General features: G+C 73.8%; 44 protein-coding genes. 24 read left to right on the plus strand and 20 right to left on the minus strand.

The genetic code is table 11. The features are described 5' to 3' along the window. Positions 1-114: 114 nt before the first annotated feature. Positions 115-903, minus strand: a complete 789-nt coding sequence (locus ABZ576_RS30215; RefSeq protein WP_360747765.1) for a pectate lyase — start codon at positions 901-903, stop codon at positions 115-117. Between the two features lie 481 nt (positions 904-1384). On the opposite strand from ABZ576_RS30215, the gene ABZ576_RS30220 reads away from it, so the two are divergent. The 4 genes from ABZ576_RS30220 (at position 1385) to ABZ576_RS30235 (ending at position 9401) form a co-directional block, all read left to right on the plus strand. Beyond that, the gene (locus ABZ576_RS30220) at positions 1385-2698 is read left to right on the plus strand and encodes a PHB depolymerase family esterase (RefSeq protein ID WP_360747768.1); all 1314 of its coding nucleotides are present in this window, start codon (positions 1385-1387) and stop codon (positions 2696-2698) included. 337 nt (positions 2699-3035) lie between these two features. Then, positions 3036-4370, plus strand: a complete 1335-nt coding sequence (locus tag ABZ576_RS30225) for an SGNH/GDSL hydrolase family protein (protein WP_360747771.1) — start codon at positions 3036-3038, stop codon at positions 4368-4370. A gap of 149 nt (positions 4371-4519) precedes the next feature. Next, entirely contained in the window at positions 4520-5083 is a 564-nt protein-coding gene (locus ABZ576_RS30230) for a hypothetical protein (RefSeq protein ID WP_360747774.1), read from the plus strand. Positions 5084-5093: 10 nt separating this feature from the next. Then, positions 5094-9401, plus strand: coding sequence for a cation-translocating P-type ATPase (locus ABZ576_RS30235; RefSeq protein ID WP_360747777.1), 4308 nt, complete (start codon positions 5094-5096; stop codon positions 9399-9401). Between the two features lie 33 nt (positions 9402-9434). Here ABZ576_RS30235 and ABZ576_RS30240 read toward each other — a convergent pair whose 3' ends face one another. After that, complete coding sequence (locus tag ABZ576_RS30240; RefSeq protein ID WP_360747780.1) at positions 9435-10511, minus strand: NADH:flavin oxidoreductase/NADH oxidase; 1077 nt, start codon at positions 10509-10511, stop codon at positions 9435-9437. A 139-nt stretch (positions 10512-10650) separates the two neighbouring features. Here ABZ576_RS30240 and ABZ576_RS30245 point away from each other — a divergent pair, with 139 nt between their 5' ends. Further along, a complete protein-coding gene (locus ABZ576_RS30245; protein ID WP_360747783.1) occupies positions 10651-11007 on the plus strand; it encodes a helix-turn-helix domain-containing protein in 357 nt (118 codons plus the stop codon). A gap of 299 nt (positions 11008-11306) precedes the next feature. Here the strand turns inward: ABZ576_RS30245 and ABZ576_RS30250 are convergent, their stop codons facing one another. From ABZ576_RS30250 to ABZ576_RS30270, 5 genes are all read right to left on the minus strand, one after another. Continuing rightward, positions 11307-12641: an FAD-dependent oxidoreductase gene (locus tag ABZ576_RS30250; RefSeq protein WP_360747786.1), complete on the minus strand. Its 1335-nt coding sequence runs from the start codon at positions 12639-12641 to the stop codon at positions 11307-11309. 278 nt (positions 12642-12919) lie between these two features. Then, on the minus strand, positions 12920-13588 hold the full coding sequence (locus tag ABZ576_RS30255) for a helix-turn-helix domain-containing protein (RefSeq protein ID WP_360747789.1): 669 nt from the start codon (positions 13586-13588) through the stop codon (positions 12920-12922). Between the two features lie 224 nt (positions 13589-13812). Further along, entirely contained in the window at positions 13813-14535 is a 723-nt protein-coding gene (locus ABZ576_RS30260; protein WP_360747792.1) for a phosphatase PAP2 family protein, read from the minus strand. Between the two features lie 115 nt (positions 14536-14650). Beyond that, entirely contained in the window at positions 14651-15586 is a 936-nt protein-coding gene (locus tag ABZ576_RS30265) for a M56 family metallopeptidase (protein ID WP_360747795.1), read from the minus strand. 214 nt (positions 15587-15800) lie between these two features. After that, the gene (locus ABZ576_RS30270; RefSeq protein WP_360747798.1) at positions 15801-16352 is read right to left on the minus strand and encodes a DUF5134 domain-containing protein; all 552 of its coding nucleotides are present in this window, start codon (positions 16350-16352) and stop codon (positions 15801-15803) included. Between the two features lie 165 nt (positions 16353-16517). Here ABZ576_RS30270 and ABZ576_RS30275 point away from each other — a divergent pair, with 165 nt between their 5' ends. Together ABZ576_RS30275 and ABZ576_RS30280 are read left to right on the plus strand one after the other, a co-directional pair. Next, a complete protein-coding gene (locus tag ABZ576_RS30275) occupies positions 16518-18284 on the plus strand; it encodes an FUSC family protein (protein WP_360747801.1) in 1767 nt (588 codons plus the stop codon). Then, positions 18281-18856, plus strand: coding sequence for a MarR family transcriptional regulator (locus ABZ576_RS30280; RefSeq protein ID WP_360747804.1), 576 nt, complete (start codon positions 18281-18283; stop codon positions 18854-18856). Before ABZ576_RS30275 ends, ABZ576_RS30280 begins: the two co-directional genes overlap by 4 nt. 153 nt (positions 18857-19009) lie before the next feature. On the opposite strand, the gene ABZ576_RS30285 is transcribed toward ABZ576_RS30280, so the two are convergent. Further along, the gene (locus tag ABZ576_RS30285; RefSeq protein ID WP_360747807.1) at positions 19010-19402 is read right to left on the minus strand and encodes a VOC family protein; all 393 of its coding nucleotides are present in this window, start codon (positions 19400-19402) and stop codon (positions 19010-19012) included. A 68-nt stretch (positions 19403-19470) separates the two neighbouring features. Here ABZ576_RS30285 and ABZ576_RS30290 point away from each other — a divergent pair, with 68 nt between their 5' ends. Further along, entirely contained in the window at positions 19471-20010 is a 540-nt protein-coding gene (locus ABZ576_RS30290) for a GNAT family N-acetyltransferase (RefSeq protein WP_360747810.1), read from the plus strand. Positions 20011-20025: 15 nt separating this feature from the next. Here ABZ576_RS30290 and ABZ576_RS30295 read toward each other — a convergent pair whose 3' ends face one another. Continuing rightward, positions 20026-20709 carry a glycerophosphodiester phosphodiesterase family protein gene (locus tag ABZ576_RS30295; protein ID WP_360747813.1) on the minus strand — a complete coding sequence of 228 codons (684 nt, stop codon included), beginning with the start codon at positions 20707-20709 and terminating at the stop codon, positions 20026-20028. A 408-nt stretch (positions 20710-21117) separates the two neighbouring features. Here ABZ576_RS30295 and ABZ576_RS30300 point away from each other — a divergent pair, with 408 nt between their 5' ends. The 4 genes from ABZ576_RS30300 (at position 21118) to ABZ576_RS30315 (ending at position 25050) form a co-directional block, all read left to right on the plus strand. Then, positions 21118-22515 (plus strand): DUF6421 family protein, encoded by a 1398-nt coding sequence (locus ABZ576_RS30300; protein ID WP_360747816.1) that lies wholly within the window; start codon positions 21118-21120, stop codon positions 22513-22515. Between the two features lie 50 nt (positions 22516-22565). Continuing rightward, positions 22566-23312 carry an SDR family oxidoreductase gene (locus ABZ576_RS30305; protein WP_360748019.1) on the plus strand — a complete coding sequence of 249 codons (747 nt, stop codon included), beginning with the start codon at positions 22566-22568 and terminating at the stop codon, positions 23310-23312. Then, a complete protein-coding gene (locus tag ABZ576_RS30310; protein ID WP_360747819.1) occupies positions 23309-24379 on the plus strand; it encodes a low specificity L-threonine aldolase in 1071 nt (356 codons plus the stop codon). The genes ABZ576_RS30305 and ABZ576_RS30310 overlap by 4 nt, the downstream gene beginning before the upstream one ends. A gap of 80 nt (positions 24380-24459) precedes the next feature. Next, the gene (locus ABZ576_RS30315; protein ID WP_360747822.1) at positions 24460-25050 is read left to right on the plus strand and encodes a transglutaminase family protein; all 591 of its coding nucleotides are present in this window, start codon (positions 24460-24462) and stop codon (positions 25048-25050) included. 80 nt (positions 25051-25130) lie between these two features. Here the strand turns inward: ABZ576_RS30315 and ABZ576_RS30320 are convergent, their stop codons facing one another. Continuing rightward, positions 25131-25859 (minus strand): lysophospholipid acyltransferase family protein, encoded by a 729-nt coding sequence (locus ABZ576_RS30320; protein ID WP_360747825.1) that lies wholly within the window; start codon positions 25857-25859, stop codon positions 25131-25133. 306 nt (positions 25860-26165) lie between these two features. Between ABZ576_RS30320 and ABZ576_RS30325 the strand changes: the two genes are divergently transcribed. The 5 genes from ABZ576_RS30325 to ABZ576_RS30345 all read left to right on the plus strand — a co-directional run bounded on the left by ABZ576_RS30325 (position 26166) and on the right by ABZ576_RS30345 (position 30919). Then, positions 26166-26582 (plus strand): thioredoxin family protein, encoded by a 417-nt coding sequence (locus tag ABZ576_RS30325; RefSeq protein WP_360747828.1) that lies wholly within the window; start codon positions 26166-26168, stop codon positions 26580-26582. A 205-nt stretch (positions 26583-26787) separates the two neighbouring features. Continuing rightward, entirely contained in the window at positions 26788-27297 is a 510-nt protein-coding gene (locus tag ABZ576_RS30330; protein WP_360747831.1) for a flavin reductase family protein, read from the plus strand. A 218-nt stretch (positions 27298-27515) separates the two neighbouring features. After that, positions 27516-28304 (plus strand): electron transfer flavoprotein subunit beta/FixA family protein, encoded by a 789-nt coding sequence (locus tag ABZ576_RS30335; RefSeq protein ID WP_360747834.1) that lies wholly within the window; start codon positions 27516-27518, stop codon positions 28302-28304. A 53-nt stretch (positions 28305-28357) separates the two neighbouring features. After that, positions 28358-29320: an electron transfer flavoprotein subunit alpha/FixB family protein gene (locus ABZ576_RS30340; RefSeq protein ID WP_360747838.1), complete on the plus strand. Its 963-nt coding sequence runs from the start codon at positions 28358-28360 to the stop codon at positions 29318-29320. 300 nt (positions 29321-29620) lie between these two features. Beyond that, entirely contained in the window at positions 29621-30919 is a 1299-nt protein-coding gene (locus ABZ576_RS30345; protein WP_360747841.1) for an aldolase/citrate lyase family protein, read from the plus strand. A 209-nt stretch (positions 30920-31128) separates the two neighbouring features. On the opposite strand, the gene ABZ576_RS30350 is transcribed toward ABZ576_RS30345, so the two are convergent. After that, on the minus strand, positions 31129-31893 hold the full coding sequence (locus ABZ576_RS30350) for a hypothetical protein (protein ID WP_360747844.1): 765 nt from the start codon (positions 31891-31893) through the stop codon (positions 31129-31131). A 2-nt stretch (positions 31894-31895) separates the two neighbouring features. Then, on the minus strand, positions 31896-32945 hold the full coding sequence (locus ABZ576_RS30355; RefSeq protein WP_360747847.1) for a LacI family DNA-binding transcriptional regulator: 1050 nt from the start codon (positions 32943-32945) through the stop codon (positions 31896-31898). 208 nt (positions 32946-33153) lie between these two features. On the opposite strand from ABZ576_RS30355, the gene ABZ576_RS30360 reads away from it, so the two are divergent. From ABZ576_RS30360 to ABZ576_RS30370, 3 genes are all read left to right on the plus strand, one after another. Next, the gene (locus ABZ576_RS30360) at positions 33154-34107 is read left to right on the plus strand and encodes an ROK family protein (protein WP_360747850.1); all 954 of its coding nucleotides are present in this window, start codon (positions 33154-33156) and stop codon (positions 34105-34107) included. Between the two features lie 184 nt (positions 34108-34291). Then, on the plus strand, positions 34292-34483 hold the full coding sequence (locus tag ABZ576_RS30365; protein ID WP_360747853.1) for a hypothetical protein: 192 nt from the start codon (positions 34292-34294) through the stop codon (positions 34481-34483). A 153-nt stretch (positions 34484-34636) separates the two neighbouring features. Further along, complete coding sequence (locus ABZ576_RS30370; RefSeq protein WP_360747856.1) at positions 34637-35680, plus strand: NUDIX domain-containing protein; 1044 nt, start codon at positions 34637-34639, stop codon at positions 35678-35680. A gap of 88 nt (positions 35681-35768) precedes the next feature. Here the strand turns inward: ABZ576_RS30370 and ABZ576_RS30375 are convergent, their stop codons facing one another. Together ABZ576_RS30375 and ABZ576_RS30380 are read right to left on the minus strand one after the other, a co-directional pair. Further along, positions 35769-36509 carry an MBL fold metallo-hydrolase gene (locus ABZ576_RS30375; protein WP_360747859.1) on the minus strand — a complete coding sequence of 247 codons (741 nt, stop codon included), beginning with the start codon at positions 36507-36509 and terminating at the stop codon, positions 35769-35771. A 62-nt stretch (positions 36510-36571) separates the two neighbouring features. After that, entirely contained in the window at positions 36572-37927 is a 1356-nt protein-coding gene (locus ABZ576_RS30380) for a dipeptidase (protein WP_360747862.1), read from the minus strand. 130 nt (positions 37928-38057) lie between these two features. Between ABZ576_RS30380 and ABZ576_RS30385 the strand changes: the two genes are divergently transcribed. After that, entirely contained in the window at positions 38058-39299 is a 1242-nt protein-coding gene (locus ABZ576_RS30385) for a geranylgeranyl reductase family protein (protein ID WP_360747864.1), read from the plus strand. Here the strand turns inward: ABZ576_RS30385 and ABZ576_RS30390 are convergent. Continuing rightward, positions 39289-39744 (minus strand): nitroreductase family deazaflavin-dependent oxidoreductase, encoded by a 456-nt coding sequence (locus tag ABZ576_RS30390; RefSeq protein WP_360747867.1) that lies wholly within the window; start codon positions 39742-39744, stop codon positions 39289-39291. The genes ABZ576_RS30385 and ABZ576_RS30390 overlap by 11 nt on opposite strands. Positions 39745-39894: 150 nt before the next feature. On the opposite strand from ABZ576_RS30390, the gene ABZ576_RS30395 reads away from it, so the two are divergent. Next, positions 39895-40581: a TetR/AcrR family transcriptional regulator gene (locus ABZ576_RS30395; protein WP_360747870.1), complete on the plus strand. Its 687-nt coding sequence runs from the start codon at positions 39895-39897 to the stop codon at positions 40579-40581. A gap of 109 nt (positions 40582-40690) precedes the next feature. On the opposite strand, the gene ABZ576_RS30400 is transcribed toward ABZ576_RS30395, so the two are convergent. Then, complete coding sequence (locus ABZ576_RS30400; protein WP_360747873.1) at positions 40691-40972, minus strand: DUF6332 family protein; 282 nt, start codon at positions 40970-40972, stop codon at positions 40691-40693. A 70-nt stretch (positions 40973-41042) separates the two neighbouring features. Beyond that, a complete protein-coding gene (locus tag ABZ576_RS30405) occupies positions 41043-42533 on the minus strand; it encodes an MFS transporter (protein ID WP_360747876.1) in 1491 nt (496 codons plus the stop codon). Positions 42534-42618: 85 nt separating this feature from the next. On the opposite strand from ABZ576_RS30405, the gene ABZ576_RS30410 reads away from it, so the two are divergent. Next, a complete protein-coding gene (locus ABZ576_RS30410; RefSeq protein WP_360747879.1) occupies positions 42619-43017 on the plus strand; it encodes a MarR family transcriptional regulator in 399 nt (132 codons plus the stop codon). 65 nt (positions 43018-43082) lie between these two features. Here ABZ576_RS30410 and ABZ576_RS30415 read toward each other — a convergent pair whose 3' ends face one another. The 3 genes from ABZ576_RS30415 to ABZ576_RS30425 form a co-directional block, all read right to left on the minus strand. Then, entirely contained in the window at positions 43083-43823 is a 741-nt protein-coding gene (locus ABZ576_RS30415) for a maleylpyruvate isomerase family mycothiol-dependent enzyme (protein ID WP_360747882.1), read from the minus strand. Between the two features lie 183 nt (positions 43824-44006). Then, a complete protein-coding gene (locus tag ABZ576_RS30420; RefSeq protein WP_360747885.1) occupies positions 44007-45173 on the minus strand; it encodes an MFS transporter in 1167 nt (388 codons plus the stop codon). 102 nt (positions 45174-45275) lie between these two features. Then, on the minus strand, positions 45276-45695 hold the full coding sequence (locus ABZ576_RS30425; protein WP_360747888.1) for a hypothetical protein: 420 nt from the start codon (positions 45693-45695) through the stop codon (positions 45276-45278). Positions 45696-46437: 742 nt separating this feature from the next. Between ABZ576_RS30425 and ABZ576_RS30430 the strand changes: the two genes are divergently transcribed. After that, entirely contained in the window at positions 46438-46833 is a 396-nt protein-coding gene (locus tag ABZ576_RS30430) for a luciferase family protein (protein WP_360747891.1), read from the plus strand. Positions 46834-46877: the final 44 nt, after the last annotated feature.

Genomic DNA, 46877 nt, shown 5'->3' on the forward strand with positions numbered 1-46877 from the left:
GGCCTTGACGGACCCATATGTGACCGCATGTGACCGAGCCGGCGGGGCGGAGTCGCAATCTTTACGCAGCGTAGTGACCGAAGTCCGGGAAGTGCCGGGCGCCCGCGCCGGGGCTCACTTGTACGTGATGTCCGAGGCGGCGTACTTGCAGTACGTGCCGTCCGGGCCGGAGCCGTTCGTGGTCGGCTCCGCGCCGGTGTTGTTGCCGATGTACTTCTGGCAGGGAACGATCTTCCTGCTGGTGTCGCCGACGATGGTGATGGTCCGCAGGGTCGCGCTGTCGCCGTAATTGGTGTTGATGCCGACGAGCCTGCTGCCCTTGTAGGTGGCCTCGATGCCGCTGAGGTTGATCGTCCGCTTGTACTGCGTCTTGCAGTTGCCGCAGGAGCGGACGAAGGTCCCGAAGTTCTTCACCGCGAAGCCGGAGACGTTGAGCGTGCCGGCCCCGTTGAACTGGAACACCTTGTCACTGGCCTCCTTCGCCCCGCCGCCGCTGACGGTGTAGACGTTGGACGAGGAGGAGCCGAGGAAGGTGGCCGCGTCCTCGCCGACGTCCTCCCACCACACGTTCTGGAGCGTGCAACTGCCCAGGCAGTGGATGCCGTCCGCGGCGGGCGAGCCGATGATGACGTTCTTGAGGACCGTGCCGGGGGCCAGTTCCAGCAGGGGGCCCTGGTCCTCGTCCTGGCTGTCGCTGCCGAGGTCGCCGGTGCCGTAGAGGCGCTTCATCCCGTAGTCCTTGGTGCCGGACACGGAGAGGGTGGCGGAGACCGCCTGACTGCCGTTGGCGGTCGGCCAGGTGGCCGCGTCCGCCACCCCGCCGGATGTCATGATCATGCCAAGCGTGAGCCCGAGAGTGGCGAGCCCGGCCGGCAGGCCGCGCGAGGGTGCTGATGAGGTCATGTCCCGAATGCCTTCTTCCGAGTGGGGGTCAGATCTTTCCCGCGCCCGCGCCGGGAGTCGTCGAGGCGGCGACACCGGGTCCGGTCGGTTGGCCGGCGGGCTGCGGTGAGGCAAGTACGGAGGCCCTCGCCGGTGCGACGGCTTCCGCCGCCACGGCCGGAAGTCCTCGTACGTGCATACGAGTGCGTCCCTTCTCTGTGGGGGAGGGGTTGTGTACGTGAATCACGTACGCCATATGGAACGCATGTGAGGGTCCACGTGGCCGATGAGGCGCAGGTGGGCGCCAGTCGGTCACGCTGATGAACGGACCGTAGAGGGCAAGCGCTTTCTAGTCAACCTGTCGCGCAGCCCGGCCCGCGGCGCGAGAAGTGGCGTGGGAGCGCTTCCATGGATTGCGGTGTGCATGCCACGATGCCGGTGTTCCCCGCACCATTGCGCACGCAGCACCCCCCACGAGCCGCGATCAGAAGGGACCATCGACGTGCCCCCCACGCCGCACCGCCCGGGAGCCGGCCTCCGCAAGGCAGTGGTCGCCCTCCTCGGCGCCCTGCTGCCGCTCCTCGCGGCACTGACCCTCGCCGCGCCCCCCGCGGCCGCCCGGACGGCGGCCGTCCCCACGGCCACCCTCACCGAGGTCACCGGCTTCGGCACCAACCCCAGCAACCTCCGGATGTACCTCTACGTGCCGGGCAACGTGAGCGCGCACCCGCCGGTCGTAGTGGCCGTGCACTGGTGCGGCGGCTCCGCCTCCGCGATGTACTCGGGCACCGAATGGGCCTCGCTGGCGGACCAGCACGGGTTCGTCGTCGTGTACCCCTCGGTGACCCGCGCCAGCAAGTGCTTCGACGTCTCCTCCCCGCAGGCGCTGCGCCGCGACGGCGGCAGCGACCCGGTCGGCATCCGGTCCATGGTCGACTGGACGACCCGCACCTACGCGGCCGACACCAGCCGGGTCTTCGTCACCGGCAACTCCTCCGGCGCGATGATGACCAACGTCCTGCTCGGCGACTACCCGGACGTGTTCGCCGCGGGCGCGGCCTTCTCCGGCGTCCCCTTCGGCTGCTTCGCCACCACCGACGGTTCGGAGTGGAACAGCGCCTGCTCCGGCGGCACCGTCATCCGCACGCCGCAGGCGTGGGGCGACCTGGTGCGCGGCGCCTACCCCGGCTACACCGGCCCGCGCCCGCGCATGCAGCTGTGGCACGGCACCGAGGACGACACCCTGCGCTACCCCAACTTCGGGGAGGCGATCAAGCAGTGGACGAACGTGCTCGGGGTGAGCCAGACCCCCGCCGCCACCGACACCCCCGTCTCCGGCTGGACCCGCACGCGCTACGGCGGCACCGGTGACCGGGCGCCCGTCGAGGCGATCAGCCTCCAGGGCGTCGGCCACAACCTCTACAGCTGGGGCATGGCCTCCCGGGCCCTCACGTTCTTCGGTCTCGACGGCGGCGGAACCTCACCGCAGCCTCCCGCCGGCACCTGCCGGGTGACCGTCGCCGTCAGCGCCTGGAGCACCGGGCTGACCACCTCCGTCACCGTCACCAACACCGGCAAGGCGGCGGTGGACGGCTGGAAACTCGGCTTCACCCTGCCGTCGGGCCAGACCCTCACCAACGGCTGGAACGCCACCTTCACGCCCCGCACCGGTGAGGTGACGGCGACGAACGTGTCGTACAACGCCACCATCGCGCCCGGAGCCGACGTGACCATCGGCTACCAGGCCACGCACACCGGCAACACCTCGGCGCCGACCGCGTTCAGCCTCAACGGCACCGCCTGCACGCTCGGCTGAGGGCAGGGGTGCACACCGGCGGCCCGCACCGGCCGTCCGGTGTGCACCCCACCGCACGGCCTCGTTCGCGCGGTCTCCACGCACCCGGTGTGACCGGCACACAGCCGAGGCCACCGGCACGCAGCCGACGCCACCACCCGACTTCACCGCGACGGACCGACCGATCCCGCGCCCGTCGTCCCCCACCGCGCCCAGAAGGGCACCACGCGGCCCGCCCGCGCCCCGAAAGGCACCACGCGGCACCACCGCCTCCCCGAAAGGCACCACGCGGTCCGACCGCGCCCAGAAGCCAACGCGGCCCCGCCCGCCATTCCCCCGCACCCTCCGAAAGGCCCCCGTGAAGCCGTTCCGCAGAACGTCGTTCGCCGCCCTGCTCGGTACCTGCGTCGTCGTCCTCACCCTCGTCGTGACGGGCTCGGCGGTCACGGCACTGGTCACGCCGCGCGCCCCCGCCGCCACCGCCGCGCCCGCCGCCGGCCCCGGCCGGCACTGGGTGAACACCTGGACCGGGATGCCCCAGCTGACCGAGCCCGGCAACCTGCCGCCCGCTCCGTACACCGGAGCGGACTCGGTGCTCGTGGACACCACGCTGCGGCAGACCGTGCGCGTCACCGCCGGAGGCCCGCGCATCCGGCTGCGCTTCTCCAACGCCTACGGCGACACCCCCCTGCCGCTCACCGCCGTCACCGTGGCCCTGCCCAGGGACGGCAAGGCCGGCGTCAGCGGGGTCGAGCCGGGCAGCCTGCGCCGGGTCACCTTCGCGGGCCGGGACGCCACCACCGTCCCGGTCGGCGCCCAGGTGGTCTCCGACCCGCTCGACTTCGAGCTGCGCGCCGGCTCCCAGCTGACGGTGACGGCGTACACCGCACGCGGTCAGGCGTCGCTCGCGCTCACCTCGCACCCCGGCTCGCGCACCACGTCGTACCTCGTGCACGGCGACCACACGCGCGACACGGACCTCGTGGGCGCGACCGCCGTCGACCACTGGTACCTGCTCAGTGACGTGGAGGTCCTGGCACCCGCGCGGGCCGCGGCGGTCGCCGTGGTCGGCGACTCCCTGACCGACGGGCGCGGCTCCACGACCAACGGCAACGACCGCTGGCCCGACCGCTTCTTCGACCGCCTCCGGAGCCGCCCGGCCACCTCGGACATCGCCGTCCTGAACCAGGCGGCCGGCGGCAACCGCGTCCTCGCCGACGGGCTCGGCCCCAACGTGCTCGCCCGCCTCGACCGGGACGTCCTGTCCCGCAGCGGAGTGGCCTGGCTGATCGTCTTCGAGGGTGTCAACGACATCGGCACCGCGGCCGCCACCCCCGAGGCGCAGCGCGCGGTCACCGACGACCTCATCGCCGGGTACCGGCAGATCGTCGTCCGCGCGCACGCGCAGGGGATCAAGGTCTACGGCGCGACCCTCACCCCGTTCGGCGGCAGCACCCTGTACGACGACCCGGCGCGGGAACGGGAGGCGTCCCGGCAGCGGGTCAACGCCTGGATCCGCGGCGCCGGCCACTTCGACGCGGTGATCGACTTCGACCGGGCGGTACGCGACCCCGCGGCCCCCGACCGGCTGCTGCCCGCGCTGCACGCCGGGGACTGGCTGCACCTCAACCCCGAGGGGTACCGGGTCCTCGCCGAGGCCGTGCCCGGCGGGCTGTTCAGCCGTACCCGTTGAGCCGGGCGGGGCGCGCGCGGGGCGGGTGGCGCCGGCGGGCGCCCTGACGTTCCCTGGGAAGATGGACATACCGTGGGAAAAAGGGGGATGACCAGCGCGGTCGCGGGCACTCGGTGGGGCACGTCGGAGGATCTCACCCGAGGAGAGTCATGGCTGAGCAGAAGTCGTCGGTCCTCACGGCGCCCCTGCGCGGCGCGGCTTCGGCCCTGCGCAGGGTGCCCGGCGCCGGAACGGTGAGCCGGGCCGCCGAGGGAACTCTGGACAAGGTCGGCGCGGTCTCGCCGCGCGGCCGCCGCATGGCGGTGTACGCCGGGGCCGGACTGCTGGGTGCCGCGGGCGTCGTGGAGTGGCCCGTCGCCGTGACCGGCGCGGCGGTGGCCTGGCTCACCCAGCCCCGGCCCGCACCCCGCGCGGCGGGGGAGACCCCACCGCACCCCGAACCCGCGCACGATCTCGGCACCGCGGCGCTCCGGTCCGGCGACGCGACGGCCGGACACCCGGGGGCCGCGGGCGGTACCGAGGCACCCGGAGCAACCGGGGGCCCGGGCGGTACCACGGCCGCCGGTCCCGCCGGGCAGCCGGGCGGTTCCGCCGCCGGTCACGCCGGGGCGGCCGGTCCGCCGGGAGAGTCCCACGGCGCGCGGGCGTCGGCGGGCAAACCGTCCGCCGGTCCGCTCGGTCCGACCGCGCGGCCCGACCGCACATCACTCTGAGGAGGCTCCGGTGCCAGGACTGCTGACGGTGCCGTCGGCCGCCGCCCGCCTGCTGCCTGCCGCACCCCGGCTGCTCGCGCGGGCGGCGGCACCGGCGGTCGGCATGGCCGCCGGTGCCGCCGCCGGAACCGCGCGCGCCGGTGTGCGCGGCGCGGACGCCGCCGCCCGGGTGGCCCGGGTGGCCCGCAACGCGCTGCCCGGCGCCGACGACCACTGGCGGGCCGGCGCCCGTGCGCACCTGGCCCTGCGGCCCGCCGAACACGAGCGGGTACGGCTCGCGGGCGGGACCGCGCACCTCGCGCACCGGGTCGCGGAGACCCTGGCCGAACGGCCGGACGTGCTGGTCGCCTACTGGGACCAGGGACTCGCGCGCCTGGTGGTGACCGCGACCGGTGAGGAGGCCGCCGACCAGGTCCTGGAACACGCGGCCGACCTCGCCGAGCGGCACGGACTCGTGCTGGCCGCCGGCGACGTGGAGGAGACCACCCACCCGGCCGACCCCGCCGGGGTACGCGGCGCGGTGGCCACGCTCGCCGCCGACGGCGTCGGGATCGGCGTCGCCCTGGGCGCGTACGCGCTGCGGCTGCCGCCCTCGCCCCGGATGGTGACCGCGGCCGTGACCCTGCTGCGGGAGAACCCCCGCTTCCGTGACTGGCTGCGCGCCCGGCTCGGCGACGCCCGGATGGACCTGGTGCTGGCCTGCGCGAACGCCGCCGCGCACGGCGTCGGCCAGACCCCCACCTCCCTCGTGCTCGACGGCACGCTGCGGGCCTGCCAGGTGGCCGAGACGGTGGCGCGTTCGGCCGCCTTCGACGCGGTGCACGACCGGCTGTGCGCACCCGGCCGGGTCAGCCTCGCCCCGGCCGGCCCGCCCCGTCCCCCGTTGCGCGTCTCCCCGGCCCAGGAGTACGCGGCCCACGCCTCCGCGGGCAGCGTGCTGGGCGCGGCCGCCACCCTGCTGGTCAAACACGACGGATCCGAAGCGGCGGAGGCGGTGCTGGCCGGCTCCCCCAAGGCGGCGCGCTATGGCCCCGCCGCCTTCCACGCCGTGCTCAGCGCCGCACTGGCGCGCTCGGGCGTACTGGTGCGCTCTCCCGAGCGGGTGCGCCAGCTGGAGATGGTCGGCACGGTCGTCCTGCACCCCGGCGCGCTGCGCACCGAGGACGGTGAGCCGGACCCGTGGGCCGAGCCCTTGCTGGACGCGGCCCGCCGGGCGGGTCTGCGGGTCGTACTCGTCGACGACCCGGCTCTGGAGGACTTCACGGGGCTCGCGGACCAGGTCGTCGACGCCCGCCGCCCGCTGGACGACGTCGTGTACGAGGCGCGCGGCGACGAAGGTGCGGTGCTGGTGGTCGCCCGGGTCCGCGGGGCCGACGACCACGACGTCCTGGACGCGCTGCGCGCCGCCGATGTCGCCGTCGCCCTGACCGACCGGGACGGAGCGGTCGTCTGGAGCGCCGACATCCTCGCCCTGCACGGTCTGCCGGACGTGTGGCGGGTGCTCACCGCCGTCCCGGCCGCCCGCGGAGTCGGCCGGCGGGCCCAGACCCTGGCGCGCTCCGGTGCCGCCCTGTCCGGACTGCTGGTGGCGATCGGCGAGTCCGGCGGCGGGCGCGGGCGCCGCTCCATCCTGCCCGGGCTCAGGCACGCCCCGGTCGACGCCGCCGCCGCGACGGCACTGCTGTCCGGCACCCGGGCCGCGCTGGGCGTGACCATGGCCCGCGCCCCCCATCCACGGCCCCGGGTGCACTGGCACGAGCTGGATCCCGGCGAGGCCAAGGAGCGCCTGGCGCACGAACCCGCCGCCGCGGCCGGCGGTCCGTTCGACCAGCTCACCACGCGCGTGCGCAAGGCGGCCGAGGGCGTCACCCGGCACCCGGCCGCCGCGCCCGCCCGCTGGTCCTACCGGCTCGGCCGGGCCGTGCGCGGGGAACTGCACGACCCGCTCACGCCGGTGCTCGCCGTCGGTTCGGCGGCCTCGGCGATCCTCGGCTCCGTCGTGGACGCGCTGCTCGTCGTCGGCGCACTCGATCTGAACGCGCTGGTCGGCGGCGTACAGCGGCTGCGGGCCGAACGGGCCCTGTCCGGACTCGTCGCCGAGCAGAAGCAGAAGGCGCGGGTGGTACCGCCGGAGGAGGAGGCACCGGTCGGCGGCACCCGCACCGTGGAGGCGGGCCGGCTGCGGCCGGGTGACGTCATCCAGCTCAAGGGCGACGACGTGGTGCCCGCCGACGCCCGGCTGCTGTGGCAGGACGGCCTCGAAGTCGACGAATCCGCCCTGACCGGCGAGTCGCTGCCGGTGGAGAAGCAGACGGACCCCACCCCGCACGCGCCCGTGGCCGACCGGCGCTGCATGGTCTTCGAGGGCACGACCGTGGTGGCGGGTGAGGGGCGGGCCGTCGTGGTCGACACCGGCGACCGCACCGAGGCCGCCCGTGCCGTGCACCTCGCCGCCCGCACGCCCCCGGCCGGCGGTGTGCAGGCCAGGCTGCAGGAACTCACCCGCAAGGCGCTGCCGCTGACGCTGGCGGGCGGCGGCGCCGTCACGGGCCTCGCGCTGCTGCGCGGCACCCCGATCCGCGAGGCGGTCAGCGGTGGGGTCGCGGTGGCCGTGGCCGCCGTACCGGAGGGGCTGCCGCTGGTGGCGACCGTCGCACAGCTGGCGGCCGCTCGGCGGCTGAGCCGGGACGGTGTCCTGGTCCGCACCCCGCGCACGCTGGAGGCGCTGGGCCGCATGGACACCATCTGCTTCGACAAGACCGGCACGCTCACCGAGAACCGGCTGCGGCTGGTGCGCACCGCCGACGCGGACGGCACGGTCCACGCGGTGGGCGACAGCGGCTCCGAGGCGACGATCCGGGCCGCCGCGCGGGCCTGCCCGCAGCTCGACGGCGGCTCCGAGCGGCCGGTGCACGCCACCGACGAGGCCGTGCTGGCCGCCGCCGGCCCCGACCCGGAGTGGACACAGCTGGCCGCGCAGCCCTTCGAGGCCGCGCGCGGGTACGCGGCCGCCGTCGGCCGCAGCGGGGACGGCCCGCCCGTGCTGGTGGTCAAGGGCGCCCCGGAGACGGTGCTGCCGGCCTGCTCCGGGCTGCCGGAGCACGCCTCCGACGGCGCCCACCGGCTGGCCGGGGCGGGCCTGCGGGTGCTGGCGGTGGCCGAACGACGGCTCGGCGAGGGCGAGCAGGAGTCCGAGGCCCTCGAAGAGGCGTTGCGGGACCTCGAGTTCACCGGGCTGCTGGCGCTGTCCGACGTACCGCGCGAGACCTCGACGGCGCTCGTCACCGGGCTCAACGGAGCGGGTGTACGTCCGGTCATGCTCACCGGGGACCACCCGCAGACCGCGCGGGCCATCGCCGCCGAGCTCGGCTGGCCCGAGGACACCGTGGTCGTCACCGGCGACGAACTGGCCGCGGCGGACCGCGCGGCCCGGGCCCGGATGCTGCGCGACGCGGGCGTGGTGGCCCGGGTGGCGCCCGAACAGAAGCTCCAGGTCGTGGAGGCGCTGCGGGACGCGGGCCGGGTGGTCGGCATGGTCGGCGACGGTGCCAACGACGCCGCGGCGATCCGCGCCGCCGACATCGGCGTCGGCATCAACGCCCGCGGCTCGGCCGCCGCCCGCAACGCCGCGGACATCGTGCTGACCGACGACAACCTGACGGTGCTGATCGACGCGGTCGGCGAGGGCCGGGCCCTGTGGCACAGCGTGGCCGACGCCATCGCCATCCTGATCGGCGGCAACGCCGGCGAGGTCGGGTTCGGCATACTCGGCACGCTGCTGTCCGGGCGGGCACCGCTGTCCACCCGGCAGATGCTCATGGTGAACCTCTTCACCGACCTGTTCCCGTCGATGGCGGTGGCGGTCACGGAGAAGGAGGACCCGCACAGCACGGTACGCGCGCAGAGCGGGTCGCCGGAGGACGCCTCCGCGGTCCTGGGCGACCCCCTGCTGCGCCAGATCCGGCACCGGGCCCTGACCACCTGCCTGGGCGCGCTCACGGCCTGGCTGTTCGGCCGGTTCACCCCGGGCACCGCCCGCCGCTCCAGCACCATGGCGCTGTGCGGGGTGGTCGGCACCCAGCTCGTGCAGACCCTGCTCGACCGGCGTGACAGCCGCCTGGTGCAGGTCACCTCGCTGGGCTCCGCCGTCGCCCTGGTGGCCGTGGTCCAGACCCCGGGCATCAGCCGGGCCTTCGGCTGCACCCCGCTCGGCCCCGTCGCCTGGGCGGGCGTCGTGATCGCGATCGCCCTCGCGCTGGCGGGCCAGCGGACGCTGCCCCGGCTGGAGCAGACCCTCGTCCGCCTGCTGCCGGGCTGAGGCGCGGGTTCGGGGCCGGGCCGGACCGCCGGTTCAGACCGACCGGTGGTACTGGTCCGGTACCCGGACCTCGCCGCCCAGTTCGCGGGCGGCCTGGCGGGCCCAGGACGGGTTGCGCAGGAGCTCCCGGCCGAGCAGGACGGCGTCGGCCTCACCGTTCACGAGGATCTTCTGCGCCTGGGCGGCCTCGGTGATCAGGCCCACCGCCGCGACCGGCAGCGGGGTCTCGGCCTTCACCCGGGCCGCGAACGGCACCTGGTAGCCCGGCCCGGTCGGGATGGGCACGACGGCGTTGCCGCCGGTGGAGACGTCGAGCAGGTCGACACCGTGGGCGTGCAGGTCGAGGGCGAGGCGGACGGTGTCGTCGGCGGTCCAGCCGCCCTCCTCCAGCCAGTCGGTCGCCGACACGCGGAAGAACAGGGGCTTGTCCGCGGGCCACACCTCGCGCACGGCGTCCACCACCTCCAGGGCGAACCGGACGCGGTTCTCGTACGAGCCGCCGTAGGCGTCGGTGCGGTGGTTGGCGTGCGGGGAGAGGAACTCGTTGATCAGGTACCCGTGGGCGCCGTGGATCTCGGCGACCTCGAAGCCCGCGGCGAGCGCCCGGCGGGCGGCCGCGGCGAACCGGCCCACGATCTCCCGGATGCCGTCGACGGTCAGCTCGGTGGGTACGGGGTGACGCTCGTCGAACGGCACCGGGCTCGGCGCGAGCGGCTGCCAGCCGTGCGCCTCGGGTCCGACGGGCGCGCCGCCCTTCCAGGGCCGGTCGGTGGAGGCCTTGCGGCCGCCGTGCGCGAGCTGGACGCCCGGCACCGTGCCCTGGGCGACGAGGAAGCGGGTGATCCGGCGGAAGGCCTCCACCTGGGTGTCGTTCCACAGACCCAGGTCGTACGGGGAGATCCGGCCCTCGGGCGAGACCGCGGTGGCCTCCACCAGGATGAGCCCGGTGCCGCCGGTGGCCCGCGCCGCGTAGTGGGCGAAGTGCCAGTCGTGCGGGACACCGGCGAGCGGGCCCTCCGGCTCGGCCGAGTACTGGCACATCGGGGCCATCCACACCCGGTTCGGGATGGTCAGCTCGCGCAGGGTGAAGGGCTGGAAGAGGGCACTCACGACGGACTCCATTCGTCATTCGTCACGGGACCGCTGGACGGCTCGTACGATAACCCTCGTACTAAGATGAGTGTCAAACTACGACGGTTCTCGTACCATGGCTCCAGCCGCTGACTCCGTGACGAAAGGGGCGGCCGACGTGACCGACACCGCCACCACCGGCCGTGCGCTGCCGCACCCCACGCGGGAAGAGATCCGCCTGGAGTCCGTGCTGCACGCGCTCTCCGACCCGATGCGCCTGCGGATCGTGCGGGAACTCGCCTCCCGGGAGGCCGAGTTGTCCTGTTCCCAGTTCGAGCTGCCGGTGACCAAGTCCACCACCACCCACCACTTCCGGGTGCTGCGGGAGAGCGGGGTCATCCGGCAGGTCTACCGGGCCACGGCCAAGATGAACGGTCTGCGCCGGGACGACCTGGACGATCTCTTCCCCGGACTGCTCGACACCCTCCTCGCCGCCGCCGACCGTCAGGCCGACCGGCTCCGCGACCACGGCTGAGGCCCCCCGCGGGGAAGAGGCAGAGGAAGGGTGGCGGGCGCCGGGCTCACCGCCCGCGCCGCGCCCGGCCCGGACGGACGCGATCGCGGGACCCCGTACAGCCGCCGGCCTGTCGACGCCCGGCCCGTGGCGGCAAGGTGTCCGGCCGGGGCGCCGCGCCCGGTCTGCGGAGGCTCCCCCGCGCTACGGCACCCGCGCCGACGCCCGCGCCGACACCTGCGCTACGACGCCCGCGCCGACACCTGCGCTACGACGCCCGCGCCGACACCTGCGCTACGGCATCAGCGCCGACACCCGCGCTACGACACCCGCGCCGCGCCGAGCAGGGTGTCCCAGTCGGCCAGTTTGACCACGCTCCGGCCCAGCCGGGCCCCCAGCTCCGCCTCGGCCCGCTCGATCGCCAGCCAGCCGCCCCAGAGCACGGGATCGACGCCGGCCGCGCGCAGCTCCGTGACCGGATCGGCCGGCACGTCCGCGCGGGCGAGTGCGGGGGCGTCCGCGAGCAGGGAGGTGACGGTCTCCTTGGCGCAGGGCCGGTTGGTCCCGATGACCCCCGTCGGGCCGCGCTTGATCCACCCGGCGACATACTCGCCGGGGGAGGGCGCGCCGTCGCGCAGCACGCGGCCCTCCCGGTGCGGGACCGTCCCGCTCGCCGGGTCGAACGGCAACCCCTCCAGCGGCACCCCGCGGTAGCCGACCGAGCGCAGCACCAGCTGCGCGGGCACGTCCTCGTAGCGGCCCGTGCCGGTCACGCCGCCCTGGCCGTCCGGGGCCGTCCGCTCGAAGCGGACGGCGCCCACCCGGCCACCTTCCGCGAGCAGTTCCACCGGCCGCAGGAAGAACCGCAGCCGGATCCGCCGGGCGGCCGGCGCGGAGGGCCGTGCCGCCCACTCGCGCAGCACCTCCACGTTGCGGCGCTGTCCGGCCGGCAGCGTGCCCGGGTCGGCCGGGTCGAGCGCCAGCTCGGCCGGGTCCACCACCACCCCGGTCCCGGGCAGCCCACCCAGCTCGCGCAGCTCCTTGGTGGTGAACCGGGCCTGGGCGGGGCCGCGCCGGCCCGCCATGTGCACGTCGGTGAGCCCGCTCGCCGACAGCACGTCCAGCGCGGCCTGCGGAATGTCCGTGGGGCGCAGTTCCGCCGCGCCCCTGACCAGCATCCGGGTGACGTCCACCGCGACATTGCCCACGCCGATGACCACCGCGGACCGCACCCCGCGCAGGAAACCCGCGTCGGCCGCGTCGGGGTGCGCGCTGTACCAGGAGACGAACTCGGTCGCCGACCAGCTGCCCGGCAGATTCTCGCCGGGGACGCCGAGCCGGCGGTCGGTGGCGGCGCCCACGCAGTACACCACCGCGTGGTAGAGACTCCTGAGCCGGGCCGCCGTCAGGCCCCCGGGGCCGCCCACCCGGACCCCGCCGAGGAACCGCACCCGCTCGTGCTCCAGCACCGTCCGCAGGCTGACCTGGAGGGACTTGATCTTCTCGTGGTCCGGGGCGACGCCGTAGCGGACCAGTCCGTAGGGGCACGGCAGCCGGTCCAGGACGTCCACCTGGACCTCGGGATCACGCTGTACCAGGCTCTGGGCGGCGTAACACCCGCTAGGCCCGGAACCGACGACGGCGACACGCAGCACAGCGGTCACTCCTTGCCCGAAGGAGGGTGTGCGGACGGCTCCAGCATGGCACTCGGGCGCCGCGGACGGCAGGGGCCGGTGGAGTGATCCGGGCGCGCGTCCGCGCATATGTGATCATGTGATCGCCGTGCGCGTGCGGCGGAAAGGGACCCCGGGCGGGCGCCGGCTGCCCGGACCGCAGGACGCCGACGGCGCGCCCGACCGGCCTGGCCGGGCGCGCTGGGGGCCGCCGGCGCGTCGCACCGGGTCGTGGCGCCGGCGCCGGCAGCGCGCGGCCGTCAGGGACTGCCCGGCCCGTCCCCTGTGGCGAAGAACCGGGACACATCGCCTTCCCCCGCCCCCGCGCACGGATCGCTCTCCGGTGGCATGCCCATCTCCCAGTCGAGCCCGTACCGCTGGAACAGCTCGGCCCGCAGCACCGGAACGGGCATCGGCACCCCCGGCACCAGCGCCGCGTACACCGCCCCCATCAACAGGGCCCGCAGCATCGGGTAGTCGGCCGTGACGTCCTGCGCGCCGTAGCCCGCGACGGTGTCCCCGAGCAGCTCCGCCAGCCGGCGCTGCTCCGGGCACTGCACGAAGCCCTCCGCCTGCAGGAGTCCCGCCATGTGCTGGCGCATCAGCACGGGCCGGTCCCGCGCCAGCCCGAGGATCGCGTCGATGGCCCGGGCCAGCCGCTCCCGGCCGTCCTCGGTCCGCGGCTCCCGCTCCAGCGCCTCCTCCAGCGTGCGGTGCATCAGCCGGTGGACGGCCGACTGCACCAACTGGCGCTTGCCGGGAAAGTAGTACGACACCAGTCCGCGCGCCGAACCGGCCCGGTCGGCGATGTCGCCCAGCGTCGTCGCCTCGAACCCGTGCTCGCCGACGAGTTCCACGGCGGCCTGGAGCAGCCGTTCCCGGGAACGCCGCCGCAATTCTTCATTGACCGAGGCGCTGCGCGGGGACATTCTGAAACTCCTGCGTTGACTGGCTGCCAGCCAACTATACTCAACGCAGCGGGCGTTCCCCGGTTGCGGGACGTCCGGCAAGACCGTCCGTCTGGGGCGACGCGGGGGATCGTCTCAGACGGACGGCACGGGGTCCCCGGCGGTCCGCCGGCCCTTCACGGCTCCTCGCGCCGGCCCTTCACGGCTCCTCGCGCCGGCCCTTCACGGCTCCTCGTGCCGGCCCTTCACGGCTCCTCGTGCCGGCCCTCCGGCAGCTCCGTCCGGCCGTCCCGCGGCCGCTCGTGGGCCACCACGGCGAGCGCCACCAGCAACGCCCCGAACAGCCACCCGCCGAGCACGTCCGAGGGCCAGTGGACGCCGAGCCACACCCGGGTGACGCCCACGCCGACCACCGAGACGAGCGCCGCCGTCACGGCCGTCCACCACAGGACGCGGCCCGGGCGGCACCGGCGCAGCAGCCACAGCAGCAGTCCGCAGACCACGGTGGCGGTCATCGCGTGGCCGGACGGGAAGGCCGCGTAGTGGGCGGTGTCGACCGGGTCCGGCCAGACCGGCCGGGGACGGCCGAGGGCGGCCTTCACCGACTGCTGCACGATCGCGGCGAGCGCGCAGGTGACCGCCAGCCACAGCGCCGTCCACCAGGCGGCCCGGCGCCACACCAGCCACACTGCCGCCGCCGCGCAGACCAGGCGCATGGTGACCGGGTCCCACACCCAGTCCGTCAGCACCCGGAAGGCATGCGTCACCCCGCGCTCCTGTACCGCCCAGCGGTGCGTGGTGCGGGAGATGTCGTCGTCCAGGCTGACCAGCGGGTGCCAGCGCACCGCGACGAGGGCGAGCAGCAGCACCGCACAGCCGCCGAGGACGACGGCCACACGGGCGGCCGTACGGCGGGCCGGGGTCCGGCGGGGCGGGGAGGGCGAGCGTGGAGCCAGGGGATGGTGCATGCCGCGATCTTCCGTCACCGGTGCGGCGCCGGCCAAGACCGCCGTGACCGGGGGCACCGCCCGGCCTCGGCAGCGCACCCGCCGGCAGTGCCCCGCCGCGCGCCGCGGACCGGTCTCAGCCCAGTGCCCGCAGGCCCGGTACCAGCGCCACCAGCACCGGCAGCACCGGCACCAGTGCGGCGGCGGCCGTCAGGCGCAGTCGGCGCAGGGCCGGGAGGCGGTCCGGGGCGGTCAGCAGGCGGTGCACGCGCTGCGGTACGTGCGCCTGCGGGGTCGGACCGGGCCCGAACACGCCCCGTTCCTCGTTCAGTTCGACCAGTGCCAGGGCGGTGGTCAGCCGGCCGAAGCGCCGGGAGGCCGTGTCGTCGGCGGCCAGCTCGACCAGCCGGTGGATCTCGTCGCGGAACGCGGCGAACACCGGTACCTGCGGGAACCCGCCCGCCAGCGCCGCCGAACAGTGCAGCAGCCAGTCGTGCCGGGCCTGCGCGTGCCCCTGCTCGTGTGCGAGCACCGCGTCCAGCTGACGCCCCTTGAGACGGCGCAGTGCCGCCGTGGTGATGACCAGCCGGGGCGCCGTGCCCGGCAGCCACCAGGCGTCGGGGCGGTCGCCCTCCAGCACCACCAGCCGGCCGCCGGCCGGCTCCTCACCGGGCAGCAGCGGCGCACGCACCCGCAGTTCGGCCCGTCGCCCGCGCCGCCGAGCCCGGGTCCGTACGACCTCGCGCACCAGCATCGCCAGGCTCCACAGACCGCCGCAGGCGAGCAGGACGGCGGTGGGCGCCGCCCAGGGGCCGGCCGTACCGAGGGCGTACGCGTCCACGACCGCGCGCGGCGCCGTGGCGAACACGTGTCCGCGCACCGCCTGCCAGGCCGCCGCCGCGCTCAGGGTCATCGACAGGGCACAGCACAGCAGGACGGCCGCCACGACGCACTGCCACATCCACAGGGCGACGACCGGCTCGCGGTCCGGCCAGTCGGCCCGGGCGAGCAGCCGCGGGGCGACGACGGCGGTCAGGGCGCCGAGCAGCAGCAGGGCCACGGGGACCATCATGGGCAGCACCCTATGAGCGCGGGCCCGGTCACGGGTACGGTCCACGGCGCCGAAGTGACGCACACAACGTGGGCGTTGCCGGCCCGGCCGGCAGAGCGTCGGCGGCCCGGCCGGCAGAGCGTCGGCGGCCCGGTCGGTAGATCGTCGGCGGCCCGGCCGGCCGGCGGTCGCTCCGGGGCGGGCGGTGTCGGTGGGCAGCAGGGCCGCCCGGCGGTCACAGCGCGAGCAGCATCGCCACCATGCCGATCCCCATCGACAGCCGGCACGCCCGTGCCAGCTCCGGGCGGTCGCCCCAGCGGGCCGGAGCGGCCGCGGCCGCCGGGGAGCCGGCGGGCACCAGGCGGGCGCCGGTGAGCAGGACGTAGCCCGTGAAGTAGAGCAGCAGCGTGCCGGTCAGCAGGGGAACGCCGGTGCCGCCGTGTGCGTGGTGGGCGGCCGGCGGGGCCACCGCCATCGCCACCGCCATGTAGACCATCGCGGCGCTTCCCACCAGGTGGTGGAGGTGATGCGCACCGCCGCGCCCGGTCCACACCGCCCGCAGGGCCGCCGCCCCGAACACGGCCGCGTACACCGGCCACGCCCATCGGGGCGGCGTGAACACCGCCGCCGGTACGGCCATCGCGGCCATGCCGAAACCCATCAGCGCCTCGCCGCCCGCGGCCCGGCGCTGTTCCTCGACACTGCTGCGCATCCGCAGCAGGCAGTAGGCCCCGGTCGCCGCGCACAGCGCGACCATCAGCCAGGCTGTCGAGACCGGTCCGTGCACGCGCACCTCCCCGTTCGACGGTCGGTCGAGGGTTGCGATGCCCCGGGCGGACGGAGCGCACGCGAGCGCAAGGAGGTACACGGGGAGCATGCGGGGGAGCACGGATGGCGAGCGCGCCGCCGCCGATCAGTATTTTACGAGTAAAACACATGCTAAATTAGTGGTATGAGCAGTGCCACCCCCCACCGTCTTCCGCTCGCCGGAGTGCTCCGCCTGGGCCGCCCCTCCGACATCTGGTTCAAGCCCGCGCTGAGCGTGGTCGCCGCGGTCGCCCCGGCCAACCTCACCCTGCTCGCGCTCGGCCGCCTCGACCTCGCCATGTACACGATGGCCGGCTCGCTCTGCGCGCTCTACGGCCACAACCGTCCCTACGCCGCCCGGGCCCGCACTCTGGCCTGGGTGGTGCTCGGCATGGTCGGCGGCCTGGCCGTCGCCCTGCTCGCCGCGGCCCTGACCACGAACGCCGTCGTCCTCGTCACCGTCGGCGCCGTCCTCGCGGCCGCGCAGAAGGCCGTCTGCGACGCCACCCGGATCGGACCGCCGGGCAACGTCGTCCTCACCTTCATCAGCTCCGCCTCCCTCTTCGTGCCGCAGACCCCCGGCCAGGTCCCCGGGCACCTCGGCCTGGCCCTGGCCGCCGGCGCCTGGGCCTGGCTGGTCGGGATGGCGCCGGGGCTGCTGCGCCCGCACGGCCCCGAGCGCCGCGCCACCGCCCAGGCCCTGGACGCCGCCGCCGCGTACGCCGGCACACGCGGCACCGGCGACGGCCACGCCCGGACCCGTGCGGCGACCGCCGCGGCGATCCATGCCGCCTGGCAGTCGCTGCTCGCCCCCGGAGCCCGCCCCGACCGCACCCGGCGCGCCCTCGAACAGCTCCTCGTCCGGGCCGAGGTCGCCCTGGCCGCGCCCGCCGACACCGACCCCGCCCGGCTCCGCCGCTGGGCCCGCGAACTGCGCGGCACCGGCCGGATCCCGCGCGTCGAGCCGCCGCGCGAGGCCGCCGACGAACTCCTCGGCGTCGCCGCCGAGCGCGCCCTGCCGCGCCGGCCGGCCCGGCTCCGCCTCGCCCCCTTCGCGCCGATCGCCGCCCGCACCGCGCTGGGCTGCGCCCTCGCCGGATACGCCGCCCTCGCGCTCGGCGTCGGCCGCCCGTACTGGGCGCTGGTCACCGCGGCCTCCCTCTACCAGGCCAACGTCACCCTCACCTGGAGCCGCGGTGTCCAGCGTGTCGTCGGCAACCTCGTCGGCGTCCTCGCCTTCGCCGCCCTCGCCCCGCTGGCGCATCTGCACCCCGCCGCTCTGGTGCTGTGCTCGCTCGCCCTCAACTTCGGTGCCGAGGCGCTCATCGGCCGCAACTACTGGCTGGGCAGTGTCTGCGTCACCCCGATGGCCCTGCTCGTCACCGAGTTCGCCCGCACCCAGGACCCGGCCGAGCTGATCACCGACCGGGTCGCGGACACCCTCGTCGGCGCCCTGGCCGGCTTCGTCGCCGCCGTCGCCGTCACCAACCGGCGCGCCGGCGACCGCCTGGACCACGCCCTGACCGCGGCCGAGCGCGCCCGTGAGAGCGCCGCCCGCCTGCTCGCCGAGCCGCGCCCGGCGCCCCACGCCCTGGAGTCCGCCCGCCGCGCACTCGCCGCCGCCCTGGTCGACCTGCGCGCCACGGCCGACGCGGCCGCCGGCGAGTGGTGGCAACGCGCCCTGCCCGAGGAGCGGGTCGTGCTCACCGAGCAGTCCGGACACCGTACGCTCGCGGCGACGGTACGGCGTCAGGGGCTCGTACCGCACAACCAGGACCAGGACCGAGACCGGGACCACGACCCGGACCACGACCCGGACCGGAACCCGGATCAGGCCCCGGAACGGGACCGGCACCGGAACCGCGACCGGGACCGCGACCCGGGCAGGACGACGGAGGACATACGGCCATGACGGCGACGAACGGCGGACCGACGTCCGGAAGCGACGCGACCGGTGCCACGGGCGGCACCGACACGGTGCGGAGCGACACGGTCTCCGCCGTCGTCCGCCAGTGGCACGCCGTCCACCCCCAGCTGGACACCGGGCCCATGGAGATCATCGGCCGGATCAACCGGTGCGCCGCCCTGCTCCAGCAGGCCGAGGACGCGCCGCTGCGCCGGGCCGGCCTGAGCCGCCCCGAGTTCGACCTGCTCGGCGCGCTGCGCCGCACCGGCCATGAGCTGACCCCGGGCGAGCTGGCCCGGGAGACCTTCTCCTCGGGTGCCGCCGTCACCAAGCGGCTCAAGCAGCTCACCGAACGCGGCCTGGTCGAACGGCGCGGCGACACCCGCGACCGCCGCGTCGCCCACCTCCGCCTCACCGACGCCGGCCGCGACCTGGTCGACGGCATCCTGCCCGAACAGCTCGCCTACGAGACGGCCGTCCTGTCCGTCCTGTCCGACGACGGCCAGGGGGAACTGGCGGCCCTGCTGGCCGAGCTGCTCGGCCGCCTGGAAGGCCGGATGGGCGCCCTGCGCGCGTAACCCGGCGCCGGGCGCGGACGACCCCTCGCCGCCCCAGGACAGCTCCCGTCGGGCCCCGGCTACGACCGCTGCCCCGCGCCGGGGCCCCGACCCCTGCCCCACGCCCGGGTGCGGACCGGACAGCCGACCGCTGCCCCGGGCCGGAGTCTCCCCTCAGATGCCCGGCCGGTGGCGGATGGGGTGGTCCGGTGGGACCTCCACCAGGACGATCCGGGTGCCGTCCGGGTCGGTGATCCACATCTCGATCAGGCCCCAGGGCTCCCGCTGCGGGGGGCGGACGATCTCGACGCCCTTGGCCCGCAGCTCCTCGTGCGCGGCCCCGGCGTCCTCGACCTGGAGCCACAGCCGCACCGCGGGCGACGGCGGGGTGTCGGAGCGCCCGGAGACCTCGAGGAAACCGCCGCCCAGGAAGTACACCGTCCCGCGCTCGGGGCCGGTACCGAACTCCCGGTACACCGAGAGGCCCAGCTGCTCGCCGTAGAAGGCGCGGGACCGCTCGGGGTCGGAGGGCTGGAGAAGTGTCCGGCTGCTGAGTACATGCACCATGCACCGGAGGCTAGTGCGGACGCTACCCTCATCCCTGGCTCAGCCACGCCGAGATCGGAGAACGCCGCATGGACACCCCCGCCCCCGCACTCACCTTCCGCGATGCCACCGACGGTGACGTCGACGCCCTGGTCGCGCTGATCGAGTCGGCGTACCGCGGGGAGAGCAGCCGGGCCGGGTGGACCACCGAGGCGGACATCCTGGAGGGCCGGCGCACCGATGCGGAGGGCGTGCTGGAGGTCGTCAAGTCGCCCGACAGCCGGCTGCTGATCGTGGAGCGGGGCGACCGGATCGTCGCCTGCTGCCAGCTCGAACACCGCGGCGACCACGCCTACTTCGGCATGTTCGCGGTGAGCCCCACCCTCCAGGGCGCGGGCCTGGGCAAGACCGTCATCGAAGAGGCGGAGCGGCAGGCCCGGGCGACCTGGGGCGTCACCGAGATGCACATGACGGTGATCTCGGTCCGCGACGACCTGATCGCCTGGTACGAGCGCCGCGGGTACAGCCGTACGGGACGGATGACGCCGTTCCCGTACGGCGACGAGCGCTTCGGCATCCCGCTCCGCGACGACCTGCGGTTCGAGCTGCTGGTGAAGAAGCTCGCCTGAGCGTTCCGGCGCACGCTACGCGGTGAAGCGCCCCGTGCGCTTGATCTCCGGGTAGTCGGTCGTCGCCCCGTCCAGCTCCAGGGCACGGACCAGCCGGAGGTGGTCCTGCGTGTTGACCACCCAGCCGATGATCCGCAGCCCGGACGCGCGCGCGTGCTCGACGATCTCCAGGGTGAGCCGGCGGATGTTGAGGCACACCGTCGCCGCACCCACGGCGACGGCCCGGTCCACCACGTCGGTGCCGTACCGGCTCGCGATCAGCGCGGTGCGCACGCCCGGCACCAGCCGTGCGATCTCCGCGACCGCCTCGTCGTGGAACGAGGACACCTCCACGCGCGCGGTCAGGTCCCGCGCCCGCATCACCTCGGCCAGCGCGCGTGCCGCCGCCACGTCCTTGATCTCGGCCTGCAGGGGCGTGGGCACCGCCTCCAGGACCTCCTCGAACACCGGCACCCGCTCCCCGCGGCCCGCGTCCAGGGCGCGCAGCTCCGCGAGGGTCTTGTCGGCGATCGGTCCGGAGCCGTCGGTCGTACGGTCCACCTCGGCGTCGTGCATGACGACCAGGGCGCCGTCCTTGCTCAGGTGCAGATCGAGTTCGATCAGGTCGAGGCCGGCCCGCTGCGCGGCGACGAAGGAACGCAGGGTGTTCTCGGGCTCCACGCCCATGACCCCGCGGTGACCGATGGTAAGGAAGTTCAAGGTTCAACTCGCTTCCGTCGACGGCGGCTCGGCGGCGCGCGGACCGGCGCCCCCGGTAGTCCGGACGTCGTCGTCCACGCGGCAGGGCGCAGCCTAGTGGCCGGGCCGCCCGTTGGACCCGCGGCTGCGCCGGGCAAACGGGCCGCGGGGCGGGCGCCAGCTGGCCGGTATCCGCCCCGGCCGTCACCCTCTCGTGGGCGAGTCTCCGCGCCCCTTGACCGACCGGTTCGCCGAGCCGCCGGGACCGTCGGTCGTTCGGCGGAAAGTGAGCGTCGTCACGGTGAGCGGCAGGAAAAACGCCGGTGACCAAGGGTGCAGACGGAATAATTTCCGGAGCAGGCTCTTGCTGACTGAAACGGGGTATGCATACGGTGTGCTGACGCGAGGTTCTCCAGTGGAGGATGGGACATGACGGAAATTCTTGTGCAGGCCGGTGCGGAGGGGCAGGTTTCTTCGCTGACCAGGGTGGTTGAACACCCGGCCTGGCCCGTGCTCAAGGATGCCGTGGAGCAGATCCGGCCATGGCAGTCGAAGGACGGGTCGATCGACTTCGATGCCGAGGGGGCCCCCGGGCGGACCGACGCAATCGCCGCCGTGGAGCGTGTCGCGGACGCGGTCGAGCGGCTCTCCCCGCTCCTCCCGCATGACGCCGACTACCACCGGGCGCTGGTGAAGGACCTCCGCCGCTGGGCCGAGGACGGCTTCCAGGTCCCGGACTTCCTGGACTCCCTGCTGGCCTTCCAGCCCGCCGCGAACCGCGTGGACGGCCTCCAGCACCTGGTCGTCTTCCCGATGTACACGCAGAACGGCAACCTGGACCGCAACCTCGAGGCGGTCGTGCTGCGCATGGTCTGGCCGGACTGGCTGGCCGAGCTGGAGCGCACCCGTTACGACAACCCGCTCTTCTGCGGCATCACCTTCGAGGACTTCACCTCCGGCTACGACACCAACTCCGCGGTCCTCTTCCCGGAGACCATCGCCGTCCGCGAAGCGCCGGAACGTTTCTCCTGGGGTGGCATCTTCTGCGACCGCGAGGCCGCCCGGTTCCGTCGGGTCACCGACGCCGCCGTGGACGTCCTGGGCCTCGAACTCCCCGAGGACATCGCGGCGATGATCCACGACCAGAAGCGCTGCGAAGAGGCGTTCGTGCTCTGGGACATGGTCCACGACCGCACCCACAGCCATGGCGACCTGCCGTTCGACCCGTTCATGATCAAGCAGCGCCAGCCGTTCTGGATGTACGGCCTGGAGGAGCTGCGCTGTGACCTGACCGCCTTCAAGGAGGCCGTGAAGCTCCAGGCGGACGGTGTCCCGCAGGCCCGTGACGTGCAGTACGCGGTGCTCTTCGACCGGATGTTCCGCTTCCCGGTCACCGGCGACCGCAACCGCAACTACGACGGCCTCGGCGGCCAGCTGCTCTTCGCCTACCTGCACAAGCACGACGTCGTCCGCTGGACCGACAACAAGCTCTCCATCGACTGGGAGCGCGCCCCGCAGGTCACCAACCAGCTGTGCGCCGAGATCGAGAAGCTCTACAAGGACGGCATCGACCGCCCGAAGCTGGTGCACTGGTTCGCCGGCTACGAACTGGTCTCCACCTACCTCGCGCCGCACCCCGGATCCAAGTGGGCCAAGGGTCCGGAGGCGCTGGACCTGAGCCAGCCCCCGCGCAAGCTCGTGGACGACGTGCTTCCGGACGAATTTCCGCTGAGCATGTTCTATGAGGCGCTGTCCAAGAAGCTGAAGAATGTGATCGCCTCCACCAAGGGCATCACGGCGGACGGCGTCGAGCGGATCGCCGCGTGAGCGACCGCCTTCGGAACACTGCTCAAGCTGCTCAAGAGGGGAAGAACATGGTGGGGAACGGGGCTCTCAGCGGTGCGGTGATCGCGGTGGCCGGAGCGGGCGGACCCGCCGGACACGCGGCGCTGGTCCGGCTCGCGGAGGCCGGCGCGGTCGTCGTCGGCGCGGACAACAACCCCGAGCGCCTGGCGGAGGCCGTGGACGCGGCCCGCTACGCCCGGGGCGGCGCCACGGTCACCGGCGAGACGGTGGACCTGCTCGACCTGGAGGACACCCGGGCCTGGGCCGCGCGCATCGAGAAGGACCACGGCCGCATCGACGGCCTGGTGCACCTGGTCGGCGGCTGGCGCGGCAGCGCGACCTTCGCCGAGACCGACCTCGGCGACTGGGATCTGCTGGAGAAGCTGCTGGTCCGCACCGTCCAGCACACCTCCCTCGCCTTCTACGACGGCCTCCAGCGCAGCGACCGCGGCCGGTACCTGCTGATCAGTGCCGCCGGCGCGTCGAAGCCGACGGCGGGCAACGCGGCGTACTCCGCGGCCAAGGCGGCCGCGGAGGCGTGGACGCTGGCGATGGCCGACGGCTTCCGCAAGGCGGGGGGCGAGGAGGGTCCGCGCTCGGCGGCTGCCATCCTGGTGGTGAAGGCGCTGGTGCACGACGCGATGCGCGCGGAACGCCCCAACGCGAAGTTCGCGGGCTTCACGGACGTCAAGGACCTGGCCGAGGCCATCGAGGGCGTCTGGGAGAAGCCCGCCGCGGAAGTGAACGGAAACCGTCTGTGGCTGACCGAGAAGCCGTGAACCCTCCGAAGACCGACGCGCGTCGCCATCACGACCCGCAGGTCCGCGGTTTCGCCAGTGACAACTACGCCGGAGCCCACCCGGAGGTGCTGGCCGCCCTGGCCCTCGCCAACGGCGGCCATCAGGTGGCGTACGGCGAGGACGACTACACCGAGAACCTCCAGCGGATCATCCGGAGCCACTTCGGGGCCACCGCGGAGGCCTTCCCGGTCTTCAACGGCACCGGCGCGAACGTGGTCGCGCTCCAGGCGGTCACCGACCGCTGGGGCGCGGTGATCTGCGCCGAGAGCGCGCACATCAACGTGGACGAGGGCGGCGCGCCCGAGCGCATGGGCGGGCTGAAGCTGCTCACCGTGCCCACGCCCGACGGCAAGCTCACCCCCGAGCTGATCGACCGCCAGGCCTACGGCTGGGAGGACGAGCACCGGGCCATGCCGCAGGTCGTGTCGATCACCCAGAGCACCGAGCTGGGCACCCTGTACACGCCCGAGGAGATCCGCGCGATCTGCGAGCACGCCCACGCGCACGGCATGAAGGTGCACCTGGACGGCTCCCGGATAGCCAACGCCGCCGCCTCCCTGGACGTGCCCATGCGGACGTTCACCAACGCGGTCGGCGTGGACATCCTCTCCCTCGGCGGTACGAAGAACGGCGCGGTGTACGGCGAGGCGGTCGTCGTCATCAACCAGGACGCGGTGCGGCGGATGAAGCACCTGCGGAAGACGTCGATGCAGCTGGCGTCGAAGATGCGCTTCGTCTCCGTGCAGCTGGAGGCCCTGCTCGCCAAGGACCTGTGGCTGCGCAACGCCCGCCACTCCAACGAGATGGCCCAGCGGCTCGCCGAGGGCGTCCGCGCGGTGCACGGGGTGGAGATCCTCTACCCGGTGCAGGCCAACGGCGTCTTCGCCAGGCTCCCGCACGACGTGAGCGAGCGGCTGCAGAAGCGGTTCCGCTTCTACTTCTGGGACGAGCCCGCCGGGGTCGTGCGCTGGATGTGCTCCTTCGACACCACCGAGGACGACGTCGACACGTTCGTTGCGGCGCTCAAGGAGGAGATGGCCCGCTGACGTCCGGCAGTGTGCATAGGTATGCGGTCACCTGAAAAGTCATTGACGCTCAGGTGATCGCTTTCCTATGCTCTGCGGGCATGGAGCTGATCCAGAAGACCGCCGACCTGTCCGCTTACCTCGCCGCCGACGAGGTGATCGACCACCATCACCCGGTGGTCCTGGAGACCGCCGCCCGCTTGGCGGCAGGCGCAGCGGACTCGTATGAGTATGCGCGGGCTGCCTTCGAGTACGTACGCGACGCGATCCCGCACTCCCAGGACTCCGGTGATCTGCGCGTCACCTGGCGCGCGTCCGACGTGCTGTCGTCGCGCACCGGCATCTGCCACGCCAAGTCCCACGCGCTGGCCGCCCTGCTGCGGGCGGAGGACATCCCGACCGCGCTGTGCTACCAGCGTCTGGCCGGCGACGAGGGCGGACACGTGGTCCACGGTCTGGTCGCCGTCCGCTTCCACGGGGCCTGGCACCGGCAGGACCCCCGCGGCAACAAGCCCGGCGTCGACGCCCAATTCTCACTCGACGGGGAACGGCTGGCCTGGGTCCCGGACCCGGCGTCCGGCGAGACCGACTACCCGGTCCTGTACGCCGGACCGCACCCGGCCGTCCTGGCCGCCCTGCGTGCCGCCCCCGACCGTCCGTACCTCTGGAAGACGCTCCCCGACGCGCTCTGAGCCGGGGCCGCAGGCGAAGGGCCGGCCGGACCAGGGGGCCGGACCAGGGGGTGTCTACCCGATCATCCCGCTCCCGGCGCCTAGTGTGCCTCCGCCGTGCGCAGTTGCTCCAGGGTCGGTGCCGTACCGCCCAGGTGCGCGGGCAGCCACCAGGAGTCCTCCGGGCCCTTGGGGCGGGCCGGGTAGGCGCGCTGGGCGGCGTCCAGCAGTTCCTGGACGCGTTCGCGCAGGCGGCGGGTGATGGCACCGGCGTACTGGTCGCGGGGCGCCTCCACGGGCTCGCCGACGCGGATGGTGACGGGCAGGTGGCTGCGCTTGAAGTTGCGCGGGTGGCCCTTGGTCCACAGCCGCTGGGTGCCCCACACCGCCATCGGGACGAGCGGGACGCCCGCCTCCTGCGCCAGCCGGGCCGCGCCGGACTTGAAGCTCTTCAGCGTGAACGACTGCGAGATCGTGGCCTCCGGGAACACGCCGATGATCTCGCCGGAGCGCAGCGAGTCCAGCGCGTGCGCGTAGGCGGCCTCACCCTGCTTGCGGTCCACCGGGATGTGCTTCATGCCGCGCATCAGCGGGCCGGAGACCTTGTGCCGGAAGACCGACTCCTTCGCCATGAAGCGCACCAGGCGCTTCTGCGGCAGGGCCGCGAAACCGTTGAAGATGAAGTCCAGGTAGCTGATGTGATTGCTCACCAGCACGGCGCCGCCCGAGCGCGGGATGTTCTCCGACCCCTGGCAGTCGATCTTCAGATCCCAGACCTTGAACAGCGTCTTCGCGAAACCGACGACGGGGCGGTAGACCAGCTCTGCCATGGGCGGGGTGGACCCTTTCTGCTCTGCTCGGGAAAGGGGGATCCCGGCGGAAAAGTTACGCAGCCGTAGGTAACGGCGTCTCGCAGATGGTGCCCCAAGAACGGATGGGTAGCCAGTCCTGGTGCCCCGCGGCGGCGAGATCCTCGTCACGTCGGCCTAGAGCGCCGTCGATCCCGCGTCCCTTTCACTCCGTGCGGACCGTCGCTTCCTCGGGGCGGGAACTCCCGCTCCCGGACGTGGCTCATGAACCCAGCATTTCGCATGAAAGACTCCGGGGCGGGAATCTTCGCGGTCTCCTGAACGCTTGTGCCGACGAACGGGGCGACGGGCCCGGACGCGCTCGCGGCGGCGGGCGCCCACGGAGTACCGCACGGGCGGCGGAACAGGAGGACGCGGGTGCGCGGGCACGACGACGGCAGGCGGCTAGGGACCGCCGACCTCGGCGGCGAACTGGGGGAGCGGGCCACGCTCGTGCAGTTCTCCAGCGCCTTCTGCGCCCCCTGCCGGGCCACCCGGCGCGTCCTCGGTGAGGTCGCCGCTATGGTCCCGGGCGTGACCCACGTCGAGATCGACGCCGAGGCCCGCCTGGACCTCGTACGCGAGCTGGGCGTCCTGAAGACGCCGACCGTCCTGGTCCTGGACGCCGGCGGCCGGGTGGTGCGGCGCGCCGCCGGGCAGCCCCGCAAGGCCGACGTCATCGCCGCGCTGGGGAGGGCGCTGTGACCGGGCTGCCGGGCGCGCCGGGACGGCTTCCGCATCCCGGAACGCACTTGACGGTGGGTACCGGCCATCGTCAGCCTGACCGTATGCCGACCGAACTCCTTCTCTACGGGCGGGTCCACGTCGACCTGGCCCGTACCGCGAGCGCGCGCTGTCCCGGCTGCTGAGCAGCGACGGACCCGCCCCACTCCCAGAGAAGGACAATTCCATGACGGCCACGCCCGACCTCGGCACCCCTCAGCTCGCCTCCCCCGAACTGCTGCGCTCGACCTTCCGCCGGCACGCGGCCGGTGTCGCGGTGATCACGGCACGCGGGCCCGCCGGCCCGGCCGGCTTCACCGCCACCTCCCTCACCTCCGTCTCCGCCGAGCCGCCGCTCGTCTCCTTCGGCATCGGCACCGGCGCCTCCAGCTGGCCCGCGATAGCCGGGGCCGACCACGTCGGCGTGCACATCCTCGGCGAGCACCAGAGCGAGCTGGCCGCCACCTTCGCCCGCAGCGGCGCCGACCGCTTCGGCGCGCCGACCGGCTGGCGGGACGGCCCGGAAGGCGTGCCGGTGCTGGACGGCGTGCTCGCCTGGCTCGTGTGCCGGATCGTCGCGCGGGTACCGGCGGGCGATCACCGGATCGTCGTCGCCGAGGCGGTCCTCGGCGATCCCTCGGGTGCCGGCCGCCCGCTCCTCTACCACCAGGGCGGCTTCAACGGCCTGCGGGATTGATCACGCCGTCCGCGTCCTGCACGGCCGTCCAGTTCCGGTTACGCTGCGTTGCGAACGTCACAGTTCAAAGCGCTTGCTTAGCGGGCATGAACGGGGTGTACTGACGAGTAATATTTCGGTCGGATCGCGCGACCGCCCCGACCGGGATCGGCCGCTTGAGGCGCCTATGCTGCCTCCAAGAGGCAGCCAGGAAATAACGATGCAGTAGGAGAGCCGGCGTGAGCTTGAGGATCGTTGTCACTGTGAAGTACGTGCCCGACGCCACTGGCGACCGGCACTTCGCCGATGACCTGACCGTCGATCGCGACGACGTGGACGGTCTGCTCTCCGAACTGGACGAGTACGCGGTCGAGCAGGCGCTGCAGATCTCGGAGAACTCGGACGACGACGTCGAGGTGACCGTCCTCACGGTCGGCCCCGAGGACGCCAAGGACGCGCTCCGCAAGGCCCTGTCGATGGGTGCCGACAAGGCAATCCACATCGACGACGAGGACCTGCACGGCACCGACGCCATCGGTACCTCCCTGGTCCTGGCCAAGGCCATCGAGAAGGCCGGTTACGACCTGGTCGTCTCGGGCATGGCGTCCACCGACGGCACGATGGGCGTCGTCCCGGCGCTGGTCGCCGAGCGTCTCGGCGTCCCGCAGGTCACCCTGCTGTCCGAGGTCTCCGTCGAGGACGGCGTGGTCAAGGGCCGCCGCGACGGCGACGCCGCCTCGGAGCAGCTGGAGGCCTCGCTGCCGGCGGTCGTCTCCGTGACCGACCAGTCCGGCGAGGCCCGCTACCCGTCCTTCAAGGGCATCATGGCGGCCAAGAAGAAGCCGGTGGAGTCCTGGGACCTGTCCGACCTGGACATCGACGCCGAGGAGGTCGGTCTCGACGGCGCGTTCACCAAGGTCGAGGCCGTGGCCGAGCGTCCGGCCCGTTCGGCCGGCACCATCGTCAAGGACGAGGGCGAGGGCGGCAAGCAGCTCGCTGAGTTCCTCGCGAGCCAGAAGTTCATCTAAGGGCTCGCCCCCGCTGACCGCCCCTCAACTTCGTTACGCAGGAGTGCAATCCCATGGCTGAAGTCCTCGTCTACGTCGACCACGTGGACGGCGCCGTCCGCAAGCCCACCCTGGAGCTGCTGACCCTGGCCCGCCGCATCGGCGAGCCCGTCGCCGTCGCCCTCGGCGCCGGTGCCGCCGACACCGCCGCCACGCTCGCCGAGCACGGCGCGGTGAAGGTCCTCACCCACGACGCGTCCGAGTACGCCGAGTACCTGGTCGTGCCGAAGGTGGACGCCCTCCAGGCCGCCTACGAGGCCGTCTCCCCGGCCGCCGTGCTGGTGCCGTCCTCCGCCGAGGGCAAGGAGATCGCCGCCCGCCTGGCGCTGCGCATCGGCTCCGGCATCATCACCGACGCCGTCGACCTGGAGGCCGGCGACGAGGGCCCGGTGGCCACCCAGTCGGTGTTCGCCGCGTCCTTCACCACCAAGTCCCGCGTCATCAAGGGCACCCCGGTCATCACGGTCAAGCCGAACAGCGCCGCCGTCGAGGCCGCCCCGGCCGCCGGTGCGGTCGAGGCCCTGTCGGTGACCTTCTCCGACAAGGCGACCGGCACGAAGATCACCGGCCGTACGCCGCGTGAGTCGACGGGCCGCCCGGAGCTGACCGAGGCCGCGATCGTGGTCTCCGGCGGTCGCGGTGTGAACGGCGCGGACAACTTCACGATCATCGAGGCCCTCGCCGACCAGCTCGGCGCGGCCGTCGGTGCCTCGCGTGCCGCCGTCGACGCCGGCTGGTACCCGCACACCAACCAGGTCGGCCAGACCGGCAAGTCGGTCTCGCCGCAGCTGTACATCGCCAACGGCATCTCCGGCGCGATCCAGCACCGCGCCGGTATGCAGACCTCGAAGACGATCGTGGCCGTCAACAAGGACGCCGAGGCCCCGATCTTCGAGCTGGTCGACTTCGGCGTGGTCGGCGACCTCTTCGACGTCGTCCCGCAGCTGACCGAGGAGATCAAGACCCGCAAGGGCTGAGCTCCCGCCTCCGCCGGCCGAGGCCCCCGTGACCGCATCCGGTCACGGGGGCCTCGGCTCTTTCCCGGCCCCCACCCCCCCTCGTGCCGGCCGGCCGCCCGCGCGCCCGGCGCCGCTCCGGTCCCCCTGGGCGCGCCTCGACACCGCACAGCCGCCGGACGGATGGTGGATGTGCCGGCCCGGCGAAGGACGCGGCGAAGGGCAGGGGAGACCGGTGGTGTTGACCAGCGGGAAGGTTGCCGGATAACTTCGCCATACGGATTGTTGATTCCGTAAAGCGGAAAGCTTGGAGGGTGTGGGATGGGTCAGCAGGAGAAGGCGGCGACGAGCCTCGCGGGCGCCGTCAGCGAGGAGATCAGCGCCTCCCTCGCACCGGTCGACGCGGAGCTGGAGCGCCGCTACCCCGGGGACCCCGGCACCCGGCAGCCCGTCCACACCGTCTACGTCCCCGGTGACGCCTTCGCCGCCGACACCCTGCGTACCTGGGGCGACCAGGCCCTCGCCCTGCTCGACGAACACGCCCCCGACGCCGCCTCCTTCGCGGGCGTCCTCGGCCTCGCCGACGAACTCGCCGAGCCGGTCTACTCCCGGGTCCGGGCCAAGCTGGAGCGCGAGCCGATCGAGGACCTGCGCGTCGACTTCGAGGACGGCTACGGCCCCCGCCCCGACGCCGAGGAGGACGCGACGGCGGCCCGTGCGGCCCGCCTGATCGCCGAGGCGTACGAGAACGGCACGGCGGCGCCGTACATGGGCATCCGCATGAAGTGCATGGAGGCGCCGGTACGCGACCGGGGCATCCGCACCCTCGACGTCTTCCTCACCGCCCTGATGGAGGCCGGCGGCCTGCCCGAGGGCCTGGTCCTCACGCTGCCGAAGGTGACGTACCCCGAGCAGGTCGCCGCCTTCGTCCGGCTGCTGGAGGCATTCGAGAAGGCGCACGGCCTGGACGCCGGGCGGCTCGGCTTCGAGATCCAGATCGAGACCAGCCAGGCCATCCTCGCCACCGACGGCACCGCCACCGTGGCCCGCATGATCCAGGCCGCCGAGGGCCGCGCCACCGGCCTGCACTACGGCACTTTCGACTACAGCGCCTGCCTCGGTGTCTCCGCCGCCTACCAGGCCAGCGACCACCCGGCCGCCGACCACGCGAAGGCGATCATGCAGGTCGCCGCGGCGGGCACCGGCGTCCGCGTCTCGGACGGCTCCACCAACGTCCTGCCGGTCGGCCCGGCCGCCAAGGTCCACGACGCCTGGCGCCTCCACTACGGCCTCACCCGCCGCGCCCTCGCCCGCGCCTACTACCAGGGCTGGGACATGCACCCCGGCCACATCCCCACCCGCTACGCGGCCGTCTTCGCCTTCTACCGCGAGGGCTTCGAGCAGGCGGCGGCCCGCCTCGCCCGGTACGCCAACCGGGCCGGCGGGGACGTCATGGACGAGCCCGCCACCGCCAAGGCCCTCAGCGGCTACCTGCTGCGCGGCCTGGACTGCGGCGCCCTGGACACCGCCGAGGTCGCCCGGCTCAGCGGACTGACCCGCGCCGACCTGGAGAACTTCGCGGCCCCCCGGCGCGGCGACCTGACGGCCTCCGTGCAGTAGCGCGCGGACCTGAGGGCCTCCGTGCAGTAGCGCGCGGACCCACGCCACGGCCGAGGCCCGAGCCCCCGCCTGGATCTCCGGCCCCCCGGCGCCTGGCCGTGGTGCGGCGGGCCGCACAACCGTCGCCGCCCTGTCCCTCCGCACCGCACGGCCTCCACCAGGCACCGGAAGCGGTACGGGAACGGGGCGGCGGATCCCGGAGCGCGGCCTCACCCGCGGCCGGGTCCCGGTGGCCCGCCGTCGTCGGCGTACTGCTCCAGCCCCGACTCCGTCACCCACTTCTGCCGGGCGAACAGCAGCGTGCCCCGGGCGCACAGCTCCGCGTCGCCGCGTGCCCGGGCCGAGAACTCCTCCGGCGTCGACCCGAACAGCTCCCGCAACGGGGCCGACCGCACCAGCAGCTGGGTGAGGAGCGCGCGCTGCCCGGGATGGCCGCGTGGCGCTCCCGCGCCGTCGTGCAGCACCCCGTGCCGGTTGACGTACGCGTACACGCCCGCGAGCACCGTGCCGTCGGCGAACGCCACCCGCACGTCCGGAGCGGGCAGCCAGACCCGCTGGAAGTTGCCGTTGGGCAGGGGCACGCCCTCGCTGGCGTCGATCACCTCCAGCTGCGCGCGGTCCAGCCAGAGGACGAACAGGTGGCGTAACGCGCGGGGGGACCTCACGGGTGACGCGGACACGTAGCCCAGACGGCTGACGTGCGCCGAGACACCCACGCCGAGACCGGACACCCGGGCCCGCACCATCGGCAGGGGCGAGTCGATCCCGAACTCGTCCAGCTTGTGGCGGAGCTGGCCGGGACAGGCGTTGGAGCCGACGGCGAGGACCGGCGCCCGGTCGGCGTGCACCAGCCGGTCCAGCGGGAGCATCCGGTCGCCGTGCAGCAGCCCGGAGTCGGCGGGCCACGCGCCGGGATAGGTCAGCGGATGGTCACGCGGAGCCGCGGCGAGGCCCAGCTCCGCCAGGGTCGCCATGCTCAGTCCGCGGGCGGCAGCTCGCCCGAGCCCCGGGTGATCAGCCGGGTCGGCAGCTCGATCCGCTCGGGCGCCAGGAGGGTGCCGTCCAGCTGGCGGAAGAGACGCTCGGCCGCCGTACGGCCGAGGGCGGCCGCATCCTGCGCGACGACCGTGACGCCCGGCTGGAGCAGATCCGCCAGCTCGATGTCGTCGAAGCCGACCAGCGCGACCCGCCGCGGCTGCTCGGCGAGCACCCGGATCACGGTGACCGTCACCCGGTTGTTGCCGGTGAAGACGGCGGTGACCGGATCGGGACCGGACAGCATCTCCTCCGCCGCCCTGCGCACCCGCTCCGGGTTCGTCGCCCCGAGGGACATCCAGCGCTCCTCGACCGGTATGCCGGCGTCCTCCATGGCCGCCCGGTAGCCGCGCAGCCGCTCGGCGGCGGTGTGGATGCGGGGCATGTCGCCGATGAACCCGATCCGCCGGTGGCCGTGCGCGATCAGGTGGGCCACGCCGTCACGGGCGCCACCGTAGTTGTCGGAGAGGACCACGTCGGCGTCGATCCGGCCGGCCGGCCGGTCCACGAACACGGTCGCCACGCCGGCCCTGATCTCCGGTTCCAGATAACGGTGGTCGTCCCCGGCCGGGATGACCACCAGACCGTCCACCCGGCGCGCGCACAGCGCCAGCGCCAGCTCCTGCTCGCGCTCGGGGTCCTCCGCGCTGGAGCCGTTGATCAGCAGCGCGCCGTGGGCGCGCGCCACCTCCTCCACGGCCCGGCTGAGCGGGCCGTAGAACGGGTCCGCGAGGTCCTCCAGGACCAGCCCGATGCTCGCCGTACGGCCCTTGCGCAGCACCCGGGCGCTGTCGTTGCGGCGGAAGCCGAGCGCCTCGATCGCCTCCTGCACCCGGCGCTCGGTGTCCGGGGTGACCCCGGGCTCGCCGTTGACCACCCGCGAGACCGTCTTCAGCCCCACCCCGGCGCGCGCCGCCACGTCCTTCATCGTGGGGCGGTTGCCGTACCGGGTCCCGGTGAGGAGGTCTGCGCGGCGGGTGGTCTCTGGCACGATGGGCTGTCCTGTCTCTCGTCCGTCACACCATGGCCGTGCGGGCGGACCATGGGCTTGTATGAGGATGTGGCGTCGAGCATAGAGCCTGGACAACGTTGTCAGATGCGAGAGAGACTGTCCACCGCTGTCTCCGGCCTGCGCCCCCACCGCTTGACCGGCCTGACGTTTCCTGGTTCTCAAGCTCCGACGGGGAGATCTGACTCTGATGCACACCGACCTGGTGGCGGCCCTGGACATCGGCGGTACGAAGATCGCCGGCGCCCTGGTGGACGGCGACGGACGGATACTGACCCGGGCCCAGCGCGCCACTCCTGCCCGGCAGGACGGCGAAACGGTCATGCGGGCGGTCGAGGAGGTGCTCGGCGAACTCGCCGGGTCGCCGCTGTGGGGACGTGCCGGCTCGCTGGGCATCGGCAGCGCCGGCCCGGTGGACGCCTCCGCGGGCACCGTCAGCCCGGTGAACGTGCCGGGCTGGCGTGACTTCCCGCTGGTCGACCGGGTGCGCGCGGCCACCGGGGGGCTGCCGGTGGAGCTGATCGGCGACGGGGTCGCGATCACGGCGGCAGAGCACTGGCAGGGCGCCGCGCGCGGCCACGACAACGCGCTGTGCATGGTGGTCTCCACAGGCGTCGGCGGCGGCCTGGTGCTGAACGGACGACTGCACCCCGGACCGACCGGGAACGCGGGGCACATCGGCCACATCAGCGTCGACCTGGACGGTGACCCCTGTCCGTGCGGCTCGCGCGGCTGTGTGGAGCGCATCGCGAGCGGCCCCAACATCGCCCGCCGCGCCCTGGAACGGGGCTGGCGCCCCGGGCCCGACGGCGACACCTCGGCGGCCGCCGTGGCCGCCGCGGCCCGCGCGGGCGACCCGGTCGCCCTGGCCTCCTTCGAACGGGCCGCGCAGGCGCTGGCCGCTGGCATCGCGGCCACCGCGACCCTGGTCGAGATCGACATCGCGGTGGTCGGCGGTGGCGTCGGCAAGGCGGGCGAGGTCCTGTTCACGCCGTTGCGCAAGGCGCTCACGGACTACGCGACCCTGTCCTTCGTGCGGCGGCTCACCGTCGTACCGGCCCAGACGGGCACGGACGCCGGCCTGGTCGGCGCCGCGGCGGCCGCGCTGGCCCGCGGGCGGGACGCGGCCGCGGTGAGCGGGTAGGGGGCGGCCGCGCGCGGCGTTCGCCCGCCTCCGGCACGCCGTACGGCGTCGAGGCGTCCCCGGACGCCATCAGGCAGCGCATGCTGCGGCACCGTGAGATCAACGTCCTGCGCGACCCCCGGCGTGCCGAACGCAACCCCGGTCGCGTGCGTGACCCCTGGCCGTCCACGCAGTTGATCAGTGTATGAAGAAGCGCAGCATGCTCGCGATCGCCACCCTCGCCGCCGGATTCGTGGTGGCCGCCGTCACCCCGTCCCACGCCGCGGACGACGGACCCCTCGGCGACCTCAACGTCTCGGACACCCTCGACTCGGCCCGTCACCTCGTCAGCGAGGACAGCCTGGCCATGAACGAGAACCCGCTCGAGCACGACTAGCCCGGCCGTCGTACGGCGTGTGTGCCGGTGTCCCCGCCGCAGGGGGCACCGGCACTCCCGGGTGCGCGCGGACGGGCGCCCTCAACGGGAGGGGGTTTCCGTGGCAGGGTGGAGCGGGCAAGCCTCAGGGGGCCAACAGAAGAGGGGGAGTCCGTGACCGTCGTCTGGATCAACGGCGCGTTCGGTGCGGGGAAGACCACCGCCGCACGTGAACTGATCGAACTGATCCCGAACAGCGCGCTCTTCGACCCCGAGGTGATCGGCGGGGCGCTCGCGCACCTGCTGCCGCCCAAGCGCCTCGCCGAAGCCGGTGACGTCCAGGACCTGCCGATCTGGCGCCGGCTCGTGGTCGACACCGCCGCCGCGATGCTCGCCGAACTGGGCGGCATCCTCGTGGTGCCCATGACCCTGCTCCGCCAGGAGTACCGCGACGAGATATTCGGCGGACTCGCCGCCCGCCGGATACCCGTGCACCATCTGCTCCTCGCCCCGGCCGAAACGATACTGCGCGAGCGGATGGCCGCGCGCGAGATCCCGTCCGACCCGTCCGACGGCGAGATGCGCACGCGGGAGTGGGCGTACGACCACATCGAGCCCTACCGCGCCGCCCTCGCCACCTGGCTCACCGCCGACGCGCACCCGCTCGACACCAGCGCCCTCAGCCCGTACGAGACCGCCGTGCGCATCGCCGACGCCGTCGGCAGCGGCGCCGTGCCGGCCTGCGACATCGTGCAGACCCCCGAGCCGACCGCCGAGACGCTCGCCGCCGGGGTGCTGCTCTTCGACGAGCACGACCGCGTGCTGCTCGTCGACCCCACCTACAAGCCCGGCTGGGAGTTCCCAGGCGGCGTGGTGGAGCGGGGCGAGGCCCCGGCCCGCGCCGGGATGCGGGAGGTCGCCGAGGAGACCGGGATACGGCTGCGGGAGGTGCCCCGGCTGCTGGTCGTGGACTGGGAGCGGCCTGCCCCGCCCGGCTTCGGCGGGCTGCGGCTGCTGTTCGACGGCGGCCGGCTGGCGGCCGGCGAGGCGTCCCGCGTACTGCTGCCGGGCCCGGAGCTGCGCGCCTGGCGGTTCGCCACGGAGGAGGAGGCCGCCGCCATGCTGCCGCCGGTCCGCTACGAGCGGTTGCGCTGGGCGCTGCGCGCGCGGGAGCGGGGCACCGCGCTCTACCTGGAGGCCGGCGTACCGGTCGGCTGAGCGGTTCCGCCGGCGAGCGCGCGCGGTGTCCCGTCCGGCTGACCGGTGCCCTTGTCGAGCTGGACCGGTGGTTCGGTCGGCCGGCCGCTCACCTCCCCGAGTCCGACGGTGCCCCGGTCTGCCGGCCGGTCCCCGTGGCGAGCGCGCGGAGGGCGGTGGTGGCGCCCGTCATGACCGGGTCGCCGTGTCCGAAACAGGCCACCTCCGCGCCGAGGCCCGCCAACCGGTTCACGGAGGCGAGGAGTCGGGGAAGGTCGAGGTTGAACACCCCGGGCATCGGCGTCCCGTCGGCGGGCGCCGCCGCCACCGTGTCCCCGGTGAACAGCACCCCCTCGGCGGGCAGGTACAGCGCGATGCTGCCGTCCGTGTGCCCCGGGACGTGGACCACGCGCGCGCCGCCGCCGAAGTCCAGCACGTCCCCGTCCGTCACGCCGGTGACCGAGCGCGGGGGCGCCGGCGGGCCCGCGGGCAGGTTCCGGACCGCCTCCGCGTGCAGCGGAAGCTCCCAGTCCGCGAAGTTGGGCGGCGGGCCGGGCACTTCCCCGCGTACGACCGGGGCGTCCAGGTGGTGCGCCAGCACCTCGGCGCCGCTCAGCGCGGCGAACTCGCCCGCGCCGCCCGCGTGGTCCTCGTGGAAATGGGTGACGACGACACGGCGTACGTCCTGCGGCGCGCGCCCCAGTTCGCCGACCGCCTCGGCGATCGCCCGGCCGGCACCGACCGGGCCCGCGTCGATCAGGGTCAACTCGTCGCCGTCGCGCCAGAGATAGGCCTGGCCGACGGGGAAGCGCAGCAGGTGCAGCCGCGGAAGCAACTCGATGAGCTCCATGCGCCGACCGTAGGGAGGGCCCCCGCCCGGGAGCGAGGGCCCTCTGCCGTCGGCAGAACGGTTCAGCCCGCCGCGTAGTTGCGCAGGAAGAGCGCCTCGGCGACGGACAGCCGCTCCAGCTCCTCGGGCGACACGCTCTCGTTGACCGCGTGGATCTGCGCCTCCGGCTCGCTCAGCCCGATGAGCAGGATCTCCGCCCGCGGGTAGAGGCCGGCGAGGGTGTTGCACAGCGGGATGGAGCCGCCCTGACCCGCGTACTGCATGGTCTCGCCCGGGTAGGCCACCGCCATCGCGTCGGCCATCGCCTGGTAGGCGGGGCTGGAGGTGTCGGCGCGGAACGGCTGGCCCTGGCCGATCTGCTCGGTGGTGACCCGGGCGCCCCACGGGGTGTGCGCCTCGATGTGCGCCTGGAGCAGCTTGGTGGCCTCCGCCGCGTCCACACCCGGCGGCACGCGCAGGCTGATCAGGGCGCGGGCACCGGCCTGCACCGACGGGGTGGCGCCGACGACGGGCGGGCAGTCGATGCCGAGGACGGTGACGGCCGGACGGGCCCAGATGCGGTCGGCGACCGAACCGTCGCCGATCAGCCCGACGCCCTCCAGTACCTTGGCGTCCGCGCGGAACTGCTCCTCCGTGTACTCCAGGCCGTCCCACTTCCCGACGGCGTCCAGGCCGTCGACCGTGGTCGAGCCGTCCTCGGCGCGCAGCGAGTCCAGGGCCCGGATCAGCGCGGCCAGCGCGTCCGGGGCGGCGCCGCCGAACTGGCCCGAGTGCAGGTTGCCGGCCAGGGTGTCCACCTGCACCCGGACCAGGGTCATGCCGCGCAGGGTGGTGGTGACCGTCGGCAGACCGACCCGGAAGTTGCCCGCGTCGCCGATGACGATCGTGTCCGCCGCCAGCAGTTCGGGGTGCTGCTCGGCGTACCGCTCCAGGCCGCCCGTGCCCTGCTCCTCCGAGCCCTCGACGATCACCTTCACGTGCACCGGGACGCCGCCGTTGGCCTTGAGGGCGCGCAGCGCGAGCAGGTGCATGATGACGCCGCCCTTGCAGTCGGCGGTCCCGCGGCCGTACCAGCGGCCGTCGCGCTCGGTCAGCTCGAAGGGCGGGGTGAGCCAGCCCGCCTCGTCCAGCGGGGGCTGGACGTCGTAGTGCGCGTAGAGCAGAACCGTTTTGGCGCCCTCCGGGCCCGGCAGGTAGCCGTAGACCGACTGCGTGCCGTCCGGGGTGTCCAGCAGGGCCACGTCCGTGAAGCCCTCCGCGCGCAGCGCGTCGGCGATCCAGTTGGCGGCGGCCTCGCTCTCGCTCTTCGGGAACTGCGTGAAGTCCGCCACCGACGCGAAGCCGACCAGCTCGGTCAGCTCGGCCTTCGCCCGGGGCAGCAGCGAGGCGACGGTCTCGGCGACCGGATTCGACGGCATGGGCACGCTCCTCGTGGGTGCGACGTTGTACGGGGTGAGTACACCGATCCTCCCACAGCGGTCCCGCCAGGCGGCCGCCGTAGGATGCGACAGGACACTGGTAACGGCTTGATCGGAGCGGTAGACCATCGTGAGCGGCGAGAACTCTTCAGCGGACGACGTGCGGCGGGTGTGGGACGTCGTCGTGGTGGGCGCGGGACCCGCGGGCGCCTCGGCCGCCTACGCGGCGGCCGTCGCGGGACGGCGCGTGCTGTTGCTGGAGAAGGCCGAGTTGCCTCGTTACAAGACCTGCGGCGGCGGCATCATCGGACCCTCGCGCGACGCGCTGCCGCCCGGCTTCGAGCTGCCCTTCCAGGACCGGGTGCACGCGGTCACCTTCTCCAACAACGGACGTTTCAACCGCACCCGCCGCTCCAAGCAGATGCTGTTCGGCCTGATCAACCGCCCGGAGTTCGACCAGCAGCTGGTCGAGCACGCCCAGAAGGCGGGCGCCGAGCTGCGCACGGGCGTCACCGTGCAGCGGGTCGAGCAGCACGGCTCGGCGGTGCCGGACCGGCGCACGGTCGCCGTCGTCCTCCAGGGCGGGGAGACGGTGCTGGCCCGCGCGGTCGTCGGCGCCGACGGCAGCGCCAGCCGGATAGGGGCCCACGTCGGTGTGAAGCTCGACCAGGTCGACCTCGGCCTGGAGGCGGAGATCCCGGTGCCGCAGACGGTGGCGGAGGACTGGAAGGGCCGGGTCCTCATCGACTGGGGCCCGATGCCGGGCAGTTACGGCTGGGTCTTCCCCAAGGGCGACACGCTGACCGTCGGCGTGATCTCCGCGCGCGGTGAGGGTGCCGCCACCAAGCGGTACTTGGAGGACTTCATCGCGCGCCTGGGTCTCGCCGGCTTCGAGCCCGCCCTCTCCTCGGGACACCTGACCCGCTGTCGCGCCGACGACTCGCCGCTGTCCCGGGGCCGGGTGCTGGTCTGCGGGGACGCGGCGGGCCTGCTGGAGCCGTGGACCCGCGAGGGCATCTCCTTCGCGCTGCGCTCGGGCCGGCTGGCGGGGGAGTGGGCGGTCCGGATCGCCGAGGCGCACGACGCGGTGGACGCCCGGCGCCAGGCCCTGAACTACGCGTTCGCGATCAAGGCCGGGCTCGGCGTCGAAATGGCCGTCGGCAAGCGGCTGCTGGCCCTGTTCGAGAAGCGCCCCGGCCTCTTCCACGCGGCCCTCACCGGTTTCCGCCCGGCCTGGCGGGCGTTCCGGGACATCACGCAGGGGTCCACCTCGCTCGGTGAGCTCGTCCGCTCCCACCCGATCGCCCAGCGCGCGCTGACCGCGCTGGACCGGGGTCCGGCCGTGGCGGCGGAGGAATCCGTCAGTCCGTGACGGTGATGCGGAAGACGGGGTGGTCGGGCGCGCAGGCGGTGATCTCCTCGTCGGACGAGGTGGACGTGACCCCGTCGAAGAACTTGTCGACCTGCCAGCCCCACCTCTCCAGATAGGTCCGCAGGACGGGGAGCTTCTCGGCGTCGGGAAGCTCCACCGCGGTGAAGGTGCGCACCTTGCGGCCGACGCGCAGTTCACCGCCGCCCGCGGCGCGCATGTTCCGGACCCACTGCGAGTGTCCGCGCGCGGAGACCAGGTACTGCCCGCCGTCGCAGGTGTGCGGGTTGACCGGGATCCGCTGCATCGCGCCGCTCTTGCGCCCGGGCACGGACATCTCGGCGCTGCCGGCGAGGCTCAGGCCGTGCCGTGCGAGCCAGCCGATCAGGCCGTTGAGGCGGACGGCGAGCGGGCTGACCTTGAGGTAGTACGGCGCAGACGACGACATGGTGACCTCCACGGTCGATCGGGAGAGCACTGCTCTCGTTCCGCCGTCAGTCTGGCGCAGACGGGTGCCCCGAAGCAAGAGCAGTGCTCTCTTTTCTGTTCGGTGCTCTCTCTTGTGTGCGCCGCTCTCCTTTCGTGGCACACTGCCGGCATGAGCACCGCACAGGGCGCCCGGGCACGGGCCAGGCAGGAAGTCACCGCGGCGATCAAGGAGGCGGCGCGCAGACAGCTGGCGGCGGAGGGCGCGGCCAAGCTCTCCCTGCGGGCCGTCGCCCGTGAGCTGGGCATGGTCTCGTCGGCCGTCTACCGGTACTTCCCCAGCCGCGACGACCTGCTCACCGCCCTGATCACCGACGCCTACGACTCCCTGGGCGCGGCCGCGGAGAAGGCCCGGGACGCCGCCGGTGACGCCCCGCCGACGGACCGCTGGGCGGCCGTGGCCGAGGCGGTGCGCGGCTGGGCGCTCGCCCACCCGCACGAGTACGCGCTGATCTACGGCTCACCCGTTCCCGGTTACTCCGCGCCCGAGACCACCGTCCCGGCCGCGGCCCGTGTCGGCCTCGTCTTCATCGGCATCCTCCGCGACGCCCACCAGGACCGCGGCCTCGCCGAGCCGTCCCTGCCGGCCGAACTGCGCCCCGAGGCCGAGCGCATGGCCGCCGACCTCGCGCCGGAACTCCCGCCGCAGGTGGTGGCGGCCCTCATCGCCGCCTGGGCCCAGCTGTTCGGTCTGGTCAGCTTCGAGCTCTTCGGCCAGTTCACCAACGTGGTCGAGGACCGGGCGGCGTTCTTCCGGCACGCGGCGGCCCGGCTGGCCGAGGGTGTCGGGCTGCGGTAGGGCCGCCGCGGTCCTCACGGGTGCGGCTCGGCGCCCGGGACCCCGCCCGACTCCTCGTCATCGCCTGGGAATCGGGGCCGGTGCGGCCGGGCTGGGGGCGAGACACCCGTCAGGGGTTCCCGTCCGGTCGTGGCGGGCCGGACCGGGACCACCGGCGGAAGCGCACCAGCACGCTCACCACGCGGGTCACGAACACCACCGCGGCGCAGGCCACGCCCAGCCGCAGCAGGGCCGCGGCGAGCAGTCCGGGCAGGTCGAAGAGGAAGGCGGGCCCGGCCACGGCGCCGAACAGCACGGCCGCCGCGAACGCTGCGCTGACCAGCGCGTAACCGATCTCGACCGTCGCCGCGTCCTGCTCCGCCCTGGTACGGCGGCCCCCGTGTGCGTACATGCCGCCAGTGTCACAGGCGTGCGCCCGGCGGGACAAACTCCCGCCGGGCGCACCTGTGGAGGCGGTCCCCCTAGTCGCGGACCGGCACGCGCTCCGCGTCCGCCTCCCGCACAGTGGACTTGGCGACCACTACGGACTGCCCCTGCCGGGACCTGCGCAGCCCGCCGAGCGACAGCAGCAGCCCCGCGACGGCGATGAACGTGACCACGACCAGACCGGGCCGGTAGCTGTCCAGGACGGCCTGCGGTGTGGCCTTCTCCGGGGCGTGCGCGGTGACCACGGCCGTCACAACGGCCAGGAAGATCGCGCCGCCCACCTGCACCGAGGTGTTGAGCAGCCCGGAGACCATGCCCTGCTCATGCTCCTCGACGCCGTTGGTCGCCTGGACGTTGAGAGACGGGAAGGTCACCGCGAAGCCCACGCCGACCAGCAGCATGGTCGGCAGGATCACGGCCGCGTAGACCGGGTTCAGGTCGATCCGCAGGAACAGGGCGTATCCCGTCGCCATGACGATGAAGCCGAGCACGATGAGACGCGGGGTGCCGAATCGGTCGATGACGGTGCCGACCTTGGTGGCGGAGAGCGCCACCAGCGCGCCGGCCGGCAGGAACGCCAGTGCGGTGTGCAGCGCCGACCAGCCCAGCACCTGCTGCATGTAGAGCGTGACCAGGAACTGGAAGCCTATGTAACTGCCGACGAACGTCAACGCGCCCAGCTGGGCCCGGACCTGGGGGCCGGAGCGCAGCACCCCGAGCCGGATCAGCGGGCTCGGGCTGCGCAGCTCGACGAGGACGAAGACGGCCAGCATGACGGCGACGGCGACGAAGGAGAGGATCGTGCGGGCCGAGGCCCAGCCCGCCTCGGGTGCCTGGACGACGGTGAAGACCAGCAGCAGCATCGAGGCGGTGCCGAGGACGGCGCCGGGGACGTCGTAACCGCCCTGGCCGCGTTCGCGTTCGGTGCGCGGCAGCAGCTTCATGCCCACGAGCAGGGCGACCAGCGCGACCGGCGCGGGCAGCAGCATCGTGAAACGCCAGCTGGCCTCGGTGAGCAGGCCGGAGAACACCAGCCCCATGGAGTAGCCGGTGGCGCCGCAGGTGGTGTAGATCGACAGGGCCCGGTTGCGCAGCGGGCCCTCCGGGAACGTCGTGGTGATGATCGACAGACCGGCGGGAGCGGTGAAGGCCGCGCTCAGGCCCTTGATGAAGCGGCTGGCGATCAGCAGCGGGCCCGAGTCCACGAGTCCGCCGAGCAGCGAGGCCACCGCGAACACACCGAGCGCGACCAGGAACACCTGGCGCCGGCCGAGCAGGTCGGCGGTCCGGCCGCCGAGGAGGAGCAGACCGCCGTAGCCGAGGATGTAGCCGCTGACGACCCATTGGAGGGCCGACGTCGACAGGTGCAGGTCGTCACCGATGGACGGCAGCGCGACGCCGACCATCGACACGTCCAGGGCGTCCAGGAACATCGCTGCGCACAGCACCAGCAGGGTGCCCCACAGCCGGGGAGTCCAGCGGGCCGCCGGGGACGGAACCGCGGAGGTGGTGAGCGGAGAGGTCATGGCGAGCAGGCTACATGCATGTGCATCGAATGCAAGCGCATTTAATTACGATGCAACAATCTCGTTTCTCTGCTACCGTGCGCTCATGGCGGCGAAGAAGGCCGAACAGGCGCTCGTGGACCAGTGGCGGGACATCCTGGCCCTGCATGCCCGCACACAGTGCGAACTGGACCGGGAGCTGCACGGGCACGGCTTGTGCGCCAGCGACTTCGAGGTGCTCGACCTGCTGGCCGAGGGCTCGGCGGCGGACGGCGGTTGCGCCTACCGCGTCCAGGAGATCTCCGACCGCGTCCACCTCAGTCAGAGCGCGCTGTCCCGGCTCATCGGCCGCCTGGAGAAGGACGGCCTCGTCCAGCGCGCGATGTGCCCGGAGGACCGGCGCGGGGTGCGTGTGGCGCTCACGGAGAAGGGGCGCGCGCTGCACGGCGAGGTACGGCCGGTGCAGCGCGCGGTACTGGCCAGGATGTTGACCGAAGACGCCTGACCGGTCGTCATCCCGCATGGCGGGCGGTGCCCGCCCCGTGCGGGGCGGCGGTGACGGGTCGGATGTCAGATCGCCGAGCGCTCCCGCCACAGGGTCGCGAGCGCCGGGTCGCCGGTCACCTGCGGGATCTCCGCCCGGTTCCACAGCGCCAGGTACAACCGGTCGGCCGGACCGGACAGTTCCGCCTCGGCCTCCCCCTCCGCCGCCCGCACGGTCACGGGCGGCTCGTCCGTGAGGCGTACGGTCCACACCGCGTCCGCCGCCGCGTCCAGCGCGCGCACCCGCAGCACCCGCGGTTCCTCGCTGCGCACCCGGCTCCGCGACCGGGCGTGGAAGCCGCGCAGCAGCTCGTCGATCCCGTCCACCGCGAAGTCCGGCGCGACCGGGGACGGCGTACCGCCGCGCGCGGCCTCGGCGTCGTACCGGTGCAGGGTCGTCTCGTGCGCCTGCCGCCGGGTCCAGAACGCCAGCGGCGACGGGTTGGGCGCGGGGTGGAAGGTCCAGCACTCCAGGTCGGCGGGCGCGGCGGCCAGGGTGTCCACCAGCAGGCGGTGGCTGTCCCGGTACCAGCTCACCAGCTCGGCGTCGTCCAGCTCCGGCGGCTCGGTGATGGGCCGGGGTGCGGTGTGCCCCTCGGCGACGAGGGCGGCGGCCCACCGGTGCACCGTGCCGGTGTGCCGCACCAGGTCCCGGACCTGCCACTCGGGGCAGGTCGGCACCTTGGCCTCGGGCCCCGCCGTGGCGGCGGCCGCCGCCAGCAACCCGCCCTCACGTTCGAGGATTTCAAGGAAGTCGGAAGTCTCCATGGGAGCGAGTGTGCCGGATGGAGTGCACTTCACCCTCGCCGCGTCCCGGATCGCGGGGGCGGAAGACGTAAGGGGGTGGGCGGCTTGGCGCAAATCCGGCCCCGCGGTCCGGATCGATCACCGGGACACGCCGGCCGGCAGGTCACGCCACCGGGGCCGGACCCGCCCGGGACCGCCGCGGCGTCAGCGGCCCAGCGCCCGCCGCGTCGCCACACCGATGCCCGCGGCCACGGCGGCCAGCGCGGCCACGCTGGTCAGCGCGGCGGGCAGGGAGAACCAGTCCGCCATGAACCCGATCGCGGGCGGCCCGAGGAGCATGCCGCCGTAGCCCAGCGTGGAGGCGACGGCGACGCCGGAGGGACCGGCCAGCGCCCCCGCCCGTTCCACTGCGACCGGGAACAGGTTGGCGAGCCCGACGCCCGTGATCGCGAAGCCGGTCAGCGCTGCCCACACGGAGGGTGCCAGCGAGCCCAGCAGCATGCCCGCCGCCGCGACGGTGCCTCCGGCGACCACGGTACGGGCCCGGCCGAGGCGCGCCAGCAGAGCCGTCCCCGTCAGCCGGCCGACGGTCATGGCGAGCGCGAAGCACGCGTACCCGGCAGCCGCCGTTCCGGCGGACGCGGCGAGATCCTGCTGGAGGTGGAGCGCGCCCCAGTCGGCCATCGCACCTTCCCCGTACGCCGTGCACAGCGCGATGAGGCCCAACACGACGACCAGCCCCCGCCCTCCCGGCGCGCCGCCGCCCCTCTTCGACGCCTGCGACGCGCCGGTGCGCTCCGGTGGTGCCGGCGGCTCGTGCCGGAGCAGGCCGCGCCCGGCGACGGCGGTGACGACCAGGCCGATCACGGTGAGACCGAGCAGATGACGGGTGGGGGAGAGGGCGTCGGCGACCAGCCCGCCCAGGGCGGCCCCGACCATGCCGCCCAGGCTGAAGGCGGCGTGGAAGCTGGGCATGATCGGACGGCGCAGGGCGGCGACCAGGTCGACGGCGGCACTGTTGAACGCCACGTTGACGCCGCCGTAGGCGGCGCCGAACAGCAGCAGGACGGCCCCCAGCGCCGGCGCGGAGCGGGTCAGCGGGGGCAGGGCCACGCTGAGCGCGAGCACCGCCATGCAGACCACGGTCACCGGATGACTGCCGAAGCGACGGCACAGCCGGCCGGTCAGCGTCATGGTGAGCACGGCGCCCGCGGAGACCCCGAGCAATGCCAGACCGAGGTCACCGGTGGAGGCGTTCGTCTGGTGCTTGATGTCGGGGATGCGGACGACCCACCCCGCGAAGAGGAAACCGTCCAGCGCGAAGAAGGCGGTGATCGCCAGGCGCAGCGAGGTGAGGCTCGGACCCGGCACGACACTGTGCGAACGGGTTTTGTTTATTAGCGGCACAAACTCAGGGTAGGTCTAGTCCGGGGAGGCGGGCAAGGGAGGGCGCGGCGGGGGCGGAGTCGTCCGTCACCTCCGGATGGTGGCGTTGTCGCCGGTAACGGCGATGCCGATGGTCCTGGCGGCGACCGAGCGCTCACCCGACGCCGTGATGTGCACGGTCTCGCCGGCGGGGGGCAGCAGCCTGGCGAGCTCCGCCGCCAATTCGGCGTCCTCGCGCAGCGCACGCTTGATCTGCTGGCGCACAGCCGCCGCCGCGTCCGCGTCCTGAGGCGCGTCCGCGGCATCCTGGACCGCCGCCTCCAGCTCCGCTCTGCCCTGCGCGTCCCGACGGCGCCACACCGCCTGCAGGACGCGTCGGCCCAGGTTCGCCGTGGCGTCGGCGGCCGCGCTCTCCGCCCGGGTGAACACGGCGACCCCGTACGCGCTCACCGCGGTCGTCAGATACGGACCCGCCTGCTCCACCAACTGCACGATCTCGGCGCTCACTCGGCCTCCTCACGCTCACGGCTACGACTAAGACCTCGCGCGGGAACGCCGCGGCCCCCACTCCTACCGCCACAACGCCCGGGCCGCCCGGGAAGGTTCCCGCCGGCCCCGCCGGCCGCCGTCCAAGTCGCCGATCGGGCATCGCCCGTGAGGCCAAGCCGCTGTCGGAGGTCGGGCGGGGCGGTCGGCACGCACAGAACACCGCGCTCGACACCCCGCGGCCCCGCCAGGGCAGTTTCGTTCCGCCGGCACTGTCCCGCCGAGGAGTTCCCCCCGTCAACGCTGTCCCGCCAGGGAGTTTCCTCCCGCCAGCGCTGTCCCGCCACGGGAGTTCCCACCCGTCAACGGCCCCGCTCCACCACTCGCTGCACCCATTCGGCCACCGCCCCGCCGATGGACCGGTGGCCGCCCGCGCCCGCGCCTCCGCCGGAGTGAGGCGTGCCGCGCGCGTGTCAGCAGTCCGCCCGCGCGCCCCCGTTGCGGTCGATCGCACACGAATGGGTGGTGTGGGGGCCGGGCCGGTCGGAGCCGGGGCGGGGATGCGCGGGCCGGCGTCCCGCCGTGTGTGGTTCTGTCGGCCGTTTTGCGGTGGAACATCCGTAGTATGGCGGTAATCGCCGTCGGTGTGGGCCTGTTCGACGGGGCTACGTACGTGCGGGTTCGGGAGTGCGTGGCGGATACAGGTCGGTTAATGCTTGCGCACGAGCTGGTTGCGGCCGGGTGAGCGCGCCATGATGGCCCCATGACGTTGGCCTCGCGCGCGCTCGCGCAACTGGCGACATGGCCGGACCTGAGACCGGCCGCTCCGAGCTGCGGCCTGGGTCAGGCGGTGACTTCGGCGCAGGGGGAGATCGCGCACTTCCACTCCGAGCGTGATGTCGACCTGCGGCTCACCGACCGGGCCATCCGGCGGTTCGCCAAGGACCTGAAGCACTCGGGTGCGATCAGGATCGTGCCCGGCTCGCAGTGGGTGACCCTGCGCCTCGACGCCGCGAGCGACGTCGACCTGCTGCTGACGCTGGTGAGCGTGGCGCTCCAGGCCCAGCAGGTGTGGCCCGACCCGGCGGACCGGCCGCTGGTCGGCTGCAACGACCAGCGGGGCGCGGGGTTCGTGAAAGCCGACCTCGGCGGCGTCTGAGACGGCCCGGGGCGACGCGCCGCTGCTCGGGCCGTCCGCACGCT

This window comes from Streptomyces sp. NPDC013455 (assembly GCF_040632975.1).
Classification (GTDB): domain Bacteria; phylum Actinomycetota; class Actinomycetes; order Streptomycetales; family Streptomycetaceae; genus Streptomyces.

Excerpts from the sequence above, each read along its gene's own strand:
- ABZ576_RS30410 (WP_360747879.1), top strand. The coding sequence starts at position 42,619 with ATGGCGGCGAAGAAGGCCGAACAGGCGCTCGTGGACCAGTGGCGGGAC.
- ABZ576_RS30300 (WP_360747816.1), top strand. The coding sequence starts at position 21,118 with ATGACGGAAATTCTTGTGCAGGCCGGTGCGGAGGGGCAGGTTTCTTCG.
- ABZ576_RS30360 (WP_360747850.1), top strand. The coding sequence starts at position 33,154 with ATGCACACCGACCTGGTGGCGGCCCTGGACATCGGCGGTACGAAGATC.
- ABZ576_RS30375 (WP_360747859.1), bottom strand. The coding sequence starts at position 36,509 with ATGGAGCTCATCGAGTTGCTTCCGCGGCTGCACCTGCTGCGCTTCCCC.
- ABZ576_RS30275 (WP_360747801.1), top strand. The coding sequence starts at position 16,518 with ATGAGCAGTGCCACCCCCCACCGTCTTCCGCTCGCCGGAGTGCTCCGC.
- ABZ576_RS30430 (WP_360747891.1), top strand. The coding sequence starts at position 46,438 with ATGACGTTGGCCTCGCGCGCGCTCGCGCAACTGGCGACATGGCCGGAC.
- ABZ576_RS30265 (WP_360747795.1), bottom strand. The coding sequence starts at position 15,586 with ATGATGGTCCCCGTGGCCCTGCTGCTGCTCGGCGCCCTGACCGCCGTC.
- ABZ576_RS30290 (WP_360747810.1), top strand. The coding sequence starts at position 19,471 with ATGGACACCCCCGCCCCCGCACTCACCTTCCGCGATGCCACCGACGGT.
- ABZ576_RS30350 (WP_360747844.1), bottom strand. The coding sequence starts at position 31,893 with ATGGCGACCCTGGCGGAGCTGGGCCTCGCCGCGGCTCCGCGTGACCAT.
- ABZ576_RS30345 (WP_360747841.1), top strand. The coding sequence starts at position 29,621 with ATGGGTCAGCAGGAGAAGGCGGCGACGAGCCTCGCGGGCGCCGTCAGC.
- ABZ576_RS30260 (WP_360747792.1), bottom strand. The coding sequence starts at position 14,535 with ATGCACCATCCCCTGGCTCCACGCTCGCCCTCCCCGCCCCGCCGGACC.
- ABZ576_RS30365 (WP_360747853.1), top strand. The coding sequence starts at position 34,292 with ATGAAGAAGCGCAGCATGCTCGCGATCGCCACCCTCGCCGCCGGATTC.
- ABZ576_RS30415 (WP_360747882.1), bottom strand. The coding sequence starts at position 43,823 with ATGGAGACTTCCGACTTCCTTGAAATCCTCGAACGTGAGGGCGGGTTG.
- ABZ576_RS30230 (WP_360747774.1), top strand. The coding sequence starts at position 4,520 with ATGGCTGAGCAGAAGTCGTCGGTCCTCACGGCGCCCCTGCGCGGCGCG.
- ABZ576_RS30390 (WP_360747867.1), bottom strand. The coding sequence starts at position 39,744 with ATGTCGTCGTCTGCGCCGTACTACCTCAAGGTCAGCCCGCTCGCCGTC.
- ABZ576_RS30395 (WP_360747870.1), top strand. The coding sequence starts at position 39,895 with ATGAGCACCGCACAGGGCGCCCGGGCACGGGCCAGGCAGGAAGTCACC.
- ABZ576_RS30400 (WP_360747873.1), bottom strand. The coding sequence starts at position 40,972 with ATGTACGCACACGGGGGCCGCCGTACCAGGGCGGAGCAGGACGCGGCG.
- ABZ576_RS30320 (WP_360747825.1), bottom strand. The coding sequence starts at position 25,859 with ATGGCAGAGCTGGTCTACCGCCCCGTCGTCGGTTTCGCGAAGACGCTG.
- ABZ576_RS30315 (WP_360747822.1), top strand. The coding sequence starts at position 24,460 with ATGGAGCTGATCCAGAAGACCGCCGACCTGTCCGCTTACCTCGCCGCC.
- ABZ576_RS30285 (WP_360747807.1), bottom strand. The coding sequence starts at position 19,402 with ATGGTGCATGTACTCAGCAGCCGGACACTTCTCCAGCCCTCCGACCCC.
- ABZ576_RS30405 (WP_360747876.1), bottom strand. The coding sequence starts at position 42,533 with ATGACCTCTCCGCTCACCACCTCCGCGGTTCCGTCCCCGGCGGCCCGC.
- ABZ576_RS30255 (WP_360747789.1), bottom strand. The coding sequence starts at position 13,588 with ATGTCCCCGCGCAGCGCCTCGGTCAATGAAGAATTGCGGCGGCGTTCC.
- ABZ576_RS30215 (WP_360747765.1), bottom strand. The coding sequence starts at position 903 with ATGACCTCATCAGCACCCTCGCGCGGCCTGCCGGCCGGGCTCGCCACT.
- ABZ576_RS30340 (WP_360747838.1), top strand. The coding sequence starts at position 28,358 with ATGGCTGAAGTCCTCGTCTACGTCGACCACGTGGACGGCGCCGTCCGC.
- ABZ576_RS30380 (WP_360747862.1), bottom strand. The coding sequence starts at position 37,927 with ATGCCGTCGAATCCGGTCGCCGAGACCGTCGCCTCGCTGCTGCCCCGG.
- ABZ576_RS30330 (WP_360747831.1), top strand. The coding sequence starts at position 26,788 with ATGACGGCCACGCCCGACCTCGGCACCCCTCAGCTCGCCTCCCCCGAA.
- ABZ576_RS30280 (WP_360747804.1), top strand. The coding sequence starts at position 18,281 with ATGACGGCGACGAACGGCGGACCGACGTCCGGAAGCGACGCGACCGGT.